The organism is Pedobacter fastidiosus (assembly GCF_014306625.1).
Lineage (GTDB): Bacteria > Bacteroidota > Bacteroidia > Sphingobacteriales > Sphingobacteriaceae > Pedobacter > Pedobacter fastidiosus.
In genome coordinates this window covers 115,343-171,906 of sequence record NZ_JACRYL010000012.1, presented here as the reverse complement: position 1 = coordinate 171,906, position 56,564 = coordinate 115,343, and the positions used below count along the sequence as shown (strand labels likewise).

67 protein-coding genes (2 of these 67 running past the window's edge) are annotated in these 56,564 nt (G+C 36.0%); 44 read left to right on the top strand and 23 right to left on the bottom strand.

Annotated elements, in window-relative coordinates; translation table 11 throughout:
* Positions 1–260, bottom strand: partial view of a hypothetical protein gene (locus H7U22_RS14810; protein ID WP_187072113.1) — the 5' portion only. Its footprint begins 118 nt before the window's first position; the window shows 260 of its 378 coding nt (coding positions 1–260); it begins with the start codon at positions 258–260; its stop codon lies beyond the left edge, outside the window.
* A 124-nt stretch (positions 261–384) separates the two neighbouring features.
* Entirely contained in the window at positions 385–1,032 is a 648-nt protein-coding gene (locus H7U22_RS14805) for a hypothetical protein (RefSeq protein ID WP_187072112.1), read from the bottom strand.
* Between the two features lie 128 nt (positions 1,033–1,160).
* Here H7U22_RS14805 and H7U22_RS14800 point away from each other — a divergent pair, with 128 nt between their 5' ends.
* The 4 genes from H7U22_RS14800 (at position 1,161) to H7U22_RS14785 (ending at position 6,609) form a co-directional block, all read left to right on the top strand.
* Positions 1,161–2,504 (top strand): deoxyguanosinetriphosphate triphosphohydrolase, encoded by a 1,344-nt coding sequence (locus tag H7U22_RS14800; protein ID WP_187072111.1) that lies wholly within the window; start codon positions 1,161–1,163, stop codon positions 2,502–2,504.
* 279 nt (positions 2,505–2,783) lie between these two features.
* Positions 2,784–5,195 (top strand): hypothetical protein, encoded by a 2,412-nt coding sequence (locus H7U22_RS23305; RefSeq protein WP_187072110.1) that lies wholly within the window; start codon positions 2,784–2,786, stop codon positions 5,193–5,195.
* Positions 5,196–5,202: 7 nt separating this feature from the next.
* On the top strand, positions 5,203–5,712 hold the full coding sequence (locus H7U22_RS14790; protein ID WP_187072109.1) for a gliding motility-associated C-terminal domain-containing protein: 510 nt from the start codon (positions 5,203–5,205) through the stop codon (positions 5,710–5,712).
* A 6-nt stretch (positions 5,713–5,718) separates the two neighbouring features.
* On the top strand, positions 5,719–6,609 hold the full coding sequence (locus tag H7U22_RS14785; RefSeq protein WP_317172984.1) for a PorP/SprF family type IX secretion system membrane protein: 891 nt from the start codon (positions 5,719–5,721) through the stop codon (positions 6,607–6,609).
* A 71-nt stretch (positions 6,610–6,680) separates the two neighbouring features.
* Here the strand turns inward: H7U22_RS14785 and H7U22_RS14780 are convergent, their stop codons facing one another.
* The gene (locus tag H7U22_RS14780; RefSeq protein WP_187072108.1) at positions 6,681–7,292 is read right to left on the bottom strand and encodes a hypothetical protein; all 612 of its coding nucleotides are present in this window, start codon (positions 7,290–7,292) and stop codon (positions 6,681–6,683) included.
* A 173-nt stretch (positions 7,293–7,465) separates the two neighbouring features.
* Between H7U22_RS14780 and H7U22_RS14775 the strand changes: the two genes are divergently transcribed.
* The 35 genes from H7U22_RS14775 to H7U22_RS14605 all read left to right on the top strand — a co-directional run bounded on the left by H7U22_RS14775 (position 7,466) and on the right by H7U22_RS14605 (position 29,535).
* Positions 7,466–8,722 (top strand): prephenate dehydrogenase, encoded by a 1,257-nt coding sequence (locus H7U22_RS14775; protein WP_187072107.1) that lies wholly within the window; start codon positions 7,466–7,468, stop codon positions 8,720–8,722.
* 96 nt (positions 8,723–8,818) lie between these two features.
* Complete coding sequence (locus tag H7U22_RS14770; protein ID WP_187072106.1) at positions 8,819–9,070, top strand: hypothetical protein; 252 nt, start codon at positions 8,819–8,821, stop codon at positions 9,068–9,070.
* A 49-nt stretch (positions 9,071–9,119) separates the two neighbouring features.
* Complete coding sequence (locus H7U22_RS14765) at positions 9,120–9,713, top strand: hypothetical protein (RefSeq protein ID WP_187072105.1); 594 nt, start codon at positions 9,120–9,122, stop codon at positions 9,711–9,713.
* A 95-nt stretch (positions 9,714–9,808) separates the two neighbouring features.
* Positions 9,809–10,642, top strand: coding sequence for a sulfite exporter TauE/SafE family protein (locus H7U22_RS14760; RefSeq protein WP_187072104.1), 834 nt, complete (start codon positions 9,809–9,811; stop codon positions 10,640–10,642).
* Entirely contained in the window at positions 10,642–11,037 is a 396-nt protein-coding gene (locus H7U22_RS14755; protein WP_187072103.1) for a DUF1634 domain-containing protein, read from the top strand. The genes H7U22_RS14760 and H7U22_RS14755 overlap by 1 nt, the downstream gene beginning before the upstream one ends.
* A 172-nt stretch (positions 11,038–11,209) precedes the next feature.
* Positions 11,210–11,827 (top strand): 50S ribosomal protein L3, encoded by a 618-nt coding sequence (rplC, locus tag H7U22_RS14750; protein WP_029278646.1) that lies wholly within the window; start codon positions 11,210–11,212, stop codon positions 11,825–11,827.
* A 4-nt stretch (positions 11,828–11,831) separates the two neighbouring features.
* A complete protein-coding gene (rplD, locus tag H7U22_RS14745; protein ID WP_187072102.1) occupies positions 11,832–12,461 on the top strand; it encodes a 50S ribosomal protein L4 in 630 nt (209 codons plus the stop codon).
* Position 12,462: 1 nt separating this feature from the next.
* A complete protein-coding gene (gene rplW / locus H7U22_RS14740; protein ID WP_109926344.1) occupies positions 12,463–12,753 on the top strand; it encodes a 50S ribosomal protein L23 in 291 nt (96 codons plus the stop codon).
* Positions 12,754–12,774: 21 nt separating this feature from the next.
* Entirely contained in the window at positions 12,775–13,599 is an 825-nt protein-coding gene (gene rplB / locus H7U22_RS14735; RefSeq protein ID WP_187072101.1) for a 50S ribosomal protein L2, read from the top strand.
* Positions 13,599–13,865, top strand: coding sequence for a 30S ribosomal protein S19 (rpsS, locus tag H7U22_RS14730; protein WP_010599906.1), 267 nt, complete (start codon positions 13,599–13,601; stop codon positions 13,863–13,865). The genes rplB and rpsS overlap by 1 nt, the downstream gene beginning before the upstream one ends.
* Positions 13,866–13,872: 7 nt before the next feature.
* A complete protein-coding gene (gene rplV / locus H7U22_RS14725; protein WP_029282697.1) occupies positions 13,873–14,235 on the top strand; it encodes a 50S ribosomal protein L22 in 363 nt (120 codons plus the stop codon).
* Positions 14,236–14,244: 9 nt separating this feature from the next.
* Complete coding sequence (gene rpsC / locus H7U22_RS14720) at positions 14,245–15,099, top strand: 30S ribosomal protein S3 (RefSeq protein ID WP_109926342.1); 855 nt, start codon at positions 14,245–14,247, stop codon at positions 15,097–15,099.
* A 40-nt stretch (positions 15,100–15,139) separates the two neighbouring features.
* Complete coding sequence (gene rplP, locus H7U22_RS14715) at positions 15,140–15,562, top strand: 50S ribosomal protein L16 (RefSeq protein WP_010599903.1); 423 nt, start codon at positions 15,140–15,142, stop codon at positions 15,560–15,562.
* Between the two features lie 74 nt (positions 15,563–15,636).
* Positions 15,637–15,849 carry a 50S ribosomal protein L29 gene (rpmC, locus tag H7U22_RS14710; protein ID WP_131558264.1) on the top strand — a complete coding sequence of 71 codons (213 nt, stop codon included), beginning with the start codon at positions 15,637–15,639 and terminating at the stop codon, positions 15,847–15,849.
* Between the two features lie 13 nt (positions 15,850–15,862).
* Positions 15,863–16,117 (top strand): 30S ribosomal protein S17, encoded by a 255-nt coding sequence (rpsQ, locus tag H7U22_RS14705; protein ID WP_010599901.1) that lies wholly within the window; start codon positions 15,863–15,865, stop codon positions 16,115–16,117.
* Position 16,118: 1 nt separating this feature from the next.
* A complete protein-coding gene (gene rplN, locus H7U22_RS14700) occupies positions 16,119–16,487 on the top strand; it encodes a 50S ribosomal protein L14 (RefSeq protein ID WP_010599900.1) in 369 nt (122 codons plus the stop codon).
* A 1-nt stretch (position 16,488) separates the two neighbouring features.
* Positions 16,489–16,830 carry a 50S ribosomal protein L24 gene (rplX, locus tag H7U22_RS14695; protein ID WP_187072100.1) on the top strand — a complete coding sequence of 114 codons (342 nt, stop codon included), beginning with the start codon at positions 16,489–16,491 and terminating at the stop codon, positions 16,828–16,830.
* Positions 16,827–17,393, top strand: a complete 567-nt coding sequence (gene rplE / locus H7U22_RS14690) for a 50S ribosomal protein L5 (protein WP_317172987.1) — start codon at positions 16,827–16,829, stop codon at positions 17,391–17,393. Before rplX ends, rplE begins: the two co-directional genes overlap by 4 nt.
* The gene (gene rpsN / locus H7U22_RS14685; protein ID WP_025145214.1) at positions 17,393–17,662 is read left to right on the top strand and encodes a 30S ribosomal protein S14; all 270 of its coding nucleotides are present in this window, start codon (positions 17,393–17,395) and stop codon (positions 17,660–17,662) included. Before rplE ends, rpsN begins: the two co-directional genes overlap by 1 nt.
* A gap of 152 nt (positions 17,663–17,814) precedes the next feature.
* Entirely contained in the window at positions 17,815–18,213 is a 399-nt protein-coding gene (gene rpsH, locus H7U22_RS14680; protein WP_056869756.1) for a 30S ribosomal protein S8, read from the top strand.
* 19 nt (positions 18,214–18,232) lie between these two features.
* Positions 18,233–18,790, top strand: a complete 558-nt coding sequence (rplF, locus tag H7U22_RS14675; RefSeq protein ID WP_187072098.1) for a 50S ribosomal protein L6 — start codon at positions 18,233–18,235, stop codon at positions 18,788–18,790.
* A gap of 5 nt (positions 18,791–18,795) precedes the next feature.
* Entirely contained in the window at positions 18,796–19,149 is a 354-nt protein-coding gene (gene rplR, locus H7U22_RS14670; protein ID WP_187072097.1) for a 50S ribosomal protein L18, read from the top strand.
* A gap of 18 nt (positions 19,150–19,167) precedes the next feature.
* Entirely contained in the window at positions 19,168–19,686 is a 519-nt protein-coding gene (gene rpsE / locus H7U22_RS14665; protein WP_187072096.1) for a 30S ribosomal protein S5, read from the top strand.
* 4 nt (positions 19,687–19,690) lie between these two features.
* Entirely contained in the window at positions 19,691–19,870 is a 180-nt protein-coding gene (gene rpmD / locus H7U22_RS14660; RefSeq protein ID WP_109929317.1) for a 50S ribosomal protein L30, read from the top strand.
* Positions 19,871–19,975: 105 nt separating this feature from the next.
* The gene (gene rplO, locus H7U22_RS14655) at positions 19,976–20,422 is read left to right on the top strand and encodes a 50S ribosomal protein L15 (RefSeq protein WP_187072095.1); all 447 of its coding nucleotides are present in this window, start codon (positions 19,976–19,978) and stop codon (positions 20,420–20,422) included.
* Positions 20,423–20,430: 8 nt separating this feature from the next.
* Positions 20,431–21,771 (top strand): preprotein translocase subunit SecY, encoded by a 1,341-nt coding sequence (gene secY / locus H7U22_RS14650; RefSeq protein WP_187072094.1) that lies wholly within the window; start codon positions 20,431–20,433, stop codon positions 21,769–21,771.
* 10 nt (positions 21,772–21,781) lie between these two features.
* Positions 21,782–22,567: a type I methionyl aminopeptidase gene (map, locus tag H7U22_RS14645; RefSeq protein WP_187072093.1), complete on the top strand. Its 786-nt coding sequence runs from the start codon at positions 21,782–21,784 to the stop codon at positions 22,565–22,567.
* Between the two features lie 71 nt (positions 22,568–22,638).
* Positions 22,639–22,857, top strand: coding sequence for a translation initiation factor IF-1 (infA, locus tag H7U22_RS14640; protein WP_010599888.1), 219 nt, complete (start codon positions 22,639–22,641; stop codon positions 22,855–22,857).
* Between the two features lies 1 nt (position 22,858).
* A complete protein-coding gene (gene rpmJ, locus H7U22_RS14635) occupies positions 22,859–22,975 on the top strand; it encodes a 50S ribosomal protein L36 (RefSeq protein ID WP_010599887.1) in 117 nt (38 codons plus the stop codon).
* A 71-nt stretch (positions 22,976–23,046) separates the two neighbouring features.
* The gene (gene rpsM / locus H7U22_RS14630) at positions 23,047–23,424 is read left to right on the top strand and encodes a 30S ribosomal protein S13 (protein WP_056869760.1); all 378 of its coding nucleotides are present in this window, start codon (positions 23,047–23,049) and stop codon (positions 23,422–23,424) included.
* Between the two features lie 137 nt (positions 23,425–23,561).
* Complete coding sequence (rpsK, locus tag H7U22_RS14625) at positions 23,562–23,951, top strand: 30S ribosomal protein S11 (protein WP_187072092.1); 390 nt, start codon at positions 23,562–23,564, stop codon at positions 23,949–23,951.
* 61 nt (positions 23,952–24,012) lie between these two features.
* A complete protein-coding gene (gene rpsD, locus H7U22_RS14620) occupies positions 24,013–24,621 on the top strand; it encodes a 30S ribosomal protein S4 (RefSeq protein ID WP_187072091.1) in 609 nt (202 codons plus the stop codon).
* Positions 24,622–24,706: 85 nt separating this feature from the next.
* Complete coding sequence (locus tag H7U22_RS14615; protein ID WP_056097531.1) at positions 24,707–25,699, top strand: DNA-directed RNA polymerase subunit alpha; 993 nt, start codon at positions 24,707–24,709, stop codon at positions 25,697–25,699.
* Between the two features lie 135 nt (positions 25,700–25,834).
* Positions 25,835–26,359 carry a 50S ribosomal protein L17 gene (rplQ, locus tag H7U22_RS14610; RefSeq protein ID WP_187072090.1) on the top strand — a complete coding sequence of 175 codons (525 nt, stop codon included), beginning with the start codon at positions 25,835–25,837 and terminating at the stop codon, positions 26,357–26,359.
* Between the two features lie 215 nt (positions 26,360–26,574).
* On the top strand, positions 26,575–29,535 hold the full coding sequence (locus H7U22_RS14605) for a glycoside hydrolase domain-containing protein (RefSeq protein WP_187072089.1): 2,961 nt from the start codon (positions 26,575–26,577) through the stop codon (positions 29,533–29,535).
* Positions 29,536–29,644: 109 nt separating this feature from the next.
* Here H7U22_RS14605 and H7U22_RS14600 read toward each other — a convergent pair whose 3' ends face one another.
* Both H7U22_RS14600 and H7U22_RS14595 read right to left on the bottom strand, forming a co-directional pair.
* Positions 29,645–30,283 (bottom strand): gluconate 2-dehydrogenase subunit 3 family protein, encoded by a 639-nt coding sequence (locus H7U22_RS14600; protein WP_187072088.1) that lies wholly within the window; start codon positions 30,281–30,283, stop codon positions 29,645–29,647.
* Positions 30,284–30,288: 5 nt separating this feature from the next.
* The gene (locus tag H7U22_RS14595) at positions 30,289–32,025 is read right to left on the bottom strand and encodes a GMC family oxidoreductase (RefSeq protein ID WP_187072087.1); all 1,737 of its coding nucleotides are present in this window, start codon (positions 32,023–32,025) and stop codon (positions 30,289–30,291) included.
* A gap of 291 nt (positions 32,026–32,316) precedes the next feature.
* On the opposite strand from H7U22_RS14595, the gene H7U22_RS14590 reads away from it, so the two are divergent.
* A complete protein-coding gene (locus tag H7U22_RS14590; protein WP_187072086.1) occupies positions 32,317–33,519 on the top strand; it encodes a class I SAM-dependent methyltransferase in 1,203 nt (400 codons plus the stop codon).
* Between the two features lie 130 nt (positions 33,520–33,649).
* Here the strand turns inward: H7U22_RS14590 and H7U22_RS14585 are convergent, their stop codons facing one another.
* Entirely contained in the window at positions 33,650–34,012 is a 363-nt protein-coding gene (locus H7U22_RS14585) for a DUF1304 domain-containing protein (protein WP_187072085.1), read from the bottom strand.
* Positions 34,013–34,547: 535 nt separating this feature from the next.
* Here H7U22_RS14585 and dnaK point away from each other — a divergent pair.
* Complete coding sequence (gene dnaK, locus H7U22_RS14580; protein WP_187072084.1) at positions 34,548–36,458, top strand: molecular chaperone DnaK; 1,911 nt, start codon at positions 34,548–34,550, stop codon at positions 36,456–36,458.
* Positions 36,459–36,862: 404 nt separating this feature from the next.
* On the opposite strand, the gene H7U22_RS14575 is transcribed toward dnaK, so the two are convergent.
* The 11 genes from H7U22_RS14575 to H7U22_RS14525 all read right to left on the bottom strand — a co-directional run bounded on the left by H7U22_RS14575 (position 36,863) and on the right by H7U22_RS14525 (position 48,495).
* Positions 36,863–38,197 carry a MutS-related protein gene (locus H7U22_RS14575; RefSeq protein ID WP_187072083.1) on the bottom strand — a complete coding sequence of 445 codons (1,335 nt, stop codon included), beginning with the start codon at positions 38,195–38,197 and terminating at the stop codon, positions 36,863–36,865.
* A gap of 14 nt (positions 38,198–38,211) precedes the next feature.
* Positions 38,212–38,907: a TMEM175 family protein gene (locus tag H7U22_RS14570; protein WP_187072082.1), complete on the bottom strand. Its 696-nt coding sequence runs from the start codon at positions 38,905–38,907 to the stop codon at positions 38,212–38,214.
* A 6-nt stretch (positions 38,908–38,913) separates the two neighbouring features.
* Positions 38,914–39,990 (bottom strand): phosphotransferase enzyme family protein, encoded by a 1,077-nt coding sequence (locus tag H7U22_RS14565; RefSeq protein ID WP_187072081.1) that lies wholly within the window; start codon positions 39,988–39,990, stop codon positions 38,914–38,916.
* On the bottom strand, positions 39,981–40,880 hold the full coding sequence (locus H7U22_RS14560) for a nucleotidyltransferase family protein (protein WP_187072080.1): 900 nt from the start codon (positions 40,878–40,880) through the stop codon (positions 39,981–39,983). Before H7U22_RS14560 ends, H7U22_RS14565 begins: the two co-directional genes overlap by 10 nt.
* A 52-nt stretch (positions 40,881–40,932) precedes the next feature.
* Entirely contained in the window at positions 40,933–41,592 is a 660-nt protein-coding gene (locus H7U22_RS14555) for a hypothetical protein (RefSeq protein WP_187072079.1), read from the bottom strand.
* Positions 41,593–41,594: 2 nt separating this feature from the next.
* Positions 41,595–43,163 (bottom strand): helicase HerA-like domain-containing protein, encoded by a 1,569-nt coding sequence (locus tag H7U22_RS14550; RefSeq protein ID WP_187072078.1) that lies wholly within the window; start codon positions 43,161–43,163, stop codon positions 41,595–41,597.
* 255 nt (positions 43,164–43,418) lie between these two features.
* A complete protein-coding gene (locus H7U22_RS14545) occupies positions 43,419–43,715 on the bottom strand; it encodes a chaperone modulator CbpM (RefSeq protein ID WP_187072077.1) in 297 nt (98 codons plus the stop codon).
* Positions 43,716–43,795: 80 nt separating this feature from the next.
* Positions 43,796–44,677: a DnaJ C-terminal domain-containing protein gene (locus H7U22_RS14540; protein WP_187072076.1), complete on the bottom strand. Its 882-nt coding sequence runs from the start codon at positions 44,675–44,677 to the stop codon at positions 43,796–43,798.
* Between the two features lie 156 nt (positions 44,678–44,833).
* Positions 44,834–47,251 (bottom strand): alpha/beta hydrolase family protein, encoded by a 2,418-nt coding sequence (locus tag H7U22_RS14535; RefSeq protein ID WP_187072075.1) that lies wholly within the window; start codon positions 47,249–47,251, stop codon positions 44,834–44,836.
* 157 nt (positions 47,252–47,408) lie between these two features.
* Positions 47,409–47,825, bottom strand: coding sequence for a DUF1801 domain-containing protein (locus tag H7U22_RS14530; RefSeq protein ID WP_187072074.1), 417 nt, complete (start codon positions 47,823–47,825; stop codon positions 47,409–47,411).
* Positions 47,826–47,862: 37 nt separating this feature from the next.
* Positions 47,863–48,495, bottom strand: coding sequence for a hypothetical protein (locus H7U22_RS14525; RefSeq protein ID WP_187072073.1), 633 nt, complete (start codon positions 48,493–48,495; stop codon positions 47,863–47,865).
* A 232-nt stretch (positions 48,496–48,727) separates the two neighbouring features.
* On the opposite strand from H7U22_RS14525, the gene H7U22_RS14520 reads away from it, so the two are divergent.
* The 3 genes from H7U22_RS14520 (at position 48,728) to H7U22_RS14510 (ending at position 51,718) form a co-directional block, all read left to right on the top strand.
* A complete protein-coding gene (locus H7U22_RS14520) occupies positions 48,728–49,837 on the top strand; it encodes a Gfo/Idh/MocA family protein (protein ID WP_187072072.1) in 1,110 nt (369 codons plus the stop codon).
* 88 nt (positions 49,838–49,925) lie between these two features.
* Complete coding sequence (locus tag H7U22_RS14515) at positions 49,926–50,744, top strand: SDR family NAD(P)-dependent oxidoreductase (RefSeq protein ID WP_187072071.1); 819 nt, start codon at positions 49,926–49,928, stop codon at positions 50,742–50,744.
* An 83-nt stretch (positions 50,745–50,827) separates the two neighbouring features.
* The gene (locus tag H7U22_RS14510) at positions 50,828–51,718 is read left to right on the top strand and encodes a helix-turn-helix domain-containing protein (RefSeq protein ID WP_187072070.1); all 891 of its coding nucleotides are present in this window, start codon (positions 50,828–50,830) and stop codon (positions 51,716–51,718) included.
* Here H7U22_RS14510 and H7U22_RS14505 read toward each other — a convergent pair.
* The 6 genes from H7U22_RS14505 to H7U22_RS14480 form a co-directional block, all read right to left on the bottom strand.
* Positions 51,710–52,180 carry a PAS domain-containing protein gene (locus H7U22_RS14505; protein WP_187072069.1) on the bottom strand — a complete coding sequence of 157 codons (471 nt, stop codon included), beginning with the start codon at positions 52,178–52,180 and terminating at the stop codon, positions 51,710–51,712. The genes H7U22_RS14510 and H7U22_RS14505 overlap by 9 nt on opposite strands.
* Positions 52,181–52,371: 191 nt before the next feature.
* On the bottom strand, positions 52,372–53,061 hold the full coding sequence (gpmA, locus tag H7U22_RS14500) for a 2,3-diphosphoglycerate-dependent phosphoglycerate mutase (RefSeq protein ID WP_187072068.1): 690 nt from the start codon (positions 53,059–53,061) through the stop codon (positions 52,372–52,374).
* A gap of 558 nt (positions 53,062–53,619) precedes the next feature.
* Positions 53,620–53,889 (bottom strand): hypothetical protein, encoded by a 270-nt coding sequence (locus tag H7U22_RS14495; RefSeq protein ID WP_187072067.1) that lies wholly within the window; start codon positions 53,887–53,889, stop codon positions 53,620–53,622.
* Positions 53,889–55,004: a M42 family metallopeptidase gene (locus H7U22_RS14490; RefSeq protein WP_187072066.1), complete on the bottom strand. Its 1,116-nt coding sequence runs from the start codon at positions 55,002–55,004 to the stop codon at positions 53,889–53,891. Before H7U22_RS14490 ends, H7U22_RS14495 begins: the two co-directional genes overlap by 1 nt.
* A gap of 72 nt (positions 55,005–55,076) precedes the next feature.
* Positions 55,077–55,493 carry a GNAT family N-acetyltransferase gene (locus tag H7U22_RS14485; RefSeq protein ID WP_222621875.1) on the bottom strand — a complete coding sequence of 139 codons (417 nt, stop codon included), beginning with the start codon at positions 55,491–55,493 and terminating at the stop codon, positions 55,077–55,079.
* On the bottom strand, positions 55,494–56,564 hold the 3' portion of the coding sequence (locus H7U22_RS14480) for an MFS transporter (protein ID WP_248284760.1). Its footprint extends 111 nt past the window's final position; the window shows 1,071 of its 1,182 coding nt (coding positions 112–1,182); its start codon lies off the right edge, out of view; it ends in the stop codon at positions 55,494–55,496.

Sequence of the window (56,564 nt, the reverse complement as noted above, 5' to 3'; positions counted from 1 at the left end):
TGTTTATCCGCACTGTTGTATGCATCATCACTTAGCGAATCTTTACCTTGGGTGCCAGTATTGTCAAAACCATCTCTGATTTTTATCTGATCTTTCGTTTTATGAGTATGTGCAAGAGTTTCTTTACCATAACTCGTTACTTCATTTCCTTCATTGCCTGCTTCATACTTTTTTTGAACTGCAGATTTTTGGCTTTCTTTTTCATCAGAACCTACGTAACCTTCTATATGTTCCTCTTTATTATATATGTTGGTTTTCATAATTTCTTTTATCATAAAAACAGCAAAGAACTAAAATGGTTTCAATTTTCTTAAATAATGGAATTGCAGATGAGTTAGGGTTTAAAAACAAAGCGGGCAGAAAATAATTTCTGCCCGCTTTGTTTTAACTTTTGTATGGAAAATTTCTGGATATTTTTCGCATCATGCGCTCAACCATGTCATCGGTAGAACTCATAATATTATCATCCATTGTTTTAAAAAACCTCCAAAGCAGTTCGCCATCGCCACCATTGTTTAAGGTAAGAAACATAGTTCCTGTTCCGGATTTTCCTCCAAAACCACCGAATATTACTGCAGATGCAATTGCTCCGGCTTCAGTTTTAGTTTGTTCAGTTTCAAATTTACCGCCAATTACAGCATCCACACCAAGTACTTTTGCTACCTCATCTCTTGTGTATTCATCTAGTTTACCTAACATACCTGCTTTCTTTAAAAGGATATTGGTCTTGTCTACATCCTGAAATTCCACTGTGTAGTCGGCTCTTTTTCTCAAGAGAAAAGTGTACATACTGGCTTGAATAGATTTAGACATAGATTGTTCTTGATCTCGATTAGCCTCGGCATTGAAACTTTTCGGTTGTTTGCGATAGGAAATCTTAACTTCAAATGGTAAAATGGCTACCAGTTTGTGGATTTTAATTGCATCTTTTAATTTGGGGCTTTCGAAGATTTGTTTGGATCCTTCGAATTGTGCGTTTACAACAGTTGTAAAACTTAGTAAAGTGATGAGCATTAATAGGGTTTTCTTCATTGTTATGGTTTGATTTTTTGACTAATATAATTGTTTGTGGACAGGAATGATCAAATTTAAAATATTATTAGGCTAGCATTTTTACCTTTTGCTTAACTTGGCGCCAGATTTAAGCATAGATATTATAGATGGAGTGGAAATATTTACTTTCTAATAAAAGATTTGGGCAAGAAAGCTGGACGGGCGATACAGATAAAGCCCGATCTGATTTTCAAAGAGATTACGATCGGTTGATTTTTTCATCTCCTTTTAGAAGATTGCAAAATAAAACTCAGGTTTTTCCATTACCGGGGAGTGTATTTGTTCATAACCGCTTAACGCATAGTTTAGAGGTTGCTAGTGTGGCCAGATCTATGGCGAATATTTTTCTGAATACATTAGAAGAAAATAAATCTCCTCTCCTTAAAGAAGTTCCATTAATTAACGAGGTTGGGAATATTGTAGCGGCAGCGGCATTGGCTCATGATCTTGGAAATCCTGCATTTGGTCATTCTGGCGAAGCAGCAATCTCTAGATATTTTACTGATGGAGATGGTCGGGTTTATCAAAACGATATGACCGAATCGCAGTGGCACGACTTAATTAATTTTGAAGGCAACGCAAATGCGATTAGAATTCTCACCCATCCTCTAAAAGGAAAGGGCAACGATGCTTATGCGCTTACTTATTCTACTCTTGCTTCTATAGCCAAATATCCTTGTGCATCAATAGCAGGTAAACAAAAGGGATTTTTACATCGTAAAAAGTACGGATTTTTCCAATCTGAGAAAGAAACTTTTATAAAAATTGCGAATGAGCTTCATTTGGAAAAAGAAGAAAATGAATATCTAATTTATAAACGCCATCCTTTAGTTTATTTGGTTGAGGCAGCTGATGATATTTGTTATAGCATTATAGATCTTGAAGATGCGCATCGATTAAAAATTCTTTCTTATGAGGAAGTGAAAAATTATTTGTTGCCCTTTGCCAACTCCAAAACCATTGAAGATCGATTGAAGAATGATTATGAAGACGATGATGCGAAAATTGGTTTGTTGCGTGCGAAAGCAATCAATACTTTAACCAGAACCTGTGCCGATATTTTTTATCGTGAGCAAGAAAGTCTGCTCAAAGGCGAACTAAACAAAAGTTTAACCGATTTAATTCCTGAACCTTATTTTTCAGCATGGAAGGCTGTAGAAAAAATCTCCGTAGAACGGATTTATAATTTTTCATCTGTAATTCAAAAGGAAGTTGCGGGTTATAAAATTATGGCTGGCCTGTTAGAAGAATTTGTTCCAGCACTTATTCATAACAATACACACTACTATAAAAAGCTGGTAAAACTTATTCCAAAACAGTATCATACTGATCGAACAGATATTTATTCTCGAACTCAAAGTGTGTTAGATTTTGTCTCTGGAATGACAGATTTATATGCCGTGGATTTATATAGAAATATTAAAGGAATTTCTTTTCCCTCAGAAACATAGGCGTATTAGAGCTTTTGGCTCTGTAAAATGGCTGTTTTTGGCTTTATTTAAAGCGTTTTTCTTATCCTAAACGCTTTGTTTTTTGCCTTACGTGTAAAAATCTTATTTGAATTTTAACAATTTATTATTGATTTATAGCTTTTTAAGCCATATTAGCCTCTTTGCAGGTTTCTTTTGTGTAAAGTTTACATAGTGGGATATACTAATTATTAGATTTGAGAGTTAGGGAGTGCCCATCATCCGGCATTTCTTTTAAACTAAATAGATCATATCCCTTTTATGAAAAAAACGTTTCTCGTTGCCATGCTATGTCTTGGTTTGGCATTTGCGGTGCAGGCACAAACACCTCAGCAATTTAATTATCAAGGTGCTGCTCGAAACACAAACGGAACTCCATTAGCAAATAAAAGTATTTCGCTAAGAATTAGTATTCTCGACGCTACTGCTTCTGGAGTCGCTCAATACACTGAAGTTAGAAGTGTTACTACAAATGCATACGGTTTGTATAGCTTAATTATAGGCGGTACTGGAGCAACATCTACAATTGGAACAATAGGAAATGTAACTTGGGGAACAGGCTTAAAATTTGTTAAAGTAGAAGTCGATCCAGATAATGGCTCAAATTTCAGCGTTGCTGGAACTGCACAGTTATTAAGTGTTCCTTATGCACTATATTCCGCAAATGGCCCGCAAGGCCCTATTGGTTTAACTGGCACTCCAGGTGCTGTTGGTCCTGCTGGCCCACAGGGTGTAGCTGGCCCAACAGGTGCCACTGGTGTTGCAGGCGCAATCGGCCCTCAAGGCCCAATCGGTTTAACAGGAGCTGTTGGCCCTGCCGGTCCACAAGGTGTTGCTGGTCCAGCTGGTGCAGTTGGTGCTCAAGGCCCCATTGGTTTAACAGGAGCAACTGGTCTACAGGGTATAACAGGTGCAACTGGCGCTCAAGGCCCTATTGGATTAACAGGTTCTGCAGGTGCAACTGGAGCAAATGGGCCACAGGGTCCCATCGGATTAACAGGTGCCACAGGTGCAGTTGGTGCACAAGGCCCAGTTGGCTTAACAGGAGCCGCTGGTGTAGCTGGAGCCAAAGGAGATAAAGGCGACAAAGGTGATACCGGTATTCAAGGTCCTGTTGGCCCTTCAACAGGTGTTGCAGGCGGCGATTTAACTGGTAACTATCCAAATCCAACAATTGCTAATCTACAAGGTAAAACTTTGTCGGCAAGCGCACCAACGGCCAATCAAGTTTTATTGTTTGATGGTACGACATGGAAACCAGTTACTTTAGATGTTTCGACTCTTCCAGGTGGAAAAGCTTTAACCTCAACCGATTTAAGTGTGAGTGCAAATGGAGCAACATCATTATTAAAAGATGTTGTAATTGATATTAATACGGGTGCAGTAACGACAATTAAACTTGCTGATGCTGCAGTAACCTCCATTAAAATAGGCGCAAAAGAAGTTAAAACTGCAAACATTGCAGATTTAGCCGTTGGAACTCTGCAACTGGCCGATGGATCTGTAACCACACCAAAATTGGCAGATGCTTCGGTAACTATTGCTAAACTAACTACAGCAGGTATAACCGATGCAAATAAAGTTTACATCACTAACGCAACTACAGGAGTTCCAGAATTAATTAGCCGTAATTTATTTGCAAATGCAAACTCTTGGGGTTTAAGAGGAAACTCTGGAAATAGCGACCTTAACAACAATTTTTTAGGCAATACAGATGATATCGCTATAAATTTCTTAATAAATGGACAAAAGGCAGGCAGGTTGGGTACATCTGCCGAAACCAGTACTTCTTTTGGATATCAATCTTTAAGTAGTAATGTAACGGGTTATAATAATACTGCTTTTGGTAAGGAAGCATTAAAACTTAGTTTAACGGGTTACGGTAATAGTAGTTTCGGTGCTTTTGCGCTTGCTAAATCAATCAGTGGTTATAGCAATACTGCTTTTGGTTCTGAGGCACTGTCTACACTAAGTACCGGGGCAAGTAATACCGCAACAGGTTACAGAGCGCTCGCACTTAATACAGGTGATAATAATGTAGCTTTGGGTTCTCAATCTTTAGAAGCGAATACAACAGGTTCTAATAATATTGCAATCGGTAATCAAGCTGAAAATAAAAATACTTCAGGTTCAAATAATACTGCAATTGGCGATATGGCAGGAACTAATAACAACGGAAGTGGAAATATATTTATTGGTAGTAAAGCGGGCAGTCAATTAACATCGGCAGCCAATACATTTATCGTTGCCAATACAAATACCACCTTGCCACTCATCTCAGGTACGCTTGCTACCGACGGCGGATCGCTAACCATTAACAATGCAATTGCGACAACGACAACCGCAAATGCCCCAAATAATAATAGCACTTTAAACATTAACGGATCGGTTTCAACCAATATTTTAAAATACACAGCTACTGCAACATTAATTTTAGATGCAAGTCATCATACAGTACGAATAATTAACGCAAATGCAACAACTAATATAACTTTACCTGTAGCTACCAGTTGCAAGGGAAGAATTTACGTTTTAGTTAAATCTGCTTCTGCTGGAGATATTACATTAAGTCAGCAGGTTATTTTAAATACTGATGCTCCTTTAACAATAATTACTGGAGCCCGCACTTTGGTTATTCAAAGTGATGGTACAGATTGGATTGCTATTAATTAATCGAGCTATGAAAAAAAGATACTATTGGTTTCTTTTCGTTCCTCTTTTATTTTCAATAGGGGAAGCTAAGGCTCAAAATACCACTTTGCCCAACACTATAAACTCGGCAAGTAGTTACGGTAAAATTAACAATCAGCTTTACGATTTTAGTATTGGAGAGATGGTTTTGGTGCAAACTTTTAACATTAATAATTTAGTGCTAACTCAAGGTTTTCTACAACCTTTTTTAATCTCATCTAATCCTACAGATTTAGTTATCGTTAACAATATTCTAACTCCAAATGGTGATGGGAAAAATGATTTTTTCGTAGTTAAAGGCCTAGAAAAATACACCAGTAATAAGGTAAGTATTTTCGATAGGGCTGGGCGATTACTCTTTAAAACCGATAATTACCAAAACAATTGGGATGGTTATTATAACGGTAAACCATTGGCCGAAGACACTTATTATTACATCATAGATTTAGAAGGGGCAGGCGTTGCAAAAGGTTTTATATCTATACTATTTAAAAAATAACAACAGGTGAAAAAGATAAAAATATATATAATCGGACTGTTGTTGTTTTTCGTTGCGCCGGCTGCTTATAGTCAGCTTAATCCAATGGGAAGCATATATTATCAGAACCAGTTTTTGGCTAATCCAGCTTTGGCCGGTTTAGATACGATGGTTAATTTAAATGCGGCTTTTAAAACACAATGGGTAAACATAAATGGAGCACCAAAAATCCAATATTTAACTGCAGATTTTGCCTTAAAAAATAAGAAGGTGGGTTTGGGCTTGCTTTTTTACAACGAAAGTGCTGGTGTAATTAATAGAACTCGTGCCACCGTAACCTACGCTTACCATTTAAAACTGAATGGTGATTCTAGTTCATTAGATTTTGGTTTATCAGCAGGACTAATGAACGAGTGGATTGATTTTGGAAAAGCACAAGGTGATTTAAGCGATGATGTTGTGAATAGCTTTAACGATAGAAGACTGTATTTTGATGGTGATTTTGGAATGGCTTATAGAAGTGAGAAACTAACTTTACAAGCTTCTTTACCCAATCTTAAAAGATTCTTTAAAAGAGATGCCGTTAGAAATATTGTAGATCGATCTATTTATTTTGTGGCGGCGAGTTACAAAATAAAAACTGATCAGGTTTTAAATAGCATCGAACCAAAAGTGGTTTATCGTGGTGTAGAAAATTACGATGGAATTTTAGATATCGGATCTAATTTTCAGTTTATGCAAGATAAATTTTCAGTTAGTGGGATTTATCACAGTACCAACAGCTTTACAATTGGTGCTGGCGCTAACTATAAGAGCAAGCTTGGCATTTTATTTCAATACACTACAAACACATCAAAAATGCAGAGCTATAGCAATGGTGAGTTTGAGCTTGGGTTAAGATTTAACTTCAAAAGATAATAATCAAAATAACTAAAAAGCCATTTCAACTTGATGCTGAAATGGCTTTTTTTGTGGAAAATGTTTTTTGATTATCTGCCTCTGGCATCATCCAGTTTATTTCTCTCATCCTGCAATTCTCTTGCAAGTTTCATTTCTTTATCTTTTGCCTTCACTTTGTGCGCCTGAAATTCATCCGCAACTTCTTGATAAAGTTGTGTTCTATAAGTTGCCTCATGTCTATATTTTCCAGATTGGAAAACGATAAATGCCAAAGCCGCACCCAAAACAATAATTATAGCCCAAACAATGGTGTTATAAGTTCCTTTATTAAAAGATATGCCCAAGAACTTAATTTCGTTAACAGAAGCATTGGCATTGGCTAGAGAGCTTTCTTTTCCGGTTACTTCGCCCTTTAAGCTAGAAATATTATCTGCTTGAGTTTTAATTTCCTGCTTGGCCTCTTGTAATTGTTTGCGCTCTTTTCTCAACGTATCGTTTACACTTTTCCAAAGAGATGATAACCTTGAAGGGTTAATCAGCCTTGCGCCATACAAACTTTTCGATTTCGATAACATAAAATTATACTGGCCGCTTAAAGATGGGTCAGTATTTTTTGTGGTGTCTTGTTGAGCCTGGGCAAATGCAACGTTCAAAAATAGCAAAGCCCCGAAAATGTAAAGGGTGTGTTTTAATTTCTGCATAGTTTAAATATAGGTGTTATGATGTAAAACTACATTTTTATATAATTCTCTCTCAATATATTTTCATTTTAGATTTAAGAAAGATCAATAAACGAGTTTTTGTTTATCATTCTAAATAACAATTTTATCTAAGTTTTATTATAAATTTATTTGCGATAGATTACATTTGTTTCATGCAAATAGGAATTATCGGTCTTGGAGACATGGGCAAATTGTACGCTTTGTCTTTTGTGAGTGCAGGCTATAGGGTTTGTGGAGCGGATATGCCTTCACGTTATGAAGAATTAAAAAAAGAGTTGGAGCCGAATGATATTGAGGTTTTAATTGATGGACACGAGGTTGCACGCAAATCCGATTTTATAATTTATTGCGTTGAGGCAGAGAAAATTGATGAGGTTGTGGCAACATTTGCTCGGTCTACAAAATTTGGTGCCATCATATCCGGACAAACCTCTGTTAAACATCCGGAGATTGCCGCTTTTGAAAAACACCTGCCAGAAGATACTCAAATAGTAACCTGCCATTCTTTACACGGACCAGCTTTTAGTCCGGAAGGGCAAACGTTGGTAGTTGTTCGCCATAGAGCAACTGATGAAGTTTACGCAAAAGCATTGGAGATTTATAAATCTTTAAAATCAAATATCATCGAGATGGATGATTATAAAGAACACGATCGAATTGTGGCCGATACACAAGCTGTAACCCATATGGGTTTCGAAAGTATGGGTTCTGCCTGGAAAAATGCTGGTTTTTTCCCTTGGGATAATCCAGCTTATGCCGGCGGAATTGATAACGTTAAAATTTTAACCACGCTTAGGATATTCAGTTACAAATCTCACATTTATGCAGGTTTGGCCATTCTAAATCCATACGCACAGAAACAGGTGAAATATTATGCTCAAGCAGAATCTGAATTATACAAGCTGATGATCTGTGAAAATGAAAAGGAGTTTAGAGCGAAAATTTATGCAGCTCGTGATTTTGTTTTTCATGAAAGTAGAAAACTGCTTTTGCTTGATGATAACATTATGAAAGAGTTTAGCCTTTCGGATGCAAACCATAAACAAAAACCAAATTCTCATTTAAGCTTATTGAGTATGGTTTATGCTTGGTATAAAATGGGCGTAAATCCTTATGATAATTTGATTTGCCAAACTCCACCTTTTAAATTAAGATTAGGCATAGCTGAATATTTATTTAAAAATGAGGCCATGTTGGAAGAATCAATCCACACCGCTTTATATGATAAATCCATCCGTGGCGATGATTTGGAATTCCATACGGCTGTGCATGAATGGGCATCGATTATTGGTTACGGAGATTTAAAGGGGTACAAAGAACATTTTGAATCAGCGAAAGCTTTTTTTGCCAATCGATTAAATGATGGAAGAGATTTAAGTGCCGAGATGATTAAGCGTTTGGGTAAGTAGGTTATGAGGGAGTTTTGAATGATAGTAAAGCGAATGGAATTTGCACTAATTTAAATATTATCCAGACCTCTAGATTTAATCATTAACTTTGATATTATGACAACTTTAACAGTAAACATCGAAGATAAAAAAATAGAGAAGGCTGTTAAGGCTTTGTTTGAAGCTTTGGGTTTAAGTTATGTTGAAAATAAAAAAACGAAAATAACTCAAGAACCTCTAAATAAAGCTGAGCAGTTAATGTACAATCGCCTTAAAAATTCTTTTGAACAGATTAAACTGCATCAGGAAGGAAAGATTAAGCTGAGAAATGCTGAAGAGCTTTTAGCTGAATTGAGGATTCTTAAATAATTAAACCAACTGGGGCTCCCACCAATTATTTTAGAAGAAAACATTCTACATGAAAACCATTTTGAATAAACCGGGATTGGTTTTGCAACTTCAAAAAGAACTAATCGAAATAAAAGAGCTTTGTAATGAATATGATTTAGGCAATGAAATCGTGATCAATTCAATCGCAGAAAAAGTTTTAATCATATTCCACAACACCGATCACGCAAAATCACTACTTGGTCAATTAAAACTAACTCATGTTTTGATGTATTGTAGCGCTAAAACTTATAATTCAAAAAGCCCTATTAACTTTATTGGCTTATTAAAATTGAAACATCAGGTTGGAAAAGGTTGGGGTTATATTGCAACCCTAGATCATTCATTATTAAAAAAAGTATCGCAAGAAAATTGGTGGCAAAACAAAAAGGTGATTGTAGATTCGGATGGTGTATCTTTCACAAGAGCCAAAATTATTAAATCCATTGCCGATTCCGGTTCAATTGATCTCAACACTTCGGGATGGAAATTGAAAGATGCTACAAACAATAAAACTATCGTAAACCCAGCCCCCGAAGCAGTAAGACAAATCGCTTTTGAATTATTGCAATCTTTTAAAAATGTAGATCTTGATAAAGAAAGCAAACTTTATTATAAAGCTTAATTCATTCCATCTTACATCATCCATATAATATATAGACTTTATTTTATTGCTTTTATATTTCATTTAGCCAAAGCAAGTCACTTATATTTGCCCGCATGTCGGTATTGCTGTTTACCATTATCGTTTTATTAGGTGCTTTTTTAGCAGGCTTACTAGGCTCGCTTACTGGCTTGGGCGGTGGTGTAATTATTATTCCACTTTTAACTTTGGCGCTCGGTGTAGATATTCATTACGCTATTGGTGCTTCAATCGTTTCTGTTATTGCAACATCGTCAGGTTCTGCGGCAGCTTATGTAAAGGAGGGGATAACCAATATTCGAATAGGGATGTTTTTAGAAATTGCCACCACAATTGGTGCAATTTGTGGTGCAATTGTAGCTGTTTATCTTAATGCAAACTACATCGCAATCATTTTTGGCTGTATCTTAATCTTTTCGGCTATTATGACCCTAAAGAAAAAAGTGGATCACTCAACTTTGGACGATACCGATAAATGGGCTAAGTTTTTTAAACTGAATGGTTCATATCCAGATAAAGGCGTTGATCATAAATACGCCGTTAAGCATGTTCCGGGTGGTTTCTTAATGATGCTCTTCGCTGGAACGTTATCAGGCTTGCTGGGCATAGGAAGTGGTGCTTTAAAAGTAATTGCAATGGATAATATTATGCGTTTGCCATTTAAGGTTTCTACAACAACAAGTAATTTTATGATGGGCGTTACAGCAGCTGCGAGTGCTGTGGTTTATCTGCACCGCGGACAAATCGATCCAGGGATAGCAATGCCTGTTTGTATCGGCGTTTTGACAGGTGCAACCATTGGTTCTAAAATTTTACTTAAAACTAAAACAGACAAGCTTAAAATTGTATTTGCAGTGGTGGTTACCTTTTTGGCTTTACAGATGATTTATAAAGGAGTATCGGGATTATAATGAGCACAGCCAAAAAAGAAAATATAAATGATAAAGATATCCAAGTAATATTGGGTACGCTTTTACGTGCTGGTGTAATCATATCTATGAGCATTGTACTTATTGGAGGTGTAATTTTTCTAATCCATAACAATGGTGTAATTACCGATTATAAAGTTTTTAAACCAGAATTGTCCAAATTCTCCTCTATCGCTTCAATTTTTAAAGGCGTTTTAACTTTTCAGGGAGATGCAATTGTGCAGTTTGGTGTGCTCATGCTCATCTTCACGCCGATTGCTCGCATTGTTTTTGCCATTTTTAGCTTCTTAATCGAAAAAGATTATCTATATGTATTAATTGGCTTAATCATATTGGCCATCATAACTATCAGTTTAAATGGCGGTTTGGCACATTAGTCACCCTTTTTAAGCTAAATCCCATCGTATCAGCAAATTATTTGAAAAAATATTTCGCTAACTATTTGAATATTAACAAATCTTTCCTATTTTTGCCCTCCCTTAAAAGGGACGAACAACCACCTTGAACGAAGCCCTACTGCTTCGATGGGTGTTAAAAAGAAAAGATAAAATGTCAGGAATTATTGGAAAAAAAGTAGGAATGACCAGTATCTTTGATGCCGAAGGAAGAAACATTCCTTGTACGGTAATCGAGGCTGGACCTTGTGTAGTTACACAGGTAAAAACCGAAGAAGTAGATGGTTATTCATCAATCCAGTTGGGTTACGATGAGAAAAAAGAGAAAAACACAACTCAACCATTGAAAGGCCATTTCGCGAAAGCAAACACAACTCCGAAACGCAAGCTGGTAGAATTCGATTCGTTTACAACTTCACTTAACTTAGGTGATGTAGTAACGGTTGATTCTTTCGCAGAAGGCGATTTTGTTGATGTTGTAGGTACCTCAAAAGGTAAAGGTTTTCAAGGTGTTGTAAAACGCCACGGATTTGCCGGTGTTGGTATGCAGACTCACGGTCAGCATAACCGTTTACGTGCCCCAGGTTCATTGGGAGCATCGTCATTCCCTTCACGTGTATTCAAAGGAATGCGCATGGCTGGAAGAACAGGTGGAGACAGAGTAAAAGTTCAAAACTTACAAGTTTTGAAAGTTTATGCTGAGCAAAACTTATTAGTAGTTAGTGGTTCCATTCCAGGAGCTAAAGGTTCTTACGTAATCTTAGACAAGTAATCAGATGGAAGTTAAAGTATTAAACATTTCAGGTAAAGAAACAGGTGCCAAGGTGCAACTTCCTGAATCGGTATTTGGTATCGAGCCTAACGACCACGCGATTTATTTAGATGTTAAACAGTATTTGGCTAACCAACGTCAAGGTACTCACAAATCTAAACAACGTAATGAGATTGCTGGTTCAACTCGCAAACTATACAAACAAAAAGGTACAGGTGGTGCCCGTGCTGGTAGCATTAAATCTCCGTTATTTAACGGTGGTGGTCGTGTTTTCGGTCCTCAGCCACGTGATTACAGTTTTAAATTGAACAAGAAACTTAAAGTATTAGCACGTAAATCAGCTTTAGCTTACAAAGCAAAAGATAACAACGTGGTAGTTTTAGAAGATTTCAACTTCGATACAATTAAAACTAAAAGCTATATCAGTTTAATCGCTGCCTTAAACGTAGGTAACGAAAAAACTTTGTTGGTTTTACCTGCACAAAATAATAATATCTATTTATCAAGCAGAAACGTACAGAAAACTAAAGTAATTACAGCAGATCAATTAAATACATATGATGTATTAAACGCTGGTGTACTTGTGTTAACTGCAGATTCTGTTAAAACTTTGGAGGAGGCATTTGCCAAATAATATGGACATTTTAAAAAAACCAATATTAACCGAAAAAGCTTCAGCTTTAACTGAGAAATCTAACCGTTTCACATTTAGCGTTAACCACAAGGCTAACAAAATCCAAATCAAACAAGCAATTGAGAAATTGTACGGTGTAACCATCGTTTCAGTTAATACAATGGTGGTTGATGGTAAAGCTAAATCTCGTTACACTAAAGCAGGTTTTGTATCTGGCCGTAGCCCGAAATACAAAAAAGCAATCGTAACGTTAAAAGACGGCGAAACAATAGATTATTACGCAACTCTTTAATTCAATAATTATATTATAACTATGGGCTTAAGAAAATTTAAACCAGTTACTCCGGGAACCCGCTTTAGAGTTGGTGCCAGCTTTACGGAGATTACAGCAACCAAGCCCGAAAAATCATTGGTTGTATCATCAAAAAAGTCTGGTGGACGTAACAACACAGGAAAGATGACTATGCGCTACATGGGTGGTGGTCACAAAAAATCATATCGTTTAATCGACTTCAAACGCGATAAATTCGATATTCCTGCTACAGTAGCTACTGTAGAATACGATCCAAACCGTACTGCCCGCATCGCATTATTACATTATGCAGATGGCGAGAAGCGTTATATCATTGCTCCAGAAGGTTTGCAAGTAGGTTCGGTATTATTATCGGGCGATACTGCAGCTCCAGAAGTAGGTAACACTTTAAAATTATCGAACATTCCATTAGGTTCTATCATCCACAACGTGGAGATTCACCCTGGAAAAGGAGCACAATTAGCTCGTAGTGCAGGTGCTTACGCACAATTAGCTGCCCGCGATGGTAAATATGCTACTTTGAAAATGCCTTCAGGCGAAACCCGTTTAATCTTATCCACTTGTTTAGCTACAATCGGTGCGGTATCTAACTCAGATCACGCAAACGAAGTACTAGGTAAAGCTGGTCGTAAACGTTGGTTGGGCCGTCGTCCGAGAACTAGACCGGTAGCGATGAACCCTGTCGATCACCCAATGGGTGGTGGTGAAGGTAGATCATCAGGTGGTCACCCTCGTTCAAGAAATGGTATTTTAGCTAAAGGCTTCAAAACCAGAGAACTTAAAAAATATTCTAATCGTTACATCATAGAGAGAAGGAAGAAATAATGGCTCGTTCGATAAAAAAAGGACCTTATATTGACCATAACGTAGAGAAAAAAGTAAACTCTATGAATGATTCAGGCAAAAAGTCTGTAATCAAAACTTGGTCTCGCAGATCAATGATTTCACCAGATTTCGTGAATCATACATTTGCAGTACACAACGGAAATAAATTTATCCCTGTGTATGTTACAGAAAACATGGTTGGTCACAAGTTGGGAGAATTTGCTCCAACCAGAACATTCAGAGGACACGCTGAAAAGAAAAAATAATTAGACAATGGAAGCAATAGCAAAATTAAACAATTGTCCAACCTCACCGCGTAAGATGCGTTTGGTTGTAGATCTTATCAGAGGTGAACGTGTAGAGAAAGCATTAAGCATTTTAAAGTTTACCAATAAAGAAGCAGCAATAAGAGTTGAGAAATTATTATTATCTGCTATCAAAAACTGGGAATCTAAAAATGAAGGTGCTCGCCCTGAAGAAAACCAACTGTTTGTAAAAACAATTATGGTTGATGGTGGCCGTCAGCTTAAACGCTTACGTCCAGCTCCTCAAGGCCGTGGATATAGAATTCGTAAACGTTCTAACCACGTAACGCTGATTGTAGATAGTAAAAGTACAGAAACAACTCAAAACTAATTTTAGGAAATGGGACAAAAAGCAAATCCAATAGGTAACAGGTTAGGTATCATCAAAGGATGGGATTCTAACTGGTTCGGTGGCAACAACTACTCCGATAAATTAGTTGAAGATGAGAAAATAAGAAAATACCTTTCTGCTCGTATTGCTAAAGGTGGTGTTGCGAAAGTAGTTATCGAACGTACGTTAAAACGTATCACTGTAACTATCCACACAGCTCGCCCAGGTATCGTAATCGGTAAAGCAGGTGCTGAGGTTGATAAAATCAAAGAAGAGTTAAAGAAATTGACTAAAAAGGAAATTCAAATTAACATTTTTGAAATTAAACGCCCAGAACTTGATGCACAATTAGTTGCAGAAGGTGTTGCTAAACAATTAGAAGCAAGGATCTCATTCCGTAGAGCAATGAAATCTTCTATCGCATCAACCATGCGTATGGGTGCTGAAGGTATTAAAATCATGACTTCTGGTCGTTTAGGTGGTGCTGAAATGGCACGTTCTGAACAATACAAAGAAGGAAGAGTGCCTTTGCATACATTCCGTGCTGATATTGATTACGCTTTAGCAGAAGCATTAACTACTTATGGTAAAATAGGTGTTAAAGTTTGGATTTGTAAAGGTGAAGTTTATGGAAAACGTGATTTGTCTCCAAACATTGGTGCAACAAACAACGGTCCAAAAGGCGCATCAGACAAACCAGCTTTCGGCGGAAGAGATAACCGTGGTGGTGGCGGAAGAGATAGCCGTGGCGGTGGTAACGACAGACGTGGTGGAAACCAAGGTGGTGGTCGTGGTCCAGGTCAAGGTGGTCCCGGAGCAAATAGAGGTGGTGGCGCAGGCGCTAACAGAGGTCCTCGTAAATAATTGATTTATTAACATCGTTTAACGATTAGAACAAAATAAAATGTTACAGCCAAAAAGAACGAAGTTCAGGAAGATGCAAAAAGGCAGAATGAAGGGTTTAGCTTCACGTGGAGCTGAATTAGCATTCGGATCTTTCGGTATCAAGTCTTTAGAAGCAACTTGGATTACAAGTCGCCAGATAGAGGCTGCCCGTATTGCGGTAACTCGTTTCATGAAACGTGAAGGCCAAGTATGGATCAGGATTTTCCCGGACAAACCGGTAACTAAAAAACCTGCAGAAGTACGTATGGGTAAAGGTAAAGGTGCTCCTGAATACTGGGTTGCAGTAGTAAGACCTGGACGTGTAATTTTCGAAGCTGAAGGTGTGCCTTTAGAAGTTGCTAAAGAAGCATTACGTTTAGCCGCTCAGAAATTACCAATCCAAACAAAATTTGTAGTACGTAGAGATTACGTAGAAGCATAGTAAAGAGTTGAGATGAATGTTGTAAATACTTGTTTATTATAACCGCTACACTCAATCGTAAAAGAAAAATAAAAATGAAAAATTCAGAAATCACAGGGCTTTCAAAAGAAGAATTAGTAGCTAAGATTGCGGAAGAAAAAGAGAACTTGTCAAAATTAAAATTCTCTCATACCATTTCAGCTATCGAGAATCCTTCACGCATTTCAAAAGTAAGGAAAGACATAGCCCGTTTAAATACTGAACTGACTAAAGTAAAACTTGCTGAGTCAGCTACTGAAACTAATTAATTTGAAAGTCGAAATGGAAAGACAATTAAGAAAAACAAGAACCGGGTTGGTGGTGAGCAATAAGATGGATAAATCTGTTGTAGTGAGCGTTGAGCGTAAAGTAAAGCACCCGATTTATGGTAAGTTCGTTAAGAAAACTACCAAATTTATGGCTCACGATGAGAAAAACGAATGCGGTATCGGTGATACGGTATTAATTATGGAAACTCGTCCTTTGAGTAAAAATAAGAACTGGAGATTGGTACAAATTTTAGAAAGAGCTAAATAAGATGGTACAACAGGAATCAAGATTAAACGTTGCTGATAACAGCGGCGCAAAAGAAGTATTAGTAATTCGTGTGCTAGGTGGAACCGGCAAACGTTATGCTTCAATTGGTGATAAAGTAGTTGTTACCGTAAAAAGCGCATTACCGTCAGGTAATATTAAAAAAGGTACAGTTTCTAAAGCAGTAGTTGTAAGAACAAAAAAAGAGATCAGACGTAAGGATGGTTCTTATATTCGTTTTGACGATAATGCTGCTGTATTATTGAACGCACAGGATGAGCCAAGAGGTACACGTATCTTTGGCCCGGTTGCGAGAGAACTACGTGAGAAACAATTCATGAAAATTGTATCATTAGCACCGGAGGTATTATAAAATGGGAAATAAAATAATTATACCAGGAAAACTTAAAATCCGTACAGGAGATTTAGTTAAAGTAATTGCTGGCGATTCAAAAGGTCAACAAGGAAAAGTACTTTCAGTACTTATAGATAAAAACAGAGCCATTGTAGAAGGTGTTAACTTAGTATCTAAACATACTAAACCAAACGCTGCAAATCCTAACGGTGGTATTATTAAAAAAGAAGCTGCTCTTCACATTTCTAACTTGATGTTGGTTGATCCAAAATCTGGTAAAGCTACCCGCGTTGGTCGTAAACTAAACGCAGATGGTAAATTAGTTAGAGTTGCTAAAATTTCAGGAGAGGAGATTAAATAATGGCTACACCTAGATTAAAAAGCAAATACAAAGAAGAAGTTGTAAATGCACTAAAAGAAAAATTTCAGTACAAAACTGTAATGCAGGTTCCAAAATTGGAAAAAATCTGTATCAATCAAGGTGTAGGTCGTTTTTCGGTTACGGATAAAAAGATTATGGATACCACAATCGCTGAATTGTCAACCATCACTGGTCAACAAGCGGTTCCGGCTAATTCAAAGAAAGATATCTCTAACTTTAAATTACGTAAAGGTATGCCGGTTGGTGTACGCGTTACTTTACGTGATAACAATATGTACGAGTTCTTAGATCGTTTGATCTCTGTAGCTTTACCACGTATTCGTGATTTCAAAGGTATTAATGATAAAGGATTTGATGGAAAAGGTAACTACACATTGGGTGTTACTGAACAAATCATCTTTCCAGAGATTAATATCGATAAAATCAATAAAATTTTAGGTATGGATATAACTTTCGTAACTTCGGCAAAATCTGACGTTGAAGCTTTAGAGTTATTGAAGCAATTCGGATTACCATTTAAAAATCAAAAAACAGCAGAATAATGGCAAAAGAAGGTGTAAAAGCACGCGAAGTTAAGCGCCAAAAATTGGTAGCTAGATACGCTGAAAAACGTGCAGTTTTAAAAGCTGCAGGAGATTTCGAGGGTTTAGATAAATTACCTAAAAACTCATCTCCAGTACGTTTACACAACCGTTGTAAATTAACTGGTCGTCCACGTGGTTACATGCGTACCTTTGGTATTTCAAGGGTTACGTTCCGCCAAATGGCACTAGACGGTAAAATACCAGGTGTTAAAAAAGCATCTTGGTAATATAAAGTAGCTGGCACAGAGTATCAAGTATCGAGACCAATAGGTTTCTCGATACTTGATACTTATGTCTATTTACTCTAATTAAGCATTTAACCGATAGCAGGTCCCATCGCTGGGTAGCGGAAGGATACCACTATCAAAAACAATAAAAAATGAATACAGATCCAATAGCAGATTATTTAACAAGAGTAAGGAATGCCATTAAGGCCAACCACCGTGTTGTAGAAATTCCTGCATCAAACCTTAAAAAAGAAATTACAAAAGTTCTTTTCGATAAAGGTTACATCGCGAACTACAAGTTTGAAGATACTACAGTTCAAGGCACAATCAAAATTGCTTTGAAATACAATCCAATTACTAAAGTTCCTGCTATTCGTACTTTGATGCGAATTAGTAAACCAGGTTTGAGAAACTATGCTGGTGTTGAAAATATGCCAAGAGTATTAAACGGTTTAGGTATCGCAATCTTATCTACTTCTAAAGGTGTAATGACTGATAAAGAAGCAGCCAAATTAAATATTGGTGGTGAGGTATTGTGTCACGTTTATTAATTATTAGGAGAACAGCACAATGTCAAGAATAGGAAAAGCCCCAATTACAATCCCTGCAGGTGTTACAATTACAGTTTCGAAAGATAACGTTGTAAGTGTAAAAGGCCCTAAAGGTGAATTAACACAAGCAGTTGATGTAGACATCACTGTAAGTCAAGAAGACGGAATCTTAACAGTTTCTCGTCCTTCAGAACAAAAGAAACACAAAGCATTACATGGTTTATACCGTTCATTGCTTAACAATATGGTTATTGGTGTTACTGATGGTTACAAATTACAACAAGAATTAGTAGGTGTTGGTTACCGTGCTACAAACACAGGTAATACATTAGATCTAGTTTTAGGTTATTCTCACCATTATGTATTTCAATTACCAGAAGAGATTAAAGTAACCACCACATCAGAAAAAGGTCAAACACCTAAAATTATTTTAGAAAGTATTGACAAACAATTGATCGGTCAAGTAGCTGCGAAAATTCGTTCGTTACGTGCTCCAGAGCCTTATAAAGGTAAAGGTATCAAGTTTGTAGGTGAAGTGTTAAGAAGAAAAGCAGGTAAATCAGCATCTAAGAAATAATAATCATGGCAGGTAAAAAATTATCAAGAAGAGATCGTATTAAAAAAGGGATCAGAAAAAGACTTACTGGTTCGGAAGAACGCCCAAGGTTATCTGTTTATAGAAGCAATAAAGGTATTTATGCTCAGGTAATTAACGACGTAACTGGAAAAACAATAGCATCAGCATCATCATTATCGAAAGATTTTACTGGTACTGGAAATAAAAGTGACCAATCTGTTGCAGTAGGCAAATTAGTTGGCGAAAAGGCAATTGCTGCTGGTGTTAAAGAAGTTGTTTTCGATAGAAACGGCTATTTATACCACGGTCGTGTTAAATCGTTAGCAGAAGGTGCACGCGAGGCTGGTTTAGTATTTTAATCTGAAGAAATAAGTAAGATGTCAACTATCAATATAAAAAGAGTAAAAACCACCGATATCGAATTAAAGGATCGTTTGGTTAGTATACAACGTGTTGCCAAAGTAACTAAAGGCGGTCGTACTTTCAGCTTCTCAGCAATTGTTGTTGTTGGAGATGAAAACGGTGTTGTTGGTTTCGGTTTAGGTAAAGCGAAAGAAGTAACTGAAGCAATCGCTAAAGGTGTGGATGATGCTAAAAAGAACTTAGTTAAAGTTCCAATTTTGAACGGTACTGTTCCTCATGAGCAAATCGGTAAATTCTCTGGTGGTTTTGTTTTAATTAAACCAGCAGCAGTAGGTACAGGTGTAATTGCAGGTGGTGCAATGCGTGCAGTTTTAGAAAGTGCTGGTGTACATAACGTATTGGCAAAATCTAAAGGTTCTTCTAACCCACACAACGTGGTAAAAGCAACTGTTGATGCATTAACAAAAATGCGTGATGCTTATACAATTGCTCAAACTCGTGGTATAGATTTAAACAAAGTATTTAACGGATAATATCATGGCTAAGATCAAAATAACACAAGTAAAAAGTATTATCGATAGAAGCGAACGCCAAAAAAGAACAGTTCAAGCTTTAGGTTTATCTAAAATGAACCAAAGTGTAGAAGTTGAGGCTACTCCACAAATCATTGGAATGATTCGCAAAGTGAATCATTTAATCGCAATCGAAAGTATCTAGTAATTATTTGAAGGTAGTATAGGTGAAATATCCAGTACTACCTTTATATACGTTTAATCGTTGCACCTGTTTAGTGAAAGCGAAGGGCAACACAAATTCAAAAAAATGAATTTAAGTAATTTAAAACCTGCTACAGGTTCAGTTAAAAACAGCAAAAGAATTGGTCGTGGTACTGGTTCAGGTCGTGGTGGAACATCAACTCGTGGTCACAAAGGTGCGGGTTCTCGTTCAGGTCACAAAACCAAAATCGGTTTTGAAGGTGGTCAAATGCCTTTACAACGTCGTGTGCCTAAGGTTGGTTTCAAACCAATTAACCGTACAGAATATGTAGGTGTAAACTTAGATGTTCTACAAAACTTAGCTGAGAAATTTAGCTTAACAACAATCGATTTTGCTTCTTTGCAAGAGCATGGTTTAGCTTCAAAAAATGACTTAGTGAAAATTTTAGGTCGTGGTGAAGTAAAAGCAAAATTAGATATTACAGCACATGCGTTTTCTGCAACCGCACAAAAAGCTATTGAAGCTGCAGGTGGTTCAATTGTAAAATTGTAAATTATTAAATGAAGAAGCTATTTACTACTTTAAGTAATATCTGGAAAATTCAGGAATTAAAAGAGCGTATATTGTTTACGCTCTTAATTCTTTTGGTATACCGTTTCGTATCTCACGTGGTTTTACCAGGTGTAGATCCAACAGCTTTAGGCAATAACGAAAAATCAGGAATCTTAGGCTTACTAGATATGTTTGCTGGAGGTTCTTTCTCTCGTGTGTCTATCTTGGCTTTGGGGGTAATGCCTTATATCTCTGCATCTATCGTGGTGCAACTATTAGGTATTGCTGTTCCTTCTTTCCAAAAAATGCAAAAAGAAGGCGAAAGTGGTAGAAAAAAAATGAACCAGATTACGCGTTACCTTACGGTAGCAATCACGATCGTTCAATCTGTAGGTTACGTTAAAACTCAAGTTCCGGCAGAAGCTATTTTATTACCAAATACATTATTCTTAGTATTATCTACGTTTGTATTAACGGCAGGTACATTATTTGTAATGTGGTTAGGTGAAAAAATTACTGATAAAGGTATTGGTAACGGTACATCACTAATCATTATGGTTGGTATTATTGCTCGTTTACCTGTTGCAATTAGTCAAGAATTTAGTGCCCGTGTTGGTTCATCTAGTGAAGGTGGTGGCCCGGTTGCATTAGTTTTAGAGATTGTTGCTTTATTTGCAGTTGTAATGTTTACCATTTTAATTGTTCAAGGTGTACGTAAAGTACCTGTACAATACGCTAAAAAAATTGTTGGTAACCGCCAGTTTGGTGGTGTTCGTCAGTACATTCCTTTAAAGGTTAATGCAGCTGGTGTTATGCCAATCATTTTTGCACAAGCGCTAATGTTTATTCCAGGTGCTTTAATGCAATTTGTTCCTTCTTTACAAGGTTCATGGTTAATTCAATTTAGCAACACAACATCGTTGGCTTACAGCTTAACGTTCGCGTTTTTAATTATCGCATTTACTTTCTTCTACACTGCAATTACAGTAAATCCCACTCAAATGAGTGATGATATGAAGAAAAATGGTGGTTTTATCCCAGGCGTTAAACCGGGTTTTGCAACATCAACTTTTATTGATGATGTAATCTCAAAAATCACTTTTCCAGGTGCGGTATTTTTAGCGATCATAGCAATATTACCTTCGCTAGCAGTTAAATTTGGTATTAAGCAAGAGTTTGCTCACTTCTTTGGAGGTACTTCATTATTAATTTTAGTAGGTGTAGTTTTAGATACTTTACAACAAATTGAAAGTTATCTATTAATGCGTCACTACGATGGTTTAATGAAAACGGGTAGAGTTACTGGCAGAACAGGGATTCCTGCAGCAAGTAGCAACGCAGCGTTATAGAACCAAAGGAATGTCCAAAATTTATTACAAATCTCTTGATGAGATTGAGTTAATAAGAGAAAGTTCTTTACTTGTTTCAAAAACTTTAGCCGAAGTGGCAAAGGTAATTAAAGCAGGCATGACAACAATAGAGTTGGATAAGTTAGCTTATGAGTTTATTAGTGATCACGGGGCAATCCCTGCATTTTTAAATTATAACGGCTTTCCAAACTCTTTATGTATTTCACCAAATGAACAAGTGGTTCATGGTTTTCCAAGTAAATATGTAATCCAAGAAGGTGATTTAATTTCAGTTGATTGTGGGGTAATTAAAAACAATTATTTTGGCGATTCAGCTTATACTTTCTCGATAGGAGAAATAGATGCTGAAAAACAGAAACTTGTTGAAGTTACCAAACGTTGTTTGGAATTGGGAGTAGAGAAAGCAGTAGTAGGTATGCGTACTGGAGATATGGGTTTTGCCATTCAACAATATGCAGAAGCCAATGGATTTGGTGTAGTAAGAGAGTTAGTAGGACATGGTGTTGGAGTAAAGCTTCATGAGAAACCTGAAGTTCCGAATTATGGAAAGCGTGGTAGCGGACCAAAACTTGAAGAAGGAATGGTTATCGCAATTGAGCCAATGATTAATGCAGGCGTTGCAGGTATTAAATTTCATAATGATGGATGGACAGTAACAAGTAAAGACAATAAACCATCAGCACATTTTGAGCACACAGTGGCGATAAAAAGGGGCAAAGCAGACGTTCTATCAACCTTTTCTTTAATAGAAGAAGTTTTACAACAAAAAAAATAAAAAAGTAAAATTTTTTATTTAATTTTGCAACCCTGTTTAGAAGCAGCTAATTAAGTAACAATCAACAAAATATGGCTAAACAAGCCTCAATTGAACAAGACGGAGTAATAAGAGAAGCATTATCAAATGCGATGTTTAGAGTTGAACTCGAGAACGGACATGAGATTATTGCCCACATTTCAGGAAAGATGAGGATGCACTACATCAAAATTCTTCCTGGGGATAAAGTAAAATTAGAGATGTCGCCGTATGATTTAACAAAAGGTCGCATCACTTATAGATATAAATAAAATGAAAGTTAGATCATCAATTAAAAAACGTAGCGCTGATTGTAAGATTATTCGCCGTAAAGGTAAACTTTACGTAATCAACAAGAAAAATCCTAAATACAAGCAACGTCAAGGGTAATTAAAAAATATTGTAATGTACCGTACAACGGTTGCCCGCCGTTCGGAATTACTTAAAAACATAAAATAAATATGGCAAGGATTTCAGGTATTGATTTACCAAGAAACAAAAGAGGAGAGATTGGTTTGACTTATATCTATGGTATAGGTAAAACAACTGCACAACGTATTTTAACTACTGCAGGTATCGACCTTAACAAAAAAGTACAAGACTGGTCTGATGATGAATTATCAGCAATCCGTACAATGATTAACGATGAAATTAAAGTAGAAGGTGCTTTACGTTCAGAGGTTCAATTAAACATCAAACGTTTAATGGATATTGGTTGTTACCGTGGTTTACGTCACAGAAAAGGTTTACCTTCTCGTGGTCAGCGTACTAAAAACAACTCTCGTACTCGTAAGGGTAAGAGAAAAACAGTTGCTAACAAGAAAAAAGCTACTAAATAATAGATAGATCTGAGTTTTGGATGTTTTAATTATCTTAAACTCAGATCTGGATTAAAAAGATAAAAAATAGGATGCCGAGTGCCGGGATAGAGAAAATCTTCTATCTCAAGTCTCACATCTAAAATCTAAAAGCAAAAATGGCTAAGAGTAAAAAAGTAACCAAAAAACGTATCGTTGTAATTGAGTCTGTTGGTCAGGCTCATGTTAATGCTACATTCAACAACATCATCATTACATTAACAAACAACAGCGGACAAACCATTTCTTGGTCTTCAGCTGGTAAAATGGGCTTTAAAGGTTCTAAAAAGAACACGCCATATGCAGCTGGTCAAGCGGCATCTGATTGCGGTAAAGTTGCGTTTGACTTAGGTTTACGTAAAGTTGAAGTATTTGTAAAAGGTCCAGGTTCAGGTCGTGAATCTGCAATCAGAACTTTACAAGTAGCAGGTATTGAAGTTTTATCTATTAAAGATATCACTCCACTTCCACACAACGGATGTCGTCCTCCTAAAAAGAGAAGAGTTTAATTAATTTTAAAGCTAAGAATCTTCAGCTACAGGTTGAATGATACTTTAAAAACAGAAAAAAATGGCAAGATATACAGGCCCCAAAAGTAAAATTGCACGTAAATTCAGAGAACCAATCTTCGGTCCTGATAAAGTGTTAGACAGAAAAAACTATCCTCCTGGGCAACATGGCTCATCAAAAAGAAGAGGTAAACAATCTGAATATGCTATCCAGTTAATGGAGAAACAAAAAGTAAAATACACTTATGGTGTATTAGAAAAACAGTTCAGTAACTTGTTTAAAAAAGCATCTTCACGTGCAGGTATCACAGGTGATAACCTACTTCAACTATTAGAAGCACGTTTAGATAATGCAGTGTACCGTTTAGGTATTGCAACAACTCGTTCTGGTGCACGCCAGTTGGTTAGCCATAAACACATAACTGTGAATGGTGAAGTTGTAAATATCCCTTCATATCAGTTAAAAGCTGGTGATGTGATTGCGGTTCGTGAAAAATCTAAATCTTTAGAATCAATTAGTAACTCAGTTGCAGGCAGAACAATTAACAAATTTGCTTGGTTAGAGTGGAATGCTAGCGAGTTAACAGGTAAGTTCTTAACTTATCCTCAACGCGACGAGATTCCTGAAAACATTAAGGAAAACTTAATCATCGAGTTATACTCAAAGTAATAAATGATCTAGTTAATTACCTCGAAAGGGTAGTTAACTTTTTTCATGTTACTATATATTCAATAACGAATTTAAAAAAATATAAATGGCAATTTTAGCATTTCAGAAACCAGACAAAGTGATCATGCAGAAATCAACTGATTTCGATGGCATATTTGAATTTCGTCCTTTAGAGCCCGGTTTCGGTGTAACAATTGGTAATGCCTTAAGAAGAATATTACTTTCTTCGTTAGAAGGTTATGCTATTACTACTATTCGTTTTTCAGGCGTTTCTCATGAGTTTTCTACCATGAAAGGTGTTGTAGAAGATTTAACTGATATCATTTTGAACTTGAAACAAGTACGTTTCAAAAAAACTGGTGATTCTGGTGATGCTGAGAAAGTTTTCATCATTGTTAATGGTCAAGATCAGTTCAAAGCTGGTGATATTACTAAATTCTCTAACAACTTTACAGTTTTGAATCCTGAGCATGTTATTTGCAACATGGATAAATCTGTTACTTTAGAAGTGGAATTAACGATCAATAAAGGTCGTGGTTATGTTCCTGCTGAAGAAAATAAAGTTGCTGATGCAGTTGTAGGTGTTATCGCGATCGATTCGATCTACACGCCAATGAAAAACGTAAAATACACAATTGAAAACTTCCGTGTTGAACAGAAAACGGATTATGAGAAATTGGTATTAGATATTTCTACTGATGGTTCGATTCATCCAGAAGAAGCATTAAAAGAGGCGGCTAAGATTCTTATCCAACACTTTATGTTATTCTCTGATGAGAACTTGGTATTAGAATCTCAAGCAAAAGAAGAAACTAAAGAAGTTGACGAGGAAATTTTACATATGCGTAAAATCCTTAAAACTGAATTAGTAGATATGGATCTTTCAGTTAGAGCATTAAACTGCTTAAAAGCTGCTGACATTCGTACTTTAGCTGATTTAGTTTCTTACGATGTTGCTGATATGTTAAAATTCAGAAACTTTGGTAAAAAATCTCTAACAGAGATTCAAGAATTAGTAAAATCAAAAGGTTTATCATTCGGTATGAACCTGTCTAAATTTAAATTAGACGAAGAATAAGATTAGTTTGGAGTCTTTAATCTGGAGTTATTAACTCTAGATTAAAGCTCTTTCTTATAAATAAATATTTTTTCATGGTATGTAATTCCCTCAGCTTAATTGCAAAGAGACGGTATATACCTTATAACACTCGAAATGAGACACGGTAAAAAACACAATCACTTAGGTAGAACAACCTCGCACAGAAAGGCGATGTTAGCTAACATGGCTTCATCACTTATTTTGCACAAAAGAATTACAACAACTTTAGCTAAAGCAAAAGCTTTACGTGTATATGTTGAGCCAATTATCACTAAATCTAAAAATGATACAACTCACTCACGTCGTACAGTATTTGCTTACTTACAAGATAAAGAAGTAGTAACAATTTTATTCCGCGAAATTGCTGAGAAAGTTGCAAACCGTCCAGGTGGTTATACTCGTATCATTAAATTAAATAACCGTTTAGGTGATAACGCTGAAATGGCATTAATTGAATTGGTAGATTACAACACAGTTTACGGTAATGACGTAGAAGTTAAAGAAGAGAAGAAAACAACTCGTCGTGGTAGAAGTAAAGCTACTACTGCACCTAAAGCTACAGAAGCGAAAGCTGAAGTTGCAGAAGAAGTTGCTCCTGCTGAAGAAGCTCCTGCTACTGAAGAAGCAAAAGGAGAATAATTTATTCACCTTAAGATTAAGAAAATCCTGTTCGAAAGAGCGGGATTTTTTTTGTGCATTATATTTTGAGTAAAACCTTAATTTGTCAATAATGAGAGATACTAACGGCAGAACCATTCATAAATAAGTTAACTAAACAAACGTTTGTCTCATTTTTTCATTACATAACGGTTTTTAACAATGCTATGTATAAATTAGCCTAAAACAAATTCGAAATGAAATTTAGGCTTTTTCTACTCATCACGGTGCTTTTTCAATTATCTGTTAGTGCACAAATTCTTAAATACACCAACGGGAACAACAGTTGGAATCCAGATTCATTAGGAAATCAAAGAGTAGTAATTCAATTTAACGGTGCTGGCAAAATTGCACATGCTAGAGTAGACTGGCGTAGAAGAGACAAGCATCCAGAATTGAAGAGAATTATTATTCAGGATGCTAATGGTAAAAATGTTTCTATTTTGGGTACGGATAACTTCAGCAGAGAAAGTGCCGATATTTATTTTGAAGCGCCAACAAAAGGAAAATACTTTGTTTATTATCTGCCTTATAAAAATGAGGGGCGAAGCAACTATCCGAAAGGTGTTTATTTGAAATCAGATCTTCAGAAAATAAGTAAATCGAATCAGGTTGCAATTAATTCTACTGTTTTAGAGGCACAATCTATCGACGCATTTAATTCATTTTATCCGATGGAGATAATTGCCACGGTAAAGGAAACAGAGGCTCTAAAATCTAAATATAAAGCAGATCCCTTTATTGTCTTCCCGGAAGATAGAATGTTTCCAATAAAAATGCTTAATGATTTGCCTTATAGATGGGTGCAAAAGGGCATAGTTAATACTTTTGCGGGTTCGGCAAGTAAAGGCGAGAATTATTCATTTCAGTTGGGTGTTTATGCCTTAAAAGATTTGCAGGATGTTAGAGTAACTTTTGGCGATTTGAAATCATCAACAGGAAAAACTATTTCAACCAAATTTATCAATTGCTTAAACACCAACGGAACAAGTTACGATAACAGACCTTTAACTGAGGTTGTAAATGTGGCAACAGGAAAAGTACAACCGATGTGGATTACAGTTGATATCCCAAAAACAACAATCGCAGGTATTTATAATGGAAAATTTACCGTAAAAGCTAACGGAAAATCGAAAGTAATTGATGTAAAATTAACAGTTGGAAATCAAACTTTAACAGATGCAGGTGTTGGAACACCCAATAAACAAACACGTTTAACTTGGCTAAATTCTACTTTGGCACAAGCTAATACGGTTGTTGCACCTTATACGCCCTTATCAGTTGATGGAAATGTGATTTCTTTGTTGGGTAGAAAATTCGAAATTAATACTGATGGATTTCCTAAACAGATTCAAACATTTTTCAATTCGGAAATGACTGCCTACACCGATAAACCCAATAATTTGTTGGCAGAACCGATTCACTTTCACTTTTATAATACACCTAAAACACAAGAAAAATTTACGCCTAGTGATTTCAAGATTACTAGCAAGGAAGCCGGTACAGTAAAGTGGACTTCTACCAATACTTCTACCAATTTAAAAATGGAATTGGAAGGTGCTCTGGAGTTTGATGGTTATGTGCATTATGTGGTAAAGGTTACGGCACTAAATGATGTTAACTTTAGTAACGTTGATTTCCATATTCCTTTTGAGAAGGGATCTACAAAATATTTAATGGGATTAGGTGAAAAGGGTGGTATTCGCCCGGATACCGTGAAATGGAAGTGGGATGTAGCGCACAAAAACCAAGATGCAGTTTGGATTGGAAACGTAAATGCTGGCTTGTATTATAACTTAAGAGATGAGAATTATGTTCGTCCGTTGAACACAAATTTCTACTTGCAAAAGCCATTGCTTTTGCCAAAATCTTGGGGCAATGAAGATAAAGGTGGAATCCAGATTAATGTTAAAGGAAGTTCAATGCTTGCCGATAATTTTACTGGAGCAAGAAGCATGAAAAAGGGAGATGTGCTTTACTATAATTTCAATTTATTGATTACGCCTTTCCACTTAATTGATACTGATTTTCAGTGGCAGAATCGATTCTATCACAAATACGGTGATCTGGATTCTATCAAAGCTACCGGAGCAACTGTGGTAAACATTCATCATGCAACGCCGATTAATCCTTGGATAAATTACCCTTTTATCGAATGGAAAAAAATGAAGAATTATATCGATGAAGCACATTCTAAAGGATTAAAAGTTAAAATTTACAACACCGTTCGCGAACTTTCGAATCATGCTTACGAACTACCAGCTTTAAGAAGTTTAGGTACAGAAGTTTATTCTCCCGGTAAAGGCGGTGGATTTAGCTGGTTACAGGAGCATTTGGATTCTAATTACATTGCGGCATGGTTTGTACCTGAAATTAAAGATGCCGCAATTATCAATAGCGGGATGAATCGCTGGCACAACTATTATGTTGAAGGCATGAATTGGTTGGCTAATAACGTAGGGATTGATGGTGTTTATTTAGATGATGTTGCATTCGATAGGGTGACAATGAAAAGGGTTAAACGTGTTTTAACAAGCAACGGCCACCCAGGAATTATCGATTTACATTCCGCAAATCAATACAATAAAAGTGATGGATTTAACAACAGCGCCATCTTGTATATGGAGCACTTTCCTTATTTGAATCGCTTGTGGTTTGGAGAATATTTTGATTACCAAAAAAACAATCCCGATTTCTTTTTAACGGAAGTAAGCGGAATTCCTTTTGGTTTAATGGGAGAGATGTTACAGGATGATGGCAACCAATGGCGTGGAATGATTTATGGCATGACAAGCAGATTGGCTTGGAGCGAAGGAAGTGATCCAAAACCATTATGGAAAGTTTGGGATAGCTTTGGCATGAAAGGTTCCACTATGATTGGCTATTGGAGCGAAAACTGTCCGGTTAAAACCGATAATGCCAAAGTATTGGCAACAGTTTATAAGAAACAAGGTAAAACAATGATTGCGATTGCAAGTTGGTATGAAAGCGATGTTAAAGTGAATTTAACTATAGACTGGAGCAAATTGGGATTGAACGCTGATAAAGTAAAAATTTCAGCTCCAAGCATTGATAAGTTTCAAGTCGCTGGAAATTATCCCGAGGGAAAATCGATTCCTGTAGAAAAAGGAAAAGGTTTGATTTTGATTTTGGAGTAATTCGTACTTAAATATTCGTCATTGCGAGGAGGAACGACGAAGCAATCTTTTATTCAAGTAAGATTGCTTCGTTGGCTGAAAAAGCCTCCTCGCAATGACGATTTTTTTATTACACTTTCACATTTTGCATGCCATATTGCTTCAGCACATCATCAGGTACTCCAGCCCATTGATTTGGAGAATTACCCACATAGCCAATATCCTTAACGCCAATTTCGGTTGTATAAAAACCTGAAGCGGTTAAATCTCTCATTCTACTAAAAAAAGCCACTCCGGCTTGCATTTCTGGGCGTGCTTTTTTTGGATAAGCAATCTCATCGACGATAGATATTTGTTCTCTTTCTGAGGCTTCTAAAAAAGATTTTTGAAATTTATTAAAGCTATAAATGTCCAGCCACTTCAATCCGCCACGCATCGGAACTTTATGTTCAGGCATATCCTTTACAATAAATTCGATAAACTCCGGAACTTTTGCGTCTGATGCACTTCCCGAAACATCATCTTTTGGAATAATAATATCGGCCAAAACTGTAATCGTTGCCATTTCGTGTTTATTGAAAAAGGTTTCCGATTTTAATCTTTTATCTCTATCAATTTCCCACTGTTCTCGGCCTGCCTCTTTAGCCGTTTCTTCTAATTCTGGTTTGGCAACTTCGGTTTTGGTTTCGGGTTGTTTGCACGCTTCAACTAATACAGCAGTACTCAATGCCGTTATGCCTAATGCTTTTATGGAATCACGTCTGTTCATAATTCTTAAAGATTTTGTTTTTTCTTTTCTGCTAAAATATATTCAGCAGTCCTCATTGATAAAGCTAAAATTGTCCAAGTTGCGTTTTTATCGCCTTGCTGAACGAAAGGACCGGCATCAACCACAAATAAATTTTTGCAATCATGTGCCTGGCAATATTTATTTAGAGCCGATTTTTTAGGGTCATCGCCCATGCGAATTGTTCCCACTTCGTGAATAATCTTTCCAGGATTTAGCAATCCGTAGTTTGTATCTGCACCATGAATTTCTGAGGTAACCACAGCACCCATTTCTTTCATGATAGACAAGAATGTTTCTTGCATATGTTTGGCTTGAAGAATCTCTTCTTTAGCCCATTTATAATTGAACCTTAGTACTGGAATACCGTATTTATCGACCATTGATGGATCTATTTCACAGTAATTATCTTCTCGGGCAATTGCAGTTCCACGGCCAGCCATACCAACACTTGTACCGTAGAAGCGACGATAATCATCTTTTAACGATTTACCATAACCCCCGGCCTCTTTTTTCTTTCCATTTCGATCGGGAACCATTCCATTTATTGATGGCACACCGCCACCAAAACCATAAGAAGGCATACCCATTCCACCACCATATTCAATGTGATAACCACGTGGAAAATTTAATTTTTTATTATCCAGCCACCAAGGTGAGTAAATGTGTACACTTCCCAAACCATCCTCGTTATAACGTTTTCTATCCATTAATTGAGGTAAAAATCCATAAACGCCCGCTCCAGTAGAATCGTGAAGGTATTTCCCAACTACTCCACTGCTATTTGCCAAGCCTCCAGGATGAGAAGAAGATTTAGAGTTTAATAGAATACGAGCAGATTCGCAGGCACTGGCACCTAAAATAACCAGTTTTCCATTTACTTGATATTCCTGCAAGTCTTTTCTGTTTACATATGAAACTCCTTTTGCAGTTCCATCTTTATCGGTAATTACTTCGCGAACCATGGCATCGGTAATTACAGTTAGGTTTCCAGTTTTTACTGCTGGGATGACCAAGCAAGACGATGCCGAGAAATCGCCATAAACTTTACAGCTTCTGCCGCACTGACCGCAATAAAAACAAGGTGCACGGTCGTTGTTGCCTTTTATCGATTCTGTCATTACTGCACCACGACCAGTGATTACTTTTACACCAGCCTTTTCAGCGCCTTTTTTTATGAAAAGTTCATTTAAACGAGGTTTTGGTGGTTTCATGAAGATTCCATCAGGTTCATTTTCCAAACCCTCAGCAGTTCCATAAATCCCAATCATTCTATCAACCTTATCGTAAAAAGGTTTTACATCATTGTAGGTAATTGGCCAATCATCTGTTAAACCATCCGTTGGTTTAAAATCCTGAGGGCCCATTCTTAGCGAAATTCTTCCCCAGTGATTGGTTCTTCCACCGAGCATTCGCGATCTGAACCATTCGAATTCTGTTTTGTTTTTTTGAGTATAAGGTTCGCCTTCTAATTCCCAGCCACCGTAAGAAGCGTCGAAATCTCCAAACGGACGAACAGTTCCTGCGCCACGGCGAGGAGATTCCCAAGGCCATTTTAGTTGGTGAGAATCTAATCTTGGGTCGAAATACTGACCAGCTTCGAGCATTAAAACTTTTTGACCTGCATTGGCAAGCACGTAAGCGGCCATTCCGCCTCCCGCTCCCGAACCAACAACAATGGCATCGTAAACAATTGGCGATTTTTTTATCTGAAATTCACTCATAGATTGAGGTTAGAAATGAAATGATATTCTAATCTAAAGTTAAAATTCGTGAATTAAAAGCTTATTCAAAATCATTTTCTACTTTGGAATGATTACAAATATTCTTGCTTAAGGGGTTTTCTAAATCGTATTAGTAAAATGTTGCTGTTAAATATTTTAAAGATGATTTCTTCAGTTTATTCAGATCTGATGATTTCTTGTGCCTTTTAAAAGTCGTGCAATTGTTACATTATGATTCTTTGAGATTGTGACCAAATAAATTGGTTTATCTTTGTGTTTTAAAATTAGTCCATGGTATTTTCAGCACAAACCGAACAATTTATTTCAGCTTTAGAAGCAAGTTTAGCATTACAAAACTTCGTTAAAATTTCTTTAGGGAATTACAAAGGAGCAGAAGAAGCCTTAAAGCAAATACTCGTTCGCAGGGTTTTGATTAAACGTGAAGATAAACTAGCCTTTACCTTTCGCTATAAAACAAGAGATTTGGTGAAGAATTTTGATTTAAGCGAGGGCGTTAACTTAATATCTGAATACCTAAATACTGGTTTCAAAATTGGAACGCTATTTACTACCGAAAAGGATTTGATTTTTGAGGAATTGAATAATGGAAAGATTGTTATTAGAGAAATAAATGCATCAATAAAGGAAGCTCCATCCGCTAGTCATGATAAAGAGAAATCGAGATTAATCACCGCAGATTCAAAATCTTATTTAACGGAATTGAAAATTACCGATGCAGATGGCAAGGTTTTTAAAAATGCACAAGATAAGTTCCGTCAGATTAATCATTATATCGAAATTTTAAGTTCCCTAGTTAAAGAATTACCCGATGGAACCATTAAGAAAGTTGCTGATATGGGTTCTGGTAAAGGTTATTTAACTTTTGCATTATACGATTATTTGCACTCCGTTTTAAAATTAGATACTGAAGTTGTGGGTGTAGAATACCGTCAGGATATGGTTGATTTATGTAATGCAGTGGCGGACAAATCATCTTTTGGTAAATTGAATTTTGTTCAGGGAACGATTGAAGATTACGATGCCAAAGATGTGAATTTGTTAATTGCACTTCATGCATGCGATACCGCAACTGATGATGCGATTTTTAAAGGCATTAAAGCCAATGCTGAATTAATTGTAGTTGCACCTTGTTGCCATAAACAAATCCGCAGGGAAATTGAGCAAAACAAAGTAAAAAATGATGTTTCATTTTTAACTAAATATGGCATCTTTTTAGAGCGTCAGGCTGAAATGGTTACAGATGGAATTCGTGCTTTGATTTTAGAATATTTTGGATATAAAACTAAAGTGTTCGAATTTATTTCTGATGCGCATACGCCAAAGAATGTGCTTGTGGTTGGAGTGAAGAAAGCTGGAAGCTTAAAGGCTAAAGACCAAAGCGAAGAAAGGGCGAAGATTTTGCAAAAGATTAAAGAGACTAAAGCTTACTTTGGAATTGGTTATCATCATTTGGAACGACTTTTAAACCTATAAGATTTTCGCCAATCTCGTCATTGCGAGGCACGAAGCAATCTTAGTGCTATTGGTTTTAATTGCAAATGTATTAGGATTGCTTCGTGCCTCGCAATGACGAACGTTTAAACAACGGATTTCTTCTAATCAATTATTTCAAATGCAAAAAAATCAAAGTGATTAAAGCTGGGATAGATTGTACATACAGAATCTTCTTACTCGCCGTTGCAGCACCGTAAATGCCTGCAATAATAACACAGATTAAAAAGAATATTGCCACATAAAACCTCCAATGATGGTCGGTAATACAAAGCGACCAGATTAAACCTGCGGCTAAAAATCCGTTATATAATCCTTGGTTTGCTGCCAATGTTTTGGTTTGTGGGAATAAATCTTTTGGAATGGTTTTGAAAACTTTCGGTGCCCTGGTGGTCCAAGCGAACATCTCTAACCATAAGATATAAATGTGTATGGCGGCGACTAAGCCAATCATGATTTGTGCTGCTAATTGCATTTTAATTTGGTTTGGTAATTGAAGATACAATTAATTAGGTGTTATTTCTAATCAGGCTGATGCCGTCCTCGCTATTTTGAAAGTTGGTGGTTTGGCAATAATATTTGTGAAACTACATTCTGTGCTTTTAACCGAATATTTAAGTAGAAAAATTTTATATATGCACTATCCAACTCCCCTCATTATTTTCAAGGAGGGGCGGGGGTGGTTTCTTACCCAAGACCCACCAAACTTCTTTCGTAAACCCGATGGCAGCGAACACGGAGTGTAACGAAGTAAAGCGCACAGCGGGGCAGGTGCTCCCGAAGAACTTCTAGCTTTAATTTCCAAATCATTTACAAAATTTGTTCTTTCGCTTTAGTCTTTCAGCCTTAACCTTTAGTCTCTTTTCTGTCATGCTGTCAGTACCATTTAGCTCTATTTTTTACATTTTATCAGTCTTTTACGCATATTATCTGCCAAAAACCAATTGGCACAAGCATTGTTTAATAGCTGTAGAAATTATAATACTTTAAAAAGAGAAATTAAAAATACAATGGGAAAAATTATTGGAATAGACTTAGGAACAACAAACTCTTGCGTGAGCGTAATGGAGGGCAATGAGCCTGTAGTTATCGCAAACAGTGAGGGTAAACGTACTACACCGTCTATTGTTGCTTTTGCAGAAAACGGTGAGCGCAAGGTTGGCGAGCCTGCTAAACGTCAGGCTATAACCAACCCAACAAAAACGATATATTCGATTAAACGCTTTATGGGTAACAGCTACGACGAAAGTGCGAAAGAAGCTGGACGTGTACCTTATAAAGTTGTTAAAGGTGATAACAACACACCACGTGTTGAAATCGACGACAGAAAATATACCCCTCAAGAGATTTCTGCAATGATTTTGCAGAAAATGAAGAAAACTGCTGAAGATTTCTTAGGTTACGAAGTTACTGAAGCAGTTATTACTGTACCAGCTTACTTTAACGATGCACAACGTCAGGCTACGAAAGAAGCAGGCGAAATTGCAGGTTTATCTGTAAAACGTATCATCAATGAGCCAACTGCAGCTGCTTTAGCTTATGGTTTGGATAAAGCACACAAAGACATGAAAATTGTTGTTTTTGACTGTGGTGGTGGTACACATGACGTTTCAGTTTTAGAATTAGGTGATGGCGTTTTCGAAGTAAAATCTACTGATGGTGATACACACTTAGGTGGTGATGACTTTGACCACATTATTATCGATTGGTTAACTGAAGAATTCAAAGCTGAAAACAGCATGGATTTAGCTAAAGACCCAATGGCTTTACAACGTTTAAAAGAAGCTGCTGAGAAAGCTAAAATTGAATTATCAAGCACTACATCAACTGAAATTAACTTACCATATATTACTGCTGATGCTAGCGGCCCTAAACACTTAGTACGTACATTATCTCGTGCTAAATTTGAGCAATTAGCTGGTGATTTAATTAAACGTACTATCGACCCATGTAAATCAGCATTGAAAAATGCAGGTTTAAGCACAAGCGATATCGACGAAATTATCTTAGTAGGTGGTTCAACTCGTATTCCTGCAATTCAAGAAGCGGTTAAAGCTTTCTTCGGTAAAGAGCCAAGTAAAGGTGTTAACCCTGATGAGGTTGTAGCAATTGGTGCTGCTATTCAAGGTGGTGTTTTATCTGGTGATGTTAAAGATGTATTGTTATTAGACGTTACGCCTTTATCATTAGGTATTGAAACTATGGGTGGTGTTATGACTAAATTAATTGAGTCTAACACAACTATCCCTACTAAAAAATCGGAGACTTTCTCAACTGCAGCTGATAACCAGCCATCAGTAGAAATTCACATTTTACAAGGCGAGCGTCCAATGGCTGGTCAAAACCGTACAATTGGTCGTTTCATTTTAGATGGTATTCCACCATCGCCTCGTGGTGTGCCTCAGGTAGAAGTTGCTTTTGATATTGATGCTAATGGCATTTTACACGTAAGCGCTAAAGATAAAGCGACTGGTAAAGAGCAAAAAATTCGTATCGAAGCATCTTCAGGTTTAACTGATGCTGAGATTAAGAAAATGAAAGAAGAAGCGGAAGCTAACGCTGCAGATGATGCAAAAGTTAAGGAAGAAGCTGATAAAATCAATGGTGCAGATGCTTTAATTTTCTCTACCGAGAAACAATTAAAAGAGTTTGGTGATAAATTATCTGCTGATAAAAAAGCGCCAATCGAAGCTGGTTTAGAGAAATTAAAAGCAGCGCATTTATCACGTAACTTCGCAGATATCGATGCAGCACAAGCTGAATTACAAGCTGCTTGGAACGTAGCATCAGAAGAAATGTACAAAGCTGGTGAGCAACCTCAAGGCGGTGGTGAACAAGCACAAGCTGATGGTCAGCCTCAAGGTGGCGATAACGTTACTGATGTTGATTTTGAAGAAGTAAAAGAAGACGATAAGAAATAGTCTTAAGTCTGATAGTTTGAGGTCCGAAAGACCGAAGATTTGAAATAAAAAAAGCGTTTCTGATTAATTTCAGGAACGCTTTTTTGGTTTAGGATTTTTACCAAATAAGGAATGTAAGGAGATATTAAAGATTCGAGATTATATGTTTCTTAAATGTCTTATATGGTTAAAAATGATTTGAAAATGAATGGTTCTGTGCTTTTCGGGAATTGCAGTCCCGCCATTCGCTTCAATCTTTTTCAACTTCTGTCATGCTGAGGCACGAAGCATCTGTTTCATAGGTTGCAGATGCTTCGTGCCTCAGCATGACAGTTTATTCAGGGTTGCTGCGAATCAAAAGTATTTTCGCTGCTGTCGGGTTTAATATTTAAGATTTGTACTTCTTGGTTGGTTTTTAATAGCAATTATCTATTCGCATTTTTATTCAAAGCATCTAAAATACCTTCATTTTGAATAATCCATAGTCCCATTCTATCTGCCGTAATTCCGGGTTTTAATTTGTGCGAAAAGCTTGGTTTACCATCAACCATTTTGGTTTCCAAAAAAGTAAAATTAATGTTTGGGTTTAAGTTTAAATCTTCGGCAACTTCGATAATGTGCGTTGAAACTAAGAATAAACAATTCTTGATTTTTGAAAACGCATTAATGATCGAAACAGATGCCTCATGTGCATCTTTTACATTCGTTCCACGAAACAATTCATCAAAAATTACCAGCATATTTTTAGGCTCACTAATTTTGGCAGCAACTTCTTTGACCCTGCGAACTTCATTGTAAAAATGGCTATATCCTTCGCTTAAGTTATCAGAAATATTAATTGTAGTAACTAATCCTTCGAAAATGCTTGTCTTCATTTTTTCGGCAGGCACAGGAAAACCCAAATGTGCCAGGTAAATGGCTATTGCAATAGATTTAAGTAGTGTAGATTTTCCGGCCATATTTACACCCGTAATAAACAAAACATTTTTATCAGCCGAAAAATTAATATCGTTTGTAATGGCTTTATCGATGAAAATATGCTTCAGTCCTTTTATTTGAATGTGCTTTTCTTGATCATTACTTATTTCAGGATAATGCAAATTATATTTTACAGCTGTTTTTGCAACAGCATAATAAGCATCTAATTCATACACAAAAGTTAACAAATCATTTATTTTGTTAAGTTCGGTTTTCCTTAATTCAAAATCAAATATTGATAGTTTTGATGAGGTGAGTTTAAAATTCTTACTTGAAAGATATGAAGTGATGTGTTTGTTATTTTTTAAATCATAGAGAATATCATTCATCCTTTTCAAGAAACTAAAATCTTTCTTTAAGTTTAGTTTCAAAAACAGGTTGGTTAGGTAAACTATTAAATCTAAAACTTCCTTAACACCTCTACGTTTTAAGTATAATTCTCTGGTTGGTTTAATATAATCTGAAATAGTTTTCTGAGTTCTGAAAATCGAAGTTGGAACTTTGGGCCGATTATTTTGCCTTAAATAAAATTCTATAAAATCTATTGACTCTTTATCAAGATTGAAATCTAATTTGTTTGTTTGCAAATACGCAATTAATTTTTTTCGTTCAGAAATTAAATCAATATCTGTAAGAGGATTTTTGAAAATTAATTTTAAAGTCGTTGCACCCTCAATGGTACAAGTTTGGTTAAAGAGATTAAAAAGTGATTTTTGATTGTCGTTGCTGCCGAATATTTCTAAATCATTTTGTGTCTGTTTATCAATATCGAAAGCAATCATAAGTTATAGTTAATCTATTTCCGATGCCTTGCTTTTACTGGTTTTTCATGATATTCCAAATCATGCACTTTACCAAAAAACTTGTTGAGTAATGCAATTGCTGGCCAGATTAACATTGGTGTAAATCTGCTAAGCATATTCATATTATGTTCAGATGGTAAAAGTGCATCTACAATGGCTCCAAGCAAGAATATAGCAGGAACAATCATCGTTCTCCACCGGGCTAATTGGCGGGCTTTTAAATCATCAAAACCATCAGAGATTCTCCCTTTATGTTTAATAATATAAGCCAGCATGGCGTAATTTAGAACACCTGTTAGTGCTATGTTTGCTGAGTAAAACCAAAAAGGCAAGCTAAACATGGTGTTATCGCTATAATATGCCGAACTAAAGGGCATTAAAATTATAGTAAACAGGAAAAAGAAATTTAGCCAGATCAGTTTGTCATCATAATCCTTTATAAAAGAAAATAATCTGTGATGAGAGCGCCAGTAGATGGCAATTACAAAAAAACTGATAATGAAACCTAAAAACTTTGGAAGTAAACCCAGCAATTGGTTAGCAATTTCTGCCGAAGTCATTCCCTGATGAATTTCTGGAGCTTTAATTTCAATAATTAAGAGTGTTATGGCAATTGCAAAAACGGCGTCTGTAAAGAGAATCATTCGCTCAATTTGAAACTCCTTTTTTAATTCACTGTGTTCCGACATAAAAATTTAGGCTAAATTTTCTTTAATAATATCTTGTAATTCTTTCTCGTTTAGGGATAATTCGTGGAGTAATTTAAACTGATTTTTTGCTCTATCCAAATTTTGAGTAAAGTAGTTTGCTGGGTAATAGATGTTTCCATTTAAAAAGTCGGTTAAAAAACGAAGTGCCTGCATATAAATTATATACTTGCCAGAGAATAAAATAAGTTCTTTTTCGGTATTTGTTAAAATGGTTTTCATCTCCGATAAATAGCCTTTAATCGTAGCTTCAAAATAATCGAGTCGGATTTTAATTTTCCCTAAATCAGTTTCATTTTCAGAAAATGGACATAAGTAAGTCCGCATCATATCGCCTAAATCTGAAATAAATTTACCGGGCATTATGGTATCTAAGTCTATTACACAAATGCCTTCATAGGTGCTTTCATCAAGTAAAACATTGCTTATTTTAGTATCGTGATGCATTACACGGTCTGGAAAATCTTTGCCTTGCTTAAATGAGTTATAATAATCAAGCACATATTTATGGTCTTTTGCAAAATCAATTTCGATTTTAGCCAAGCCTTTTAGCTGTTTGGTGGTTTGATTTAAAGCCAATACAAACTGTTCGTACCTCAGGTTTAAATCATGAAACCCAACAATGGTTTGTTTTAATGTACTCGCATCAAAATAATTAAGCAACCTAGTTAATTTACCAAATTGCTTGGCTGCTTCATAGGCTTGCTTTGGGTTGGACAAAACATCAAGAGATATTGTATCCTTTACAAAAGGCAGCATGCGCCAATACTCGCCATTAACGAGTGCCATTTCCTCCCCATTTAAGGTTAGAATAGGTTTTATGAAATTGTAACTAGGATAATTTTTTGATAGATAGTCAGCAATTGCTTTGAGATTATTCGCAATGGCCTCTGGGCTTTCAAAAACTGTTGTATTAATATGCTGCAGAATGTATTGTTTGTCTTCGGATAGGGGCGAAAGCAAATAAGTTCGGTTAATTAATCCCGAACCTATTTGTTTAACAATTACATTTTCTTTAGTGTATCCATACGTTTTTAAAATTTCTGGGGCTAAAATTAGCTCCATAGTTTTTCAGGGTAAGTACCATTTTTAACCAGCTGATCAATACTATCTTGAACATATGGTTTATCTTCTTTGTACGTTACACCGAACCATTTGTTTGATGTTGGTACAACTTTAAAAGTAGCTTCGTTGGTTTTTACCAAGCTTTCGCCAATTAATGGGATAAAAAACTCAGCTTTAGGTTTGTCTTTATTAGCCAATGCAAATTCTTTAAAAAGATCTTCTGTAATTTTGAAAACTGCTGGTGTAAAGCCCCAAAAGTTCATAGATACAGGAGTATCGAAGCTTAATGGATATTCTTCGCCATCCTCTTCATAAAAGATTTTATCATCTTTAGGGTAAACCTTTGTACGTTCTATAATTTCTTCCAAGTTTCCTGATGCATCCACTTTACAAACGCCACGAGAAACTGCGCCAAATTCAGAAAGCGTTTTTCCGATTTCGTAACCAATAATAGAGAAATTACTATCAGATGCTTCATCATTTAGAAAATCAACCATTTTTTTAAAGGCATCATAACCATAGTAATCATCAGCATTAATGACGCAAAAAGGTTCTTTTACAACTTTTCTGCCCGAAAGAATTGCATGAGCCGTACCCCAAGGTTTTTCTCTATAAATTTCTTCTTCAATACCGAATTGTTTTAAATCGAAATTTTGAAAAACATAATCTGTTTCAATTCTTCCGTTTAATTTCGGCTCGAAAATAGATTTAAAGTTATCTACAAATTCTTCTTTAATGATGAATACAACTTTGCCAAAGCCAGCTTGAATTGCATCATAAATAGAATAATCGATAATGGTTTCGCCGTTAGGGCCAAATCCATCAATTTGTTTCATGCTTCCGTAGCGACTTGCCATCCCGGCAGCTAGTATTAATAGGGTAGGTTTCATAATTAGGATTAATAATAACCTTTTGCTTTAATAAAGGCTAAGAGTTTTTTGATTATAGTTTGTTAAAATATGTAAATAGGTTTTTTAAATCTTCGTCATTCTTAAAATTGACCTTATTCTTTTTTAAATAGTCTGTCATTTCTGCTTTTTTACTTTCAAATAAAGCAATAGCGTTTTTTGAATTGAGATTTATTTTTTTCAGCGTTTCTTCTTGTAGCACAAAATAACTATTATTGGGCTGGAAAGATTTATTAACAGTTGCCGATCCATAAGGTTTGTCTTCAACTATGGTTTTTGTACTTCGCTTATATAAGGAAACTTTTCCTTTGTTAATTATTTCAAAGTAAGAACTTGGATTTGATCCATCAGAAGCTGGCAATCCATTAACAAAATAAGATACTCCGCCTAATCCATTTTCGATTTCAAATTTAGTTATAGGCTCCTCAAAATGCATTAGGACACCTTTTTCGTCTTTAAAAATTAATTGATCGTCTATCAAATCGTATTTTAAAGAATCGACATTAAATAGCTTGCCACTTTTTGTTGTTACTTTTCCTTTAGCCCAAGCATCAAATAAATAGGGGCTTCCAGATACATCAACATATTGTTTTTCTCTTAAAGGTGTATTGAGTGCATCGCCAAAAGGTTTAATTTCTTTTTGCGCTTTTGCAAAAGTTGCAACGAATAATAAACCTATCAGTAGCTTCTTCATAGTTAAAAGCCAAATAATCCACCACCTTTTCTGGTTTTCTTTCCAGTTAACATGCCAAAAATACCACGGACAATTTCCTTACCAATTTGGCGTGTAATGGTTGCACCCATAACTTGCTCCACAATGCTTTTTTCTCCAGGTTTGGGTTTGCTTTCTTCTTCGGCCTGTTTTTGAGCTTCAACTTGCTGTTTCTGCTCTTCAACCGCTGCAGTTTGTTCGTTAATTCTCTTTGTTAAAATTTCGTAGGCACTTTCTGGATCAATAGGGTCTTTATATTTGGCATACATCGGACTCGCCTGAACAACTTTTTCGAAGTCGGCTGCGGTTAAAGGTCCCATAACTGCTCTTGGAGGGGTGAGCATTGTAGCCGAAACTTCAGTAGGAATACCTTTTTCGTTTAAAACAGTTATTAAAGCCTGTCCAGTTCCTAGGGAAGTTAAAATCTTATCAATTTCGTAAAAATCCGATTTTGGATATGTATTAACGGTTTTCTTAAGTGCATCTACATCATTTGGAGTAAAGGCTCTTAAAGCATGCTGAACCCGATTTCCCAATTGTGCCAAAACACTTTCAGGAACATCCGTAGGAGATTGAGTACAGAAAAACACCCCAATACCTTTAGATCGAATTAATCTAATAATGGTTTCAATTTGCTCCAAAAATGCCTTTGATGAATTTTTGAAAAGTAAATGCGCTTCATCAAAAAAGAAAACCAATTTGGGCTTATCTAAATCGCCAACCTCTGGCATAGTATTAAATAATTCTGCTAAAAGACTTAACAGAAAAGTAGAATATAAAACGGGCTGATTTTGAACATCGGCAATGTTAAGTAAACTGATTATTCCCTTTCCATCAACACGTTCGAATAAATCCTCAATATCGAATGATTTTTCGCCGAACATCCCACCTAAACCCTGTTGCTCTATGGCGACGATTTTTCTTAAAATTGTACCAGATGTAGCCGTCGAAATTGTACCGTAATCGGCTTTAATTTCGGCAGCACCGGTGCCTTCTGATAAATAAGAAACTAATTTTTTTAAGTCATTTAGATCAATGATAGGCATTTTGTTGTCATCGGCATACTTAAATATTACCGCCATAACACCAGATTGAGTATCGTTTAAATCTAATACCTTGGATAAAAGTGTTGGTCCAAACTCCAGTACTGTCGCTCGCATTTGAGCGCCTAATTTTCCCGATAGGGAATAAATTTCTACTGGAAATCCGGATGGTGTAAAAGCTTTGTTTAATTGCTTTGATCGTTCTTCAATTTTCGGATTTACGGAGCCAGGTTGATTTAAACCTGATAAATCGCCTTTTACATCCAACATAAATACCGGAACTCCAGCATCGGATAATTGCTCAGACAACAATTGCAAAGTACGGGTTTTTCCCGTTCCTGTGGCTCCGGCAACCAAGCCATGCCTGTTCATCATTTTTAATGATAAATTAACTTCGGCATCGCCATAAACTTCTCCATCCAACATTCCGGCACCTAAATAGATATAAGAACCTGTGGGAGCGTAGGATGCTTTGATTTTTTCGATGAATTTTATTGAAGAATCACTCATTATATAAATTTTGAAACGCCAATTTAAGAAACTAATCTTAAAAAGATACGGTTTTATTATAGCCTTTTAATACTAAAAATAATTTACGTTGAATATAGCGCAATTTGTAGAGGCTACGCATTAAACTAGAGATTGTTTGAATTTAGAAAATTTAGATTGTACGGTTCGTGGAGACACGAACCGAGGCATCAAGAATTTGTAAATGTACTTACGCAAACTGAATTATAAAATCAACAAAGCATCTTTAAACAGTTACTAATGTATCTGATGATAATAATTTAGCTCATTCTTTAGCTGTATAACCTCGTTTTGCATCTTATTTAATTGACTTAACAATTGTGCAACAGCATGGATGCCTTCAAGATTAATTTCGAGATCTTTTGATAAACGAATACAACGTTCAAGCTTATCTAATTCTTCTGTATTTAAAAAAACTGCCTTTTTTATAATAGTTGTTTGCACCAGGCCAAACTCTTCTAGGGAGCGGATAAAGTTGATTTCTACATGGTGAAATGAACAGATGTCTTCAATCGATATTAGATTATTTTCCATCAGAATCTATTTGGTTAAACTTGTATTGCGTATATAACGAATATGTATTCTATTTGGTTTTAAACTCTGAACTAATATTTTTAAAGTTTTGAAAGTTTTTCGAAAAGTTCTTTTTGTTCATTACTTAGGTTGGTTGGCACTTTAACCTGCCATTTTATATATAAATCTCCAAACTGATTTTCCTTTTTGTAAAGTGGAAATCCTTTGCCTTTTAACCTTAAAGATGCATCTGATTGTGTACCAGCTGGAACATTTAGCTTAACCTTGCCATTTAACGTTTCAACAATTTTTTCGCCACCTAAAATCGCAGTATATAAATTTAGCTCTTCGTTAACGTAAATGTCGTTGCCTTTACGTTTAAATTTTGGATCATCGGCAATGGTGAAAGTTATAAATAAATCTCCAGGAGGACCATTATTAACGCCTGCCGAACCATAGCTGGGAAGTTTAATTTTTTGCCCATTTTCTACACCTGCAGGTATCGTAATTCTAACCTGTTTACCATTAACGGTTAGGGTTTGTTTATGGGTGGTGTAAACATCAAGAAGATTTAACTGAAGCTCGGCCGTAAAATCTTGACCTTTAAACGGAGATTTTCCGCTGCTTCTGGCGCCACCACCACCAAACATCGAAGAGAAGAAATCGGAAAAATCGCCGCCACCAAAGCCCCCAAAAGCATCATATTCAGAATTTCTGCCTCTAGATTGGTTTTGTCTTTGTTGGTTAAACTGATCTGCATGTTGCCAATCTTTTCCGTGCTGATCGTACTTCTTGCGTTTAACGGGATCACTTAAAACCTCATTCGCCTCGTTAATTTGCTGAAACTTTTTATTCGCCTCTTCATTATTAGGATTCAAATCGGGATGATATTTTCTAGCCAACTTGCGGTAGGCCTTCTTGATCTCATCAGCAGTTGCATCTTTCTTTAACTCAAGAATTTTATAATAGTCTACGTAGTCCATGTGGTACTAAACAAATAAGTGGAGGGTATATTCAATTTTGTAGCGATAAAGGTAACCTTTAAAAAAATAAAATCAAGCTTTGAAATCGCTAATCGGCTTAATTAAATGAAAAATTCCTCGAATTTCGAGGCATTTTTATTATTAATTTAAAACATATTACTTCTTGTTTTTAACATATTTCTCTAACCATTGGTCTTGCTCCCACAGCATGTGCAAAAGATTTTCTTTTCCACGGTAACTGTGCGCCTCATAAGGTAAAAACACAAAGCGTGTTGTGCCACCCGCACCTTTAATTGCATTAAACAAGCGCTCACTATTTATTGGGAATGTGCCTGGATTATCGTCAGAATCACCATGAATTAAAAGAAGTGGCGTTTTAATTTTATCAGCGTAGCTAAATGGACTCATTTCATAATACAATTGTGGAGCTTGCCAATAGGTGCGTTCTTCGTTTTGGAAACCGAATGGTGTAAGCGTACGGTTATAAGCTCCGCTACGGGCAATTCCTGCTGCAAATAAATTGGTATGAGCCAAAAGGTTTGCAGTCATAAAAGCGCCATAACTATGTCCGCCAACCGCCATGCGTTTACGATCTCCAACACCTAAATCGGACAGTTTATTTATAGCCGCTTCTGCATTTAATTGTAATTGATCAACAAAAGTATCATTTGGTTTTTTGCCATCTTTTGCAACAATTGGCATTTCTGCATTGTCTAAAACGGCATAACCTCTTGTTACCCAAAAAATTGGTGATGCCCAGCTAATGGTTGTAAACTTATCTTTGGATCCACGGATTTGAGCGGCATCTGCTGCAGAGTTAAATTCGCGAGGATATGCCCAAATTAAGGTTGGTAAAGGACCGTCTTTATGTTTGTTATAACCTTTTGGTAAGTATAAATCTCCAGTTAAATCTACGCCATCTGCACGTTTGTAGGAGATTTTTTCTTTGGTAATGCCTTCTAAAGATGGGTAAGGGTTTGCGAAGTTTGTTACTGGTCTATCCGCAATGCGAAGAATTAAGTTTTTAATGTAATAGTTCGGAACTAACTTCTGACTTTCTTTCCGGGTTAATAAAACCAATTTTTCAGGGTCTATCACATCGCTTACATATTCGTAAGTTCCTTCTAAGCTTCTCCAAATAATTTCATTTTTTTTGCTTGCTAAATCAAATTTGGCCAAGAAAGGCAAATCGCCCTTTTCAGAAGATCCAACGGTATTGTTCATTAATAATTTTGTACCATTATCAACTGTATGGATAACCTGACGACCATATTTATTTTTGGTGGTTACTGGGCTTCCAGGGTTGCCGTATGCATCTGTTTGGTTGCGGCTATAAAGTTCTTCTACTGCTCCAGTTGTTGGATTATAACGGCTTACTTTACTGGTTTGCTTGCTGCGTAAACCTTCCATAATTAATGCAAGATTGGCATCGCCCCATTGAACGCCACGATAACGCGTAACGGTTTTAAATAATTCTTTTTCTGCTCCTGTAAATGGTGCACTTAAAGAATAAACTGCATCATGGAATGGAACATTTTTCTTAATTAAGCCACTGTCTAATGGTTTAGACCAAACAATTGTAGCGGGCTCATCATCTCTCCAATCGAAACCACGAGGAACATTTTGCGTATTATCATAACCTGATGGAGTTCCTTCTGATGATGGCAATTCTGCCAAAACCTTAATAGGTTTGCCTGTTAAATCGGTAATGGTAATTGTAGATGGAAAACCGCCGGCAGAAACCAAGTAAGAAAATGGCTTGCGAATGGTTTCTAGCATCATATAGGTTTTATCTGGTGATAAACTTACCGAGCCATAAATGGCCGGTTTACCAATTGGAGTTTCGATTCCGCCAGTATTTTTAACCAATTGAGAAGTACCATAAAACTCAAATAATTGCTCATCAAATGGTGATTTAATTAAATCTTGATAGGTTGCGCTCGGAGCAGCCTTTCCTAAATTTTGTTGAATGGTTGGCCCCTTTGGCATTAAAGGTTTTGGAGGTGCTGCACTTGCAGGTTTTGTTGCAGTACGATAAATAATGGTATTGTCGTTTAACCAAGTTAAGCCGCTTCCTAAAACAACGTTTAAAAAAGCCTTATTAACCTTTGTTGCTTTTTTCGTCGCTAAATCTATTATATATAAATCGACACCTTTTTGAGTGGTATTGGTAAAGGCTATTTTGTTTTCAGAAGGGTTCCAGCTGATGTTGCTTGCGAACAAAGGTGCTGGTAAACCTGTAACTGGAAATGTTTTATCCGTTTTAATATTTTTCAGACTGAAATTATTGATATAGGTCTGTCGGCTTGGCGAGTAGTTATTTGGGTTTAACCTTAAGCCTGCAATGCGATATTCTGGCATCGCCAATTCTTCTACTGAAGGATAAGAATTACGTTCGCTAAAGAGAATCCATTCTGCTTTGCCATCAATACTTACGCCCGGAGTGGGTTTGGCAAGTAATAAATCGGCAATTTCTTTTGGGGGAGTTTGATAGCTTACAGCATCTTGTGCTCTGGCATTTAACGAAACACAGGCGCCAGCTATTAAAAAATAGAGGTGTAGTTTTTTAATCATTTCCGGTTAGTTTGGTTGAAATAAGGAATAATCAAATATGCGAAATTTACCTTAGTGTATTGTTGAGTAACCGCTTATTTACAAGAGAAATTTTTTGCACATTATTGGGAATAATAGATCAGCAAAGCTTTATGAGATCATTAGAATTTAATCTTAATTATGGATATAGACTTTTAATTCTTTCTACTGAATTGGTCACTAGTTTTTTTAGAATTTCAACATCAATATCAGATAGCTTTTTAATGTAAACACAAGCTTTGGCCGTTTTATGTTTGCCAAATTTCTCAAGTAATGCTTCCCGATCTTTTAATTGTGAAGATAAGTACAACGCAAAAGCATCTTTTCTTGGAGAAAAACCGACCAATGGCGCATCACCTTCTCGGCCACTTTCATATACGTAATGATAACTGCCAAAGCCTACAATTGCCGTTCCCCACATTTTAGCCTCAAAGCCTGTAGTCTTAGAAATGATTTCAACCAATTCAAAACTGTCTTTTCTTTTGGTATCATCTTCAACTTTGTTTAAAAAATCTGATACACTAAGTTTGTTTTCGGTGGTTTTATTCTTTGCCATTATGATTAAAATCTAATTATAAATTTAAGGAAACAATTTAAATTCTAGTGGCCCATTTTCCAATCAGTATATTGTATTCTTTCGGGATGGTTAGGCCATGAAAATGATTAGTTAGGCCGAAAAGAATAATACAAGTTAATGCAAAGCCAAAATATAAAATAATTTTAGCCTGTTTATTTGGGTTTAATCCTATAAAATTGTGCTTAGCTTTAGCTTTATGTACAGAAGCAATATGACCAAATACCGAGATAATGGCTAAAGAATAATACGGGGTAAAAAACAGATTATATGGGAAAGTATTTAATCCTGCAGCACCAAAATACACATTGGTATTTAAATGCAAATAGAATCGTCCGCCAAACACTGCTGCTAAGTGGAATATTAAAAATATTGATAAGTAGATTCCAGTCCAAACATGGAGTTTTTCAAAACCAGATAAGTTGATTTTTTTCTTATTCTTAATCAGCTTAAAACCCGAAATGATTTGAACAAGTACAGATAATAATAAAATAATTTCGACAACTGTGTTCCGGTAGAAGAGGCGTAAAATATTCATCAAATTTATGTGCGCAGCAACGCCGAACAGACTATAAAAGTGATTAAATAAATGTAATCCAATAAAAATAGACAGCGTTATGCCTGAAATGTAATGAAGTTTTTTGGTATTCATCTTCAATAAAAATAGAATTAATTACCAGGCAAAATGCTAGGTTTTATCATTGTTTAATTCGGGATGAATTTCTGTTATATTGGGTAGGATGAATTTTAATTAATTTAAAAATGCAATTAACGAATATAAATGATTAATGCATTTCAACAAGTAATTATGTAATATTTTAATGCGATTTAAATAACAATAACATTAATGTATAACTTGTAAAATCATCCATTTTAGATTAATTATGAAAACTTATCCACCCACTATTTATTTTAAAACATTATTTCTTATCGCTTTCACTTGTCTATCGCTTTGCGTTAAAGCGCAGAATAAGCTTAATGTTGCAATTGTGGGTTTAAATCATGATCATATTTATTTGATTATGAGCAGTTATCAAAGGGGTGAGGTGAATATTTTGGGAATTGCGGAGGCAAATCCAGAATTGGTAGATCGATTTAAGAAGCGCTATAAATTGGCTGATAGTCTGTTTTATCCAGATTTAACTTCGCTACTAAAAAGAAAAAAGCCTGATGTGGTTTTGGCTTACAATGCAATTAGCGATCATCTTGCCGTTGTAGAAGCTTCGGCCCCTTTGGGCATTTCTGTAATGGTAGAAAAGCCTTTGGCTATGACCGTTAAGCAGGCGCAAAAAATGGCAGAGTTGGCAAAGAAATATAAAATTCATTTGCTTACCAATTATGAAACTACATGGTATCCGAGTAATCAGGAAGCTTATTTAGATATTAAGGAAAAGGGATCTGTTGGTCCAATTCGAAAAATGATTGTTCATGATGGCCACCAAGGGCCAAAGGAAATTGGCGTGAGTAAGGAGTTTTTGAGTTGGTTAACCGATCCAAAGAAAAATGGAGGTGGTGCTTTGGTTGATTTTGGCTGTTACGGCGCAAATTTGATGACTTGGCTAATGGATGGTAAGGCACCAATTTCTGTTTCTGCAATTACACATCAAATTAAAAAGGATGTTTATCCAAATGTGGATGATGATGCTACAATTCTATTGGAATATGCCGATGCAACAGGAATTATAGAAGCCTCTTGGAATTGGCCTTTTAGTATAAAGGATTTAGAAGTTTTTGGCAAAACCGGTTACATACAAGCTGTAAATGAGCAAAATCTTCGAACCAAAATAAGCGGAAAGCCTGAATATTCTATTTATAAAGCCAAGCCTTTAACTCCAGCTTATGCAAATCATTTAGGCTACTTAGCAGCTGTTTTAAAAAATGAAATTCAGCCTGTAAATGATTTATCTTCTTTGGAAAATAATTTAATTGTGGTTAAAATACTAGAAGCGGCTAAAATTTCGGCAAAGACAGGTAAGAAGGTAATGATTAAGTAAGTTAAAATGTATCATTAATGTCGACTTTTGTATAAATCTGGCTGGCTTTTCCACTTTAGATTTGCTTTATAAATTAATAGATAAAGCAATGGCTAAAACAATTTTTATTACTGGCGCTTCACGTGGATTTGGTAAAATCTGGGCAGAAGCATTTTTAAAACGTGGTGACCAAGTAGTGGCAACCGCGAGAGATTTAAGCACCTTAAACGATTTGGTTTCTACCTACGGAAATCAAATTCTTCCAATAAAATTAGATGTTAATGATAGGGCTGCAGATTTTGAAGCTGTAAAAAAAGCTGAAGATCATTTCGGCAAGATTGATGTGCTGATTAATAATGCAGGCTATGGTTTATTTGGTGCAATTGAAGAAACTTCGGAAAAGGAAGCAAGAGATCAAATTGAAACTAATGTTTTTGGATTGTTATGGATGACACAGGCTGTTCTTCCAATAATGAGAGCACAAGGCTTTGGTCATATTATTCAGGTTTCTAGTGTGCTTGGTGTGGCAACATTGCCAGTTCTGGGGATTTATAACGCATCAAAATTTGCGGTTGAAGGTTTAAGTGAAACCCTGGCAACTGAAGTTAAAGGTTTTGGAATTAATGTTACGCTGGTAGAGCCAAACGGTTTCGATACCGATTGGGCAGGTGGTTCTGCAATTCGCACTGAAGCAATAAGTGCTTACGATGGCGTTAAAGAAGCCTTTAATGCAGGTTTAACCGAAGATAGTTTTGGTGTGCCAGCAGCAACGGTAAACGCAATTTTGAAATTGGTTGATACTGAACAACCACCTCTTAGGTATTTTTTAGGTAAAGTAGCTTTGCCATGGGTTAAACAAGTTTATGCAGAGCGATTAAAAAGTTGGGAAGATTGGCAAGAGGTTGCAGTTGCAGCTCATGGTAAATAAGCAAATCTTTGAGTTGAAAACACCTTAAATAAACTGACAAAAATCTGCGTTTTAGGGCGCGGATTTTTGTTAAAATTGTATACATGAAACACTATAGTAACCTCAACCAGCTTCATCGCGAAAATGGTTTTAAGCTTCCAGAAAATCCATTGATCAGCATTGTTCAATGCGACAAAACATGCTCAATTGGAGATAGAGAGTTTACAACAGATTTTTATGTTATTGGATTTAAGAAATTAAAATCGGGAACGTTTCTTTATGGTAGAACAAAGTATGATCATGACTTAGGTTATATGTCGTTTATTAAACCACGGCAGGTAATGGAAATGAAAAATCTAGAATTTGAAGAAGATGGATTTCTCATCTTTTTACATGAGGATTTTTTGAACGGGCACCCGCTTCATTCTGAAATTAAAAAGTATGGGTTTTTCGATTATGAAACTAGCGAAGCATTGCATTTATCGCCAAATGAAGAAGAAATTATTTGGGATCTTTATCGTAAAATAGAAGGTGAATATTATAACAATCAGGATGAATACAGTAGAGATATTATAATTGGTTATGTTGATTCGATTTTAAAATACTCACAAAGATTTTATAAAAGACAATTTATAAACCGAACAGCGCTTTCTGGCAAAGTAGTATCAAAATTTAACGAAAGTCTTTCTGCCTATTTTGATAAAGGATTTTTGGCGGAAAAAGGATTGCCAACTGTAAAGTTTATGGCTTCTAAGCTTAATTTAAGTTCGAGGTATTTAAGCGATTTACTGAAAAAGGAAACAGGTAAAACGGCTTTGGAATTGATTCATATTTTCTTAATTGCCGAGGCTAAGAATATGTTAAAGGGTTCGGATAGCAATATTGCTGAGACTGCTTATACTTTAGGTTTTGAGAATTTGCCTTACTTTTCTAGGCTATTTAAAAAGGAAGTCGGAATAAGTCCGAATCAGTTTAAAAGGCAAATTTTAAACTAAATAGCGGTTACTTAAATCAGTAATGTCTAAACTGGTTCCAATCATTTTACTGATTTCGCCTAATTCCCTCACCACAATTCCATCTGCTTTTATTGTCCTTATGGCTCCATCTGCACGTTTAATTCTATACTGCACGTTGTAGCTACTTCTTTCGCCAGATATAGTAAGCTGAATTTCATCTTGCATTTTATCCAAATCTTCTGGTAAAATCATGCTTAGTAAATCATCAAAAGTAAAACTTGCATCGGCTGATAAGCCATAATTTCTCTTGCAAGTAAAGCTGGTACGCAATATTCCAGATTCATATTGAAATTCCCAAAAGCCAAGTTTTACGTGATCAAATATTACATCCCAATGGGCATCACAGATCATAGATAAATCCTTTTTTTTGGCATTGATACGAGCATCCATAATAAATAACGGTAAGGAATAATAAGTTTGTTTGTTAATGGCGAAAACCATTATTTTATAAATATAATAAATTTGTTACAATCAATTTAATAATTATTTGTATACAACTAAAAGGAGTATGAAAGTGGTTTTCTTTATTTTGAAGTTACTGTTGAATAATTCTAATTGGTTTAATCTTAGGCTTCAGGCTGATAGCCGTTAGAGATATAAAAGATTTTATTAAAAGTTATTTCCTCGGCATCTTATTCCAAGTAATAATGTCTTATTTTTTGAAGATTATCATCTAGTTCGTAAACCAATGGAATCCCTGTTGGAATTTCTAATGCGGTAACTTCTTCATTTGTTAAGTTATCCAGATACTTTATTAATGCCCGGAGACTGTTGCCGTGTGCAGATATAATCACCTTTTCGTTCTTACTTATTGCAGGCACAATTGCTTCATTCCAAAAGGGTAAAACTCTGGCAATTGTATCGCTTAAGTTTTCGGTTAGCGGTAAGTTTTCTAATTTTAAAGATTGATAGCGCAAATCGTTTCCCGGATAGCGTGGGTCTTCTTTTGTTATTGCTGGTGGTTCTTCATCAGGATCTCTTCTCCATTTATTTACTTGTTCTAAGCCAAATTTATCTGCAGTTTCTTGTTTATTGAGGCCTTGCAATGCACCGTAAAAGCGCTCGTTTAAGTGCCATGTTTTTTGTTCGGGAATCCAAAGATGATCCAGTTCTTCCAAAACGATATGTAGGGTTTTTATGGCTCTTTTAAGGAGTGAGGTAAAGGCGATATCGAAATTATAATCGTGTTTTTTTAAAATTTCTCCAGCTTTTTTAGCTTCGAGATAGCCACTTTCTGATAAGTCTACATCTGTCCAACCTGTAAAACGGTTTTCTAAATTCCAAAGGCTTTGCCCGTGGCGGATTAATACAATTTTTTTCATCGGCTTTATAATGTTTGAGCGCTATCTTAATACAAAATGGCCATGTTTATGTTTGGGCGATAGAAGGGAAGCTTGCTTAAATTTTTGCAGTTGCCCAATTAAAATAAACCTGACATACGTGAAAAGCATTTTGCTGCAATTTCATTTCAATTTAGTAATTACTTTAACAAAATGCTTGCAACATTGGCAGGACTGACGTAAAAATTTGGCTAGGCTTTGCTTTTCAGATAAATAAATGGCTTATACTGTATATAGATGCATTTATTTGATTAAAAATGTACCCTTGGGTTTTTCTGAATGATTATTTACAAGAACCGTTTTCTCGATTGCAACGGAACAGAATAGAGAGGTCGTTATAATTTTTCTACGCTCAAAGATTCTCCGCTTCTTTGGAAAGGACGACTTACAAGAACCTTCATCTCGGTTGTAGCGGAACAGAATAGAGAGATTTTTGTAATTTTTCTACGCTCAAAGATTTCTCCACTTCGGTCATCCTGAGCTTGTCGAAAGACTTAAATTAAGACATTTCGACAAGCTCAATATGACAAAAGCAAGGATTTATTCAGGAGAATCAGTTGATTTATTCAACGCTTCTTTCGTATCGGTTAAATCTTTATAATAAAAATAAGCCCCGAATCCTAAAATTAAGATAATATTACTCAGTTTAAAACTATGATCGAGCCAATAACCAAGTGGCGGAACACTCCCGCTAAAACTTTGCTTGATGCTTGGCCATGAGTTTATGGTAAAAATGATTACAATCATGAGCAAAACCTTTAATAAAGTTCTGATGATGATTTTTTGATACGGGATATTTGCTGCCTCCATTATTTAAATTCTCTGAAATCTTGTCCGTCTTTAATGTTCAACAAGCTTTCGTAAATTAAAGTGATTACGTTATCAACATCTTCTTTGTGAACCATTTCTACAGTGGTGTGCATGTAGCGCAATGGTAAAGAAATTAATGCAGATGGAACGCCCCCGTTTGAGTATGCAAAAGCATCGGTATCTGTACCTGTAGAACGTGAGGATGCCTGGCGCTGAAACGGAATTTCGTTTTTCTCTGCAGTTTTAATAAGTAATTTATTTAGATTGGTTTGAACAGCTGGAGCGTAAGAGACTACTGGTCCTTTGCCTGATGCTAAATCGCCCTGAATATTTTTGTTGATCATTGGCGTAGTGGTATCGTGAGTAACGTCGGTAACAATTGCAACGTTTGGTTTAATGCGTTGAGCAATCATTTCTGCGCCACGCAAACCAATTTCTTCTTGTACAGAGTTAACAATATATAAGCCGAATGGAAGTTTTTTCTTATTTTCTTTAAGTAAGCGGGCAACTTCGGCAATCATAAAACCACCAACACGGTTATCTAAAGCACGACCGACATAATAGCGATCGTTCAAAATCATAAACTCATCTTCGTAAGTAATTACGCAACCCACATGGATACCTAATTTTTCTACTTCTTCTTTTGAAGTGCAACCACAATCTAAAAATATGTTTTTAAGTTCTGGAGCTTGTTCTTTTTCTCCGTGACGAGTGTGGATTGCTGGCCAACCAAAAACTGCTTTAACCAAACCTTTTTCTGTGTGAATATTTACACGTTTAGAAGGCGCAATTTGATGATCGGAACCACCATTACGGATTACATAAATTAAACCATCGCTAGTGATAAAGTTTACATACCAAGAAATTTCATCGGCATGTGCTTCGATAACTACTTTATATGGCGCTTTTGGATTAATTACCCCAACTGCAGTTCCATAATTATCAACAAAATGCTCGTCGATATAAGGTTTTAAATAGTTAAGCCAAAGTTTTTGTCCCTCCCATTCGTAGCCAGTAGGAGCAGGGTTATTGATATATTCTTCTAGAAACTGGAGCGATTTTTTGGTCACTACAGAAACGTGTTTTTTCTTTTCGTCTTCTTTTTTCTTAGCCATTTTATATTTTTTTTACCACAAATGCACAAAGAACACAAAGTTTATTTTCTTCGTGATTTTGTGTCTTTCTGGTTATTTTTTGTTTAATATTAATTCCATTACCACAAATTCATTTCCACCTTTTGAGAAGGTTTTATCGGTTTCGTGGAAGCCAAATTTAGAATAAAATTCTTTAGCATTTATACGAGCATTGCACCATAGTTTGCTTGCTTTTTGAATTTTACAAAAATCCAAGATATATTCAATCAATTGTGATCCGCAACCCAGTTTTTGAGCTTCAGGCAAAACCGCAAGTTTTCTAAACTGATAAATATCTCCACTGGAAAAAAGTGAAACTACTCCAGTTAGTTTATGATCAGCATAAAGTCCGAAATGAATTCCATCAAAATCGTCAGCCAGTTTAACAATATCAAAAGGCTGATCTGCATACATGGCCTCATGTCGAATGCGCCAAGTTAACGAGGGAAATATTTGTTCTATTTGAACCATTTAAATGATTGAAGCTTTTTTCTTTCCGTAAAACTGATAGATTAAAATGTTCAGGAGGATAATTCCCGTCATCCCGTAACAGAATAATGCCCAGCCACCTTGATCCCAAAGAAATAATCCGAGTGCAGAACCACAGCTTGCGCCAATAAAACTAACCGACATAAAAATGGTGTTCAGTCTATTTCTAGCTTCTGGAATTAAAGTATAGATGCGGGTTTGGTTGGTTACGTGAATGGCCTGCTGACCAATATCTATCAAAATAATTCCAATTACGAATAAATATAAATGGCTTCCGGTAAAGTAAAATAAAGCAATACTAATGATCTGGAGAATGAAACCAAACATCAAATTTTTTCTTGGATTGTTTCCATCGCTTAGCTTTCCAACTAATGGAGCGGCTAAAGCACCGGCTGCACCCGCAATTCCGAATAAACCGATTTGTAACGTTTGAAAATTGAAAGGAGGATTTGCCAGAAACAAAACCATAGTGGTCCAGAATGCACTAATGATGGCAAAAGCCAAAAAATTGATCAACGAAGTTTCGCGTAAGGCGGGTTGTGTTTTAATGTAACTAAACATAGAACGCATTAATTCTTTGTACGTGCCTTTAAAGGCTGGGTAGCTTTGAGGGAAACGCTTGGCCATTAAGCCAATTAATAACAAACAGATTCCGGCGGCCATATAATAAACTGAACGCCAACCGATCCAAAAACCAATGCTTCCGCTTACTGCTCTTGAAGCTAAAATTCCAACCAAAAGACCGCTCATAATCATGCCGATATTTGCACCACGATTTTCATCAGAACTTAGGTTGGCCGCCAATGGTAAAATAAGCTGTGGAACAATGGAACAAACGCCGATAAGAACCGAAGCACATTCTAATAGGAAGAATGTTTTAGAAACCGCCGCAACCAGAAGTGCAACTATTGCCAATCCGGTTATTACCAGGATTTGCTTTTTTCTTTCAAACATATCGCCAAGGGGTACCAAAAGAAATAATCCGAGGGCATAACCAATTTGCGTTAAATAGGTTATTCTGCCTGCATAACTTTCGGTTAAGTTAAAATCTTT

Coding starts and splice junctions, on each gene's coding strand:
- rplF (WP_187072098.1), top strand. CDS start 18,233: ATGTCAAGAATAGGAAAAGCCCCAATTACAATCCCTGCAGGTGTTACA.
- H7U22_RS14585 (WP_187072085.1), bottom strand. CDS start 34,012: ATGCAATTAGCAGCACAAATCATGATTGGCTTAGTCGCCGCCATACAC.
- H7U22_RS14575 (WP_187072083.1), bottom strand. CDS start 38,197: ATGATTGCTTTCGATATTGATAAACAGACACAAAATGATTTAGAAATA.
- H7U22_RS14540 (WP_187072076.1), bottom strand. CDS start 44,677: ATGGACTACGTAGACTATTATAAAATTCTTGAGTTAAAGAAAGATGCA.
- H7U22_RS14780 (WP_187072108.1), bottom strand. CDS start 7,292: ATGCAGAAATTAAAACACACCCTTTACATTTTCGGGGCTTTGCTATTT.
- H7U22_RS14520 (WP_187072072.1), top strand. CDS start 48,728: ATGAAAACTTATCCACCCACTATTTATTTTAAAACATTATTTCTTATC.
- rpsK (WP_187072092.1), top strand. CDS start 23,562: ATGGCTAAGAGTAAAAAAGTAACCAAAAAACGTATCGTTGTAATTGAG.
- H7U22_RS14490 (WP_187072066.1), bottom strand. CDS start 55,004: ATGGCTAAGAAAAAAGAAGACGAAAAGAAAAAACACGTTTCTGTAGTG.
- dnaK (WP_187072084.1), top strand. CDS start 34,548: ATGGGAAAAATTATTGGAATAGACTTAGGAACAACAAACTCTTGCGTG.
- H7U22_RS14770 (WP_187072106.1), top strand. CDS start 8,819: ATGACAACTTTAACAGTAAACATCGAAGATAAAAAAATAGAGAAGGCT.
- rpsM (WP_056869760.1), top strand. CDS start 23,047: ATGGCAAGGATTTCAGGTATTGATTTACCAAGAAACAAAAGAGGAGAG.
- rplO (WP_187072095.1), top strand. CDS start 19,976: ATGAATTTAAGTAATTTAAAACCTGCTACAGGTTCAGTTAAAAACAGC.
- secY (WP_187072094.1), top strand. CDS start 20,431: ATGAAGAAGCTATTTACTACTTTAAGTAATATCTGGAAAATTCAGGAA.
- H7U22_RS14590 (WP_187072086.1), top strand. CDS start 32,317: ATGGTATTTTCAGCACAAACCGAACAATTTATTTCAGCTTTAGAAGCA.
- rpmJ (WP_010599887.1), top strand. CDS start 22,859: ATGAAAGTTAGATCATCAATTAAAAAACGTAGCGCTGATTGTAAGATT.
- H7U22_RS14530 (WP_187072074.1), bottom strand. CDS start 47,825: ATGGCAAAGAATAAAACCACCGAAAACAAACTTAGTGTATCAGATTTT.
- H7U22_RS14535 (WP_187072075.1), bottom strand. CDS start 47,251: ATGATTAAAAAACTACACCTCTATTTTTTAATAGCTGGCGCCTGTGTT.
- rplD (WP_187072102.1), top strand. CDS start 11,832: ATGGAAGTTAAAGTATTAAACATTTCAGGTAAAGAAACAGGTGCCAAG.
- rplP (WP_010599903.1), top strand. CDS start 15,140: ATGTTACAGCCAAAAAGAACGAAGTTCAGGAAGATGCAAAAAGGCAGA.
- H7U22_RS14560 (WP_187072080.1), bottom strand. CDS start 40,880: ATGAAACCTACCCTATTAATACTAGCTGCCGGGATGGCAAGTCGCTAC.
- H7U22_RS14525 (WP_187072073.1), bottom strand. CDS start 48,495: ATGAATACCAAAAAACTTCATTACATTTCAGGCATAACGCTGTCTATT.
- H7U22_RS14805 (WP_187072112.1), bottom strand. CDS start 1,032: ATGAAGAAAACCCTATTAATGCTCATCACTTTACTAAGTTTTACAACT.
- H7U22_RS14600 (WP_187072088.1), bottom strand. CDS start 30,283: ATGAACAGACGTGATTCCATAAAAGCATTAGGCATAACGGCATTGAGT.
- H7U22_RS14765 (WP_187072105.1), top strand. CDS start 9,120: ATGAAAACCATTTTGAATAAACCGGGATTGGTTTTGCAACTTCAAAAA.
- rplR (WP_187072097.1), top strand. CDS start 18,796: ATGGCAGGTAAAAAATTATCAAGAAGAGATCGTATTAAAAAAGGGATC.
- H7U22_RS14755 (WP_187072103.1), top strand. CDS start 10,642: ATGAGCACAGCCAAAAAAGAAAATATAAATGATAAAGATATCCAAGTA.
- H7U22_RS14505 (WP_187072069.1), bottom strand. CDS start 52,180: ATGGTTTTCGCCATTAACAAACAAACTTATTATTCCTTACCGTTATTT.
- H7U22_RS14760 (WP_187072104.1), top strand. CDS start 9,809: ATGTCGGTATTGCTGTTTACCATTATCGTTTTATTAGGTGCTTTTTTA.
- map (WP_187072093.1), top strand. CDS start 21,782: ATGTCCAAAATTTATTACAAATCTCTTGATGAGATTGAGTTAATAAGA.
- H7U22_RS14570 (WP_187072082.1), bottom strand. CDS start 38,907: ATGTCGGAACACAGTGAATTAAAAAAGGAGTTTCAAATTGAGCGAATG.
- H7U22_RS14515 (WP_187072071.1), top strand. CDS start 49,926: ATGGCTAAAACAATTTTTATTACTGGCGCTTCACGTGGATTTGGTAAA.
- rpmD (WP_109929317.1), top strand. CDS start 19,691: ATGGCTAAGATCAAAATAACACAAGTAAAAAGTATTATCGATAGAAGC.
- H7U22_RS14485 (WP_222621875.1), bottom strand. CDS start 55,493: ATGGTTCAAATAGAACAAATATTTCCCTCGTTAACTTGGCGCATTCGA.
- rpsD (WP_187072091.1), top strand. CDS start 24,013: ATGGCAAGATATACAGGCCCCAAAAGTAAAATTGCACGTAAATTCAGA.
- H7U22_RS14555 (WP_187072079.1), bottom strand. CDS start 41,592: ATGAAGAAGCTACTGATAGGTTTATTATTCGTTGCAACTTTTGCAAAA.
- H7U22_RS14775 (WP_187072107.1), top strand. CDS start 7,466: ATGCAAATAGGAATTATCGGTCTTGGAGACATGGGCAAATTGTACGCT.
- rplC (WP_029278646.1), top strand. CDS start 11,210: ATGTCAGGAATTATTGGAAAAAAAGTAGGAATGACCAGTATCTTTGAT.
- rplN (WP_010599900.1), top strand. CDS start 16,119: ATGGTACAACAGGAATCAAGATTAAACGTTGCTGATAACAGCGGCGCA.
- H7U22_RS14510 (WP_187072070.1), top strand. CDS start 50,828: ATGAAACACTATAGTAACCTCAACCAGCTTCATCGCGAAAATGGTTTT.
- rpmC (WP_131558264.1), top strand. CDS start 15,637: ATGAAAAATTCAGAAATCACAGGGCTTTCAAAAGAAGAATTAGTAGCT.
- H7U22_RS14605 (WP_187072089.1), top strand. CDS start 26,575: ATGAAATTTAGGCTTTTTCTACTCATCACGGTGCTTTTTCAATTATCT.
- H7U22_RS23305 (WP_187072110.1), top strand. CDS start 2,784: ATGAAAAAAACGTTTCTCGTTGCCATGCTATGTCTTGGTTTGGCATTT.
- rpsC (WP_109926342.1), top strand. CDS start 14,245: ATGGGACAAAAAGCAAATCCAATAGGTAACAGGTTAGGTATCATCAAA.
- H7U22_RS14550 (WP_187072078.1), bottom strand. CDS start 43,163: ATGAGTGATTCTTCAATAAAATTCATCGAAAAAATCAAAGCATCCTAC.
- H7U22_RS14595 (WP_187072087.1), bottom strand. CDS start 32,025: ATGAGTGAATTTCAGATAAAAAAATCGCCAATTGTTTACGATGCCATT.
- rpsH (WP_056869756.1), top strand. CDS start 17,815: ATGAATACAGATCCAATAGCAGATTATTTAACAAGAGTAAGGAATGCC.
- rplB (WP_187072101.1), top strand. CDS start 12,775: ATGGGCTTAAGAAAATTTAAACCAGTTACTCCGGGAACCCGCTTTAGA.
- H7U22_RS14495 (WP_187072067.1), bottom strand. CDS start 53,889: ATGGAGGCAGCAAATATCCCGTATCAAAAAATCATCATCAGAACTTTA.
- rplX (WP_187072100.1), top strand. CDS start 16,489: ATGGGAAATAAAATAATTATACCAGGAAAACTTAAAATCCGTACAGGA.
- infA (WP_010599888.1), top strand. CDS start 22,639: ATGGCTAAACAAGCCTCAATTGAACAAGACGGAGTAATAAGAGAAGCA.
- rplW (WP_109926344.1), top strand. CDS start 12,463: ATGGACATTTTAAAAAAACCAATATTAACCGAAAAAGCTTCAGCTTTA.
- rpsQ (WP_010599901.1), top strand. CDS start 15,863: ATGGAAAGACAATTAAGAAAAACAAGAACCGGGTTGGTGGTGAGCAAT.
- rpsE (WP_187072096.1), top strand. CDS start 19,168: ATGTCAACTATCAATATAAAAAGAGTAAAAACCACCGATATCGAATTA.
- rplQ (WP_187072090.1), top strand. CDS start 25,835: ATGAGACACGGTAAAAAACACAATCACTTAGGTAGAACAACCTCGCAC.
- H7U22_RS14800 (WP_187072111.1), top strand. CDS start 1,161: ATGGAGTGGAAATATTTACTTTCTAATAAAAGATTTGGGCAAGAAAGC.
- rplV (WP_029282697.1), top strand. CDS start 13,873: ATGGAAGCAATAGCAAAATTAAACAATTGTCCAACCTCACCGCGTAAG.
- rpsS (WP_010599906.1), top strand. CDS start 13,599: ATGGCTCGTTCGATAAAAAAAGGACCTTATATTGACCATAACGTAGAG.
- H7U22_RS14565 (WP_187072081.1), bottom strand. CDS start 39,990: ATGGAGCTAATTTTAGCCCCAGAAATTTTAAAAACGTATGGATACACT.
- H7U22_RS14615 (WP_056097531.1), top strand. CDS start 24,707: ATGGCAATTTTAGCATTTCAGAAACCAGACAAAGTGATCATGCAGAAA.
- H7U22_RS14545 (WP_187072077.1), bottom strand. CDS start 43,715: ATGGAAAATAATCTAATATCGATTGAAGACATCTGTTCATTTCACCAT.
- gpmA (WP_187072068.1), bottom strand. CDS start 53,061: ATGAAAAAAATTGTATTAATCCGCCACGGGCAAAGCCTTTGGAATTTA.
- H7U22_RS14790 (WP_187072109.1), top strand. CDS start 5,203: ATGAAAAAAAGATACTATTGGTTTCTTTTCGTTCCTCTTTTATTTTCA.
- rpsN (WP_025145214.1), top strand. CDS start 17,393: ATGGCAAAAGAAGGTGTAAAAGCACGCGAAGTTAAGCGCCAAAAATTG.